The 57671-nt window shown below is 64.4% G+C and carries 45 protein-coding genes and 1 other RNA gene (2 of these 46 only partly in view); 24 read left to right on the top strand and 22 right to left on the bottom strand.

The genetic code is table 11. From position 1 onward, the window contains the following. On the top strand, positions 1-842 hold the 3' portion of the coding sequence (locus BN2475_RS12290; RefSeq protein WP_094779789.1) for an NAD(P)/FAD-dependent oxidoreductase. It extends 403 nt beyond the left edge of the window; the window shows 842 of its 1245 coding nt (coding positions 404-1245); its start codon lies off the left edge, out of view; it ends in the stop codon at positions 840-842. A 119-nt stretch (positions 843-961) separates the two neighbouring features. Here the strand turns inward: BN2475_RS12290 and guaD are convergent, their stop codons facing one another. The 8 genes from guaD to BN2475_RS12250 all read right to left on the bottom strand — a co-directional run bounded on the left by guaD (position 962) and on the right by BN2475_RS12250 (position 11903). Beyond that, on the bottom strand, positions 962-2341 hold the full coding sequence (guaD, locus tag BN2475_RS12285) for a guanine deaminase (RefSeq protein WP_094779788.1): 1380 nt from the start codon (positions 2339-2341) through the stop codon (positions 962-964). A 145-nt stretch (positions 2342-2486) separates the two neighbouring features. Then, the gene (locus BN2475_RS12280) at positions 2487-3539 is read right to left on the bottom strand and encodes an adenosine deaminase (protein ID WP_094779787.1); all 1053 of its coding nucleotides are present in this window, start codon (positions 3537-3539) and stop codon (positions 2487-2489) included. 88 nt (positions 3540-3627) lie between these two features. Beyond that, positions 3628-4644: a xanthine dehydrogenase accessory protein XdhC gene (gene xdhC / locus BN2475_RS12275; RefSeq protein WP_094779786.1), complete on the bottom strand. Its 1017-nt coding sequence runs from the start codon at positions 4642-4644 to the stop codon at positions 3628-3630. A gap of 133 nt (positions 4645-4777) precedes the next feature. Continuing rightward, positions 4778-7204, bottom strand: coding sequence for a xanthine dehydrogenase molybdopterin binding subunit (gene xdhB, locus BN2475_RS12270; RefSeq protein ID WP_094779785.1), 2427 nt, complete (start codon positions 7202-7204; stop codon positions 4778-4780). Further along, positions 7204-8751, bottom strand: coding sequence for a xanthine dehydrogenase small subunit (gene xdhA / locus BN2475_RS12265; RefSeq protein ID WP_094779869.1), 1548 nt, complete (start codon positions 8749-8751; stop codon positions 7204-7206). Before xdhA ends, xdhB begins: the two co-directional genes overlap by 1 nt. A gap of 376 nt (positions 8752-9127) precedes the next feature. After that, positions 9128-9637 (bottom strand): disulfide bond formation protein B, encoded by a 510-nt coding sequence (locus BN2475_RS12260; protein WP_094779784.1) that lies wholly within the window; start codon positions 9635-9637, stop codon positions 9128-9130. A 101-nt stretch (positions 9638-9738) separates the two neighbouring features. After that, positions 9739-11118: an amidase gene (locus tag BN2475_RS12255; RefSeq protein ID WP_094779783.1), complete on the bottom strand. Its 1380-nt coding sequence runs from the start codon at positions 11116-11118 to the stop codon at positions 9739-9741. A gap of 104 nt (positions 11119-11222) precedes the next feature. Then, positions 11223-11903 (bottom strand): GntR family transcriptional regulator, encoded by a 681-nt coding sequence (locus BN2475_RS12250; RefSeq protein WP_094779782.1) that lies wholly within the window; start codon positions 11901-11903, stop codon positions 11223-11225. Between the two features lie 322 nt (positions 11904-12225). Between BN2475_RS12250 and BN2475_RS12245 the strand changes: the two genes are divergently transcribed. The 3 genes from BN2475_RS12245 to BN2475_RS12235 all read left to right on the top strand — a co-directional run bounded on the left by BN2475_RS12245 (position 12226) and on the right by BN2475_RS12235 (position 17039). Next, entirely contained in the window at positions 12226-13983 is a 1758-nt protein-coding gene (locus BN2475_RS12245; RefSeq protein WP_094779781.1) for a cation:proton antiporter, read from the top strand. A 218-nt stretch (positions 13984-14201) separates the two neighbouring features. Next, positions 14202-15680, top strand: coding sequence for a gamma-glutamyl-gamma-aminobutyrate hydrolase family protein (locus tag BN2475_RS12240; RefSeq protein ID WP_094779780.1), 1479 nt, complete (start codon positions 14202-14204; stop codon positions 15678-15680). Positions 15681-16280: 600 nt separating this feature from the next. Then, entirely contained in the window at positions 16281-17039 is a 759-nt protein-coding gene (locus BN2475_RS12235) for a DUF2968 domain-containing protein (protein ID WP_094779868.1), read from the top strand. A 118-nt stretch (positions 17040-17157) separates the two neighbouring features. Here the strand turns inward: BN2475_RS12235 and BN2475_RS12230 are convergent, their stop codons facing one another. Together BN2475_RS12230 and BN2475_RS12225 are read right to left on the bottom strand one after the other, a co-directional pair. Next, positions 17158-18201, bottom strand: coding sequence for a hypothetical protein (locus BN2475_RS12230; RefSeq protein WP_094779779.1), 1044 nt, complete (start codon positions 18199-18201; stop codon positions 17158-17160). A 370-nt stretch (positions 18202-18571) separates the two neighbouring features. Beyond that, positions 18572-19096: a GNAT family N-acetyltransferase gene (locus BN2475_RS12225; protein WP_094779778.1), complete on the bottom strand. Its 525-nt coding sequence runs from the start codon at positions 19094-19096 to the stop codon at positions 18572-18574. A 292-nt stretch (positions 19097-19388) separates the two neighbouring features. Here BN2475_RS12225 and tcuC point away from each other — a divergent pair, with 292 nt between their 5' ends. Next, on the top strand, positions 19389-20690 hold the full coding sequence (gene tcuC, locus BN2475_RS12220; protein ID WP_094779867.1) for an MFS transporter: 1302 nt from the start codon (positions 19389-19391) through the stop codon (positions 20688-20690). Between the two features lie 208 nt (positions 20691-20898). Here the strand turns inward: tcuC and BN2475_RS12215 are convergent, their stop codons facing one another. Further along, positions 20899-22746 carry a tetratricopeptide repeat protein gene (locus tag BN2475_RS12215; RefSeq protein WP_094779777.1) on the bottom strand — a complete coding sequence of 616 codons (1848 nt, stop codon included), beginning with the start codon at positions 22744-22746 and terminating at the stop codon, positions 20899-20901. 210 nt (positions 22747-22956) lie between these two features. On the opposite strand from BN2475_RS12215, the gene BN2475_RS12210 reads away from it, so the two are divergent. Beyond that, complete coding sequence (locus BN2475_RS12210) at positions 22957-24108, top strand: cation diffusion facilitator family transporter (RefSeq protein WP_094779776.1); 1152 nt, start codon at positions 22957-22959, stop codon at positions 24106-24108. A gap of 158 nt (positions 24109-24266) precedes the next feature. Then, positions 24267-25991, top strand: a complete 1725-nt coding sequence (locus BN2475_RS12205; protein ID WP_094779775.1) for an FAD-dependent monooxygenase — start codon at positions 24267-24269, stop codon at positions 25989-25991. Positions 25992-26141: 150 nt separating this feature from the next. On the opposite strand, the gene BN2475_RS12200 is transcribed toward BN2475_RS12205, so the two are convergent. From BN2475_RS12200 to BN2475_RS12185, 4 genes are read right to left on the bottom strand one after another with little or no spacing between them, the layout of a single operon-like run. Beyond that, complete coding sequence (locus tag BN2475_RS12200; protein ID WP_094779774.1) at positions 26142-26393, bottom strand: formate dehydrogenase subunit delta; 252 nt, start codon at positions 26391-26393, stop codon at positions 26142-26144. Between the two features lie 8 nt (positions 26394-26401). After that, positions 26402-29359 (bottom strand): formate dehydrogenase subunit alpha, encoded by a 2958-nt coding sequence (gene fdhF / locus BN2475_RS12195; RefSeq protein WP_094779773.1) that lies wholly within the window; start codon positions 29357-29359, stop codon positions 26402-26404. Between the two features lie 15 nt (positions 29360-29374). Continuing rightward, a complete protein-coding gene (locus BN2475_RS12190; protein WP_094779772.1) occupies positions 29375-30964 on the bottom strand; it encodes a formate dehydrogenase beta subunit in 1590 nt (529 codons plus the stop codon). Continuing rightward, entirely contained in the window at positions 30961-31446 is a 486-nt protein-coding gene (locus tag BN2475_RS12185; protein WP_094779771.1) for an NAD(P)H-dependent oxidoreductase subunit E, read from the bottom strand. Before BN2475_RS12185 ends, BN2475_RS12190 begins: the two co-directional genes overlap by 4 nt. Before the next feature lie 134 nt (positions 31447-31580). Here BN2475_RS12185 and BN2475_RS12180 point away from each other — a divergent pair, with 134 nt between their 5' ends. After that, positions 31581-32660 (top strand): substrate-binding domain-containing protein, encoded by a 1080-nt coding sequence (locus BN2475_RS12180; RefSeq protein ID WP_094779770.1) that lies wholly within the window; start codon positions 31581-31583, stop codon positions 32658-32660. Positions 32661-32769: 109 nt separating this feature from the next. Continuing rightward, positions 32770-33036, top strand: coding sequence for a hypothetical protein (locus tag BN2475_RS12175; protein ID WP_094779769.1), 267 nt, complete (start codon positions 32770-32772; stop codon positions 33034-33036). Positions 33037-33108: 72 nt separating this feature from the next. Here BN2475_RS12175 and BN2475_RS12170 read toward each other — a convergent pair whose 3' ends face one another. Continuing rightward, positions 33109-33477 (bottom strand): COG4315 family predicted lipoprotein, encoded by a 369-nt coding sequence (locus tag BN2475_RS12170; protein ID WP_094779768.1) that lies wholly within the window; start codon positions 33475-33477, stop codon positions 33109-33111. Positions 33478-34327: 850 nt separating this feature from the next. Between BN2475_RS12170 and BN2475_RS12165 the strand changes: the two genes are divergently transcribed. Next, positions 34328-35281 carry a lysophospholipid acyltransferase family protein gene (locus tag BN2475_RS12165; RefSeq protein WP_245841289.1) on the top strand — a complete coding sequence of 318 codons (954 nt, stop codon included), beginning with the start codon at positions 34328-34330 and terminating at the stop codon, positions 35279-35281. A gap of 328 nt (positions 35282-35609) precedes the next feature. Here BN2475_RS12165 and BN2475_RS36340 read toward each other — a convergent pair whose 3' ends face one another. Together BN2475_RS36340 and BN2475_RS36695 are read right to left on the bottom strand one after the other, a co-directional pair. Then, on the bottom strand, positions 35610-35924 hold the full coding sequence (locus BN2475_RS36340) for a hypothetical protein (RefSeq protein WP_342744605.1): 315 nt from the start codon (positions 35922-35924) through the stop codon (positions 35610-35612). A gap of 78 nt (positions 35925-36002) precedes the next feature. Beyond that, positions 36003-36461: a hypothetical protein gene (locus BN2475_RS36695; RefSeq protein WP_483874390.1), complete on the bottom strand. Its 459-nt coding sequence runs from the start codon at positions 36459-36461 to the stop codon at positions 36003-36005. Positions 36462-36570: 109 nt separating this feature from the next. Between BN2475_RS36695 and BN2475_RS12155 the strand changes: the two genes are divergently transcribed. Together BN2475_RS12155 and BN2475_RS12150 are read left to right on the top strand one after the other, a co-directional pair. Then, the gene (locus tag BN2475_RS12155; protein ID WP_094779767.1) at positions 36571-38673 is read left to right on the top strand and encodes a peptidase domain-containing ABC transporter; all 2103 of its coding nucleotides are present in this window, start codon (positions 36571-36573) and stop codon (positions 38671-38673) included. Continuing rightward, the gene (locus tag BN2475_RS12150) at positions 38666-40141 is read left to right on the top strand and encodes a TolC family outer membrane protein (RefSeq protein WP_094779766.1); all 1476 of its coding nucleotides are present in this window, start codon (positions 38666-38668) and stop codon (positions 40139-40141) included. Before BN2475_RS12155 ends, BN2475_RS12150 begins: the two co-directional genes overlap by 8 nt. 85 nt (positions 40142-40226) lie before the next feature. Here BN2475_RS12150 and ssrA read toward each other — a convergent pair. The 4 genes from ssrA to ompA all read right to left on the bottom strand — a co-directional run bounded on the left by ssrA (position 40227) and on the right by ompA (position 43046). Beyond that, positions 40227-40596, bottom strand: a transfer-messenger RNA (tmRNA) gene (gene ssrA, locus BN2475_RS12145). 123 nt (positions 40597-40719) lie between these two features. Continuing rightward, complete coding sequence (gene gph / locus BN2475_RS12140; RefSeq protein WP_094779765.1) at positions 40720-41433, bottom strand: phosphoglycolate phosphatase; 714 nt, start codon at positions 41431-41433, stop codon at positions 40720-40722. Between the two features lie 25 nt (positions 41434-41458). Next, entirely contained in the window at positions 41459-42157 is a 699-nt protein-coding gene (ubiG, locus tag BN2475_RS12135; protein WP_094779764.1) for a bifunctional 2-polyprenyl-6-hydroxyphenol methylase/3-demethylubiquinol 3-O-methyltransferase UbiG, read from the bottom strand. 238 nt (positions 42158-42395) lie between these two features. Continuing rightward, positions 42396-43046, bottom strand: coding sequence for an outer membrane protein OmpA (gene ompA / locus BN2475_RS12130; RefSeq protein WP_094779763.1), 651 nt, complete (start codon positions 43044-43046; stop codon positions 42396-42398). Positions 43047-43521: 475 nt separating this feature from the next. Here ompA and gyrA point away from each other — a divergent pair, with 475 nt between their 5' ends. The 12 genes from gyrA to lapB all read left to right on the top strand — a co-directional run. Next, complete coding sequence (gene gyrA / locus BN2475_RS12125) at positions 43522-46152, top strand: DNA gyrase subunit A (protein ID WP_094779762.1); 2631 nt, start codon at positions 43522-43524, stop codon at positions 46150-46152. Between the two features lie 120 nt (positions 46153-46272). Next, positions 46273-46893, top strand: coding sequence for a DUF2059 domain-containing protein (locus BN2475_RS12120; RefSeq protein ID WP_094779865.1), 621 nt, complete (start codon positions 46273-46275; stop codon positions 46891-46893). A 380-nt stretch (positions 46894-47273) separates the two neighbouring features. Further along, positions 47274-48356, top strand: a complete 1083-nt coding sequence (gene serC, locus BN2475_RS12115) for a 3-phosphoserine/phosphohydroxythreonine transaminase (protein ID WP_094779761.1) — start codon at positions 47274-47276, stop codon at positions 48354-48356. A gap of 62 nt (positions 48357-48418) precedes the next feature. Beyond that, positions 48419-49501: a prephenate dehydratase gene (gene pheA / locus BN2475_RS12110; protein WP_094779760.1), complete on the top strand. Its 1083-nt coding sequence runs from the start codon at positions 48419-48421 to the stop codon at positions 49499-49501. 98 nt (positions 49502-49599) lie between these two features. Continuing rightward, positions 49600-50712, top strand: coding sequence for a histidinol-phosphate transaminase (gene hisC / locus BN2475_RS12105; RefSeq protein ID WP_094779759.1), 1113 nt, complete (start codon positions 49600-49602; stop codon positions 50710-50712). A gap of 52 nt (positions 50713-50764) precedes the next feature. Then, positions 50765-51706, top strand: coding sequence for a prephenate dehydrogenase (locus tag BN2475_RS12100; protein WP_094779758.1), 942 nt, complete (start codon positions 50765-50767; stop codon positions 51704-51706). 19 nt (positions 51707-51725) lie between these two features. After that, complete coding sequence (aroA, locus tag BN2475_RS12095) at positions 51726-53030, top strand: 3-phosphoshikimate 1-carboxyvinyltransferase (protein WP_094779757.1); 1305 nt, start codon at positions 51726-51728, stop codon at positions 53028-53030. Positions 53031-53065: 35 nt separating this feature from the next. Next, the gene (gene cmk / locus BN2475_RS12090; RefSeq protein WP_094779756.1) at positions 53066-53752 is read left to right on the top strand and encodes a (d)CMP kinase; all 687 of its coding nucleotides are present in this window, start codon (positions 53066-53068) and stop codon (positions 53750-53752) included. 164 nt (positions 53753-53916) lie between these two features. Further along, positions 53917-55650 carry a 30S ribosomal protein S1 gene (gene rpsA / locus BN2475_RS12085; RefSeq protein ID WP_094779755.1) on the top strand — a complete coding sequence of 578 codons (1734 nt, stop codon included), beginning with the start codon at positions 53917-53919 and terminating at the stop codon, positions 55648-55650. Between the two features lie 21 nt (positions 55651-55671). Further along, a complete protein-coding gene (locus BN2475_RS12080; RefSeq protein WP_094779754.1) occupies positions 55672-55995 on the top strand; it encodes an integration host factor subunit beta in 324 nt (107 codons plus the stop codon). A 397-nt stretch (positions 55996-56392) separates the two neighbouring features. Next, positions 56393-56686 (top strand): LapA family protein, encoded by a 294-nt coding sequence (locus tag BN2475_RS12075; RefSeq protein WP_094779753.1) that lies wholly within the window; start codon positions 56393-56395, stop codon positions 56684-56686. A 70-nt stretch (positions 56687-56756) separates the two neighbouring features. Then, a protein-coding gene (gene lapB / locus BN2475_RS12070) for a lipopolysaccharide assembly protein LapB (RefSeq protein WP_094779752.1) crosses the window boundary here: on the top strand, positions 56757-57671 show its 5' portion. It continues 261 nt past the right edge of the window; only the first 915 of its 1176 coding nucleotides appear in the window; the start codon lies at positions 56757-56759; its stop codon lies off the right edge, out of view.

Below are 57671 nucleotides of genomic sequence, written 5' to 3'. Positions count from 1 at the left end.
AGGCGGTGCACACGGGGGCCGCGCCGCTTGTCGACGTGCTCGATGAGGCCGACCACGCGTATCAGATCGAAGCGCGCTTCGTGCTGGACGCGAGCGGCTTTGGGCGCGTGCTGCCGCGCCTGCTGAATCTCGAAACGCCGACGCGGATGCCGACGCACGCCGCGCTCTTCACCCATGTTCGCGATGGCCTTCCGGCCGAGGCGAGCGATCGCAACAAGATCTGCATAGCGACGCATCCGCAGCGCCGCGACGTGTGGTTCTGGATGATTCCGCTGGCGGGCGGCCGTTCGTCGGTGGGATGCGTCGCCGAGGCCAGCTTCCTCGACGTGCCGGAAGCGGAGCGCGATGCGACCTTGCAGGCGCTGATCCAGCAGGAGCCGACGCTGAACCGGCTGATCGGCGGTGCGCCGTTCCTGATGCCGGTGCGCCGGATCGGCGGCTACGCGGCCAACGTCGAGCGTCTGCATGGGCCGGGTTACGCGCTGCTCGGCAACGCCGGCGAATTTCTCGATCCGGTGTTCTCGTCCGGCGTGACGATCGCGTTGCGCTCGGCGCATCTCGCGGCGCAGACCTTGAACCGGCAACTGGACGGCCAGGTGGTCGACTGGTCCGCGGATTATGACGTGCCGTTGCGCAAGGGCATCGACACGTTTCGCGCGTTCGTCGAGCGCTGGTACACCGGCGAGTTGCAGGACATCATCTACTACCCGGACCAGATGCCGTCGATCCGGCGCATGATCAGCGCGGTGCTGGCGGGCTACGCGTGGGATGAATCGAATCCGTATGTCGCCGATCCGGTCAGGCGGCTCAATGCGCTGCATGAGGTGTGCAAGCAGCAGTAGATGGACCGGATGGCGGGATGCGGGTTGCTGCCCATCAAGGGCAAATAAAAAGCCGGTGCTTCTTCACGATCGAAGCGCCGGCTTTTCGTTTCAGCCGCGGGAGCCGGATCGATTCACGATCAGGCCGCGATCCTCCCGACCCGCGACGCAAGCTGCCTCACGTCGTTGCGACGATGCACCCGCTTGCCGGCCGCATATGTTTCGTACACCGCACGATCGTCGCCGAGCAGCGCAAACGCGAACAGCAGCTCCTCCAGCGACTCGGTGCGCGCAGTGCGGCGCGCGAGCAGCGGCGTCGCCTGCGGGTCGAGCACGACGAAATCCGCTTCCGAGTTCGGCTGCAACGTGCCGACCTGGTCTGCCAGATCGAGCGCTTCGGCCGCGCCGGCGGTCGCCAGATAGAACATCCGCGTGGCCGTCAGATGATGGCCGGTCAGACGCGCAACCTTGTGCGCTTCGTTCATGGTCTGCAGCATCGAGAACGACGTGCCGCCACCGACGTCGGTGGCCAGCGCGACCGGCATGCCCGCTTCTTCTGCCTTGTCGAAGTCGAACAGGCCGCTGCCAAGAAACAGGTTCGAGGTCGGGCAATGCGACGCGACCGTGCCGGTCTGTGCCATGCGTCTGCGGTCTTCGTCGTCGAGGTAAATGCAGTGACCATACACCGCGCGACGGCGCAGCAGGCCATAGTGATCGTAGATGTCCAGGTAGCTGCGGTGGCCCGGAAACAGATCGGCGACCCACTTCACTTCGTCGGTGTTCTCCGCGACGTGGCTCTGGATGAACACGTCCGGGTGCTGGCGCGCCAGCAGCCCGCACGCTTCGAGCTGCGCTTCGGTCGAGGTCGGTGCAAAGCGCGGCGTGAGCGCGTACAGCTGGCGGCCGCGATTGTGCCAGCGGCCGATCAGCTCGGCGCTATCGTCGTAGCCCGATTGCGCGGTGTCGCGCAGGAACTCGGGGCAGTTGCGGTCCATCAGCACCTTGCCCGCGATCATTCGCAGATTGCGCGCTTCGCTCTCGGTGAAGAAGGCGTCGGCGGATTCCTTGTGGACCGTGCAGTACACGAGCGCGGTGGTGGTGCCGCACGCGAGCAGCTCGTCGACGAAAAACCTCGCCGTGTCGCGCGCATAAGCCGGGTCGGTGAAGCGGCGCTCGGTGGGGAACGTGTAGGTGTCGAGCCACGGCAGCAGACCCGGCGCGGGCGACGCGATCATGTCCGTTTGCGGATAGTGAATGTGCGTGTCGATGAAACCCGGCACGATCAGCTTGTCGCGCATCTCCTGCACCGGCGTGCCTGGCGCGAGCCGCGACGCGAGCGCCGCGTACGCGCCCGCCGCGACCACATGGCCGTCCTCGACGATCAGCAAGCCGTCCTCGTTGAAGACCGCCGCATTCTGCGATTTCGCGGGGTCGCCGTTGAAGGTCAGCAGTTGCGCGCGGAACGCCTGGGTCGATTGGGCCGTGGTGGCCGGGTTAGCCGGGTTAGCCGATTGAGTCATGAAAACCGTCTCCGAAGATGAAAAGCTGGGCGGCGCGGCCGAGGGTTTTCTATTCCGCGTGTGCTCGAAGCAACGCTCGAACCACCCCCGGAACCACCTTTAGAACCAACCGGTGCCGCCGCCGGCTGCCGATATCCCGGCACTGTCAGTGCGGACCGCCTTGATGCCAGTGAGCGTCGAGCTTCGCGATCAGTTCGCGGCGCTCGTCGGGCGTGACAAACGACGCTTCGAAGCCGTTACGGATGATCGTGTAGACCTCGGCATCGTTGAGCTTCAATGCGTCGATGGTGGCGAGATAATTGGCGTTCACATAGCCACCGAAATAGGCCGGATCGTCGGAATTCACCGTCACCGCGACGCCGTGATCGAGCAGGTCCTTCAGCGTGTGTTTGGTCAAATCGTCGAACAGGCAGAGCTTCAGGTTCGACAGCGGGCAAACGGTCAAGGCGACGCGCGTATCGGCCAGACGCGCGACCAGCGCCGGATCCTCGATGCTGCGCACGCCGTGATCGACGCGATCCACCTTCAACAGATCTAGCGCTTCGTAGATGTACGAGGGCGGGCCTTCCTCGCCCGCATGCGCGACGAGTTTCAGGCCGAGCGCGCGTGCTTTCGCGAAGACGCGCTCGAACTTCGAAGGCGGATGGCCGCGCTCCGACGAATCGAGACCGACGCCGATCAGCCGATGCTGGTACTGCTCGAACAGCGGCAGCGCTTCGTCGAAGGTGGCGAGCGCGTCCTCTTCGGACAGATGGCGCAGGAAGCACAGGATCAGCTTGCTCGACATGCCGCGCCGTTCGGCATCGGCGAGCGCGCGTTCGATGCCGGCCACCACGGTCGCGATCGGCACGCCGCGTTCGGTGTGCGTCTGCGGATCGAAGAAGATCTCGCTGTGGATCACGTTGTCGGCCAGACACCGTTCGACATACGCCATCGTCATGTCGTAGAAGTCCTGCTCGTGCAGCAGCACGCTCGCGCCGGCGTAGTAGATGTCGAGAAACGATTGCAGATCGGTGAACGCGTACGCGGCGCGCAGCGCTTCGATCGACTCGTAGGCGAGCTTCACGCCGTTGCGCTTGGCGAGCGCGAAAATCAGTTCGGGTTCGAGCGAGCCTTCGATATGAATATGCAGCTCGGCCTTCGGTGCCCGCGCGGTTTTATCGGCGAGCGGCGTGGGGGTAGCGGTCGTTGTGTTCATGGTCGTCGATGAGTTTATTGGAGTTGGTTCGCGCCGCACGCAATCGGTATCGGCCGCGCGGCGATACAGCACAAGCCGTTGCCGTGCGTCACACCGTTTGTGTCGAGCGGCGCGTGCCCGCGTTCGCCTCGACGGCCCGCAGCAGTTGCGCAGCCGCCGAGATCGCGATGACCTCCGGCGACTTGTCGACGATCCCGTCGATGCCGAGCGGACACTTCATCCGCGCGATCCGCGCCGGATCGATGCCGCGCGCCGCGAGCCGGTGTTCGAACTGCTTGCGCTTGGTGTGCGAGCCGATCATGCCGAAGAACGCGAAGTCGCCGCGTCGCAGAATGCGCTCGGCCAACTCGAGATCGCGCGCATGGTTGTGGGTCATCACGATGAAGTATGTGTTCGGCGCGGCCGCGTCGATCGCTTCGTCGGGCGCGTCGTTCGGATCGAGCTGGACGTTCGGCGCGTGCAGCGATTCCGCGGGCGGAAACTGCGCGTCGCGTTCGTCGACCCAGCGCACCGTGCACGGCAGCGTGGCCAGCACGCGCACCAGCGCGGCACCCACATGGCCGGCGCCGAACAGCACGACTGCGAACTCGCCCGGCGCGATGGTCTCGGTGAGCAGCGCGCCGCTGTCGTCGAAACCGGCGCCGTCCCACAGCAGACAGTCGGCGGCATCGACGCCCGGCTCGGGGTCGGACAGCATCACCGCATCCGGTGCGGGGCCGAATGATACGCTACGCACGGTCGATTGGCCTGCGGCGAGGCGCTTCGCGAGCGACGCGATCCAGCCGAGGTCGCCGATGTCGAGACGCTCGAACGCGAGAATCACCGCGCCGCCGCAGCATTGACCCAGGCTCGGGCCGAGCGCGAAGCGCTCGAGGCGCCGCATGTGCGGCGAGCGCATGCCGTCGCGCAGCACCTGGCGCGCGGTCTCGATCGCTTTCCACTCGAGGTGGCCGCCACCGATCGTATGCTTGGCCGAATCGCGCGTGACGATCATCCGGGTGCCGGCTTCGCGGGGGGCCGAACCTTCGACGCGGGCGACCGTCACCAGCACGGCGGCATCGCCGTGTGCGAGCAATTGTTGCAGGTCAGGCAGCCAGGCTTGCATCCGGCGGTTCTCCTTGTGTGGCCGCGCGGGGTGCCCGCGCGGCCGGTTGCGTTGGGCGTGACGCGTTCGTGTCGCGTGAGGCCGCTGGTGTCATGCAGTCGCTCGTGCTCGGTCGGTCATTCTATTTCGATCGTCATCGGGCGGTCGTGTCGGTGGTGGCCGGCTGCGCCGCGGGTTCGCTTGCGCTCGCGGACTGCAATGCGTCCAACGCATCGAGTATCGCTTCGGGCGTGGCCGGCGCGCGCAATGGCGGAGCGTGTTGCGCGCCCGGCACCGTGGCCGCGATCGCGTCGCGAATCGCGAGGAACACCGAGAACGGCAGCAGCAGCGGCGGCTCGCCGACGGCCTTCGAGCGGAACACGGTCGGTTCGACGTTGCTGTTCTGGTAAAGCTGCACGTGGAACGCGGCGGGCGTGTCGCTGACCGCAGGAATCTTGTACGTGGACGGCGCGTGCGTCATCAGACGGCCATCGCGGTTCCACCACAGTTCTTCGGTGGTGAGCCAACCCATCCCCTGAATGAAGCCGCCTTCCACCTGGCCGATGTCGATCGCCGGATTGATCGACTGTCCGGCATCGTGCAGCAGATCCGCGCGCAGCAGTTTCCACTCGCCGGTGAGCGTATCGATCACGACCTCGGACACCGCCGCGCCATACGCAAAGTAGTAGAACGGATGACCGGTCAGCGTCTTCGCATCCCAATGCACTTTCGGCGTCGTGTAGAAGCCGTCCGACCACAACTGCACGCGCGCCAGATACGCCGCGCCGACCAGTTGCTCGAACGGCATCGCGCCACCGTTGATCGACACCACGCCATGGGCGAACTGCGCGTCGTCCGCGTGGCCGCCAAGCTGTTGGGCCGCGAGTTCCGCGAGCCGCGTGCGGATCGTGCGCGCCGCCGCTTCGGCGGCCTTGCCGTTCAGATCGCTGCCGGTGGAGGCCGCGGTCGCCGACGTATTGGCGACCTTGGATGTATCGGTGGCCGTGACCCGCACGCGCGACAGCGGCAAGCCGAACTGATTCGCGACCACCTGCGCGACCTTCGTATTGAGCCCCTGGCCCATCTCGGTGCCGCCGTGATTGACGAGCACCGAGCCATCCTTGTACACATGCACGAGCGCGCCGGCCTGATTCAGGAACGGCACGTTGAACGAGATGCCGAACTTGACCGGCGAGAATGCGAGCCCGCGCTTGAGCACCGGACTGCCGGCATTGAATGCCGCGATCGCGGCGCGGCGCGTGCGATAGTCGCTGCTATCGAGCAGCACGTCGGTCAGCGGCGCGATGATGTTGTCTTCGACGCGTTGTCCGTACGGCGTCGTATCGCGTTCGCCGACACCGTAGTAATTGGCGATGCGCACATCGAGCGGATCGAGCTGCAACTGACGCGCAATGCCGTCGAGCATCACTTCCATGATCAGCGCGCCCTGGGGACCGCCGAAGCCGCGAAACGCGGTGTTCGATTGCGTGTGGGTCTTGCAGCACAGCGCGACGATATCGACGTCAGACAGGTAGTACGCGTTGTCGACGTGGCACACGGCGCGCGTCGCGACGGCGCCCGACAGATCGGCGGAATAGCCCGCGCGCAGCGCGATTTCGATGCGTGCGCCGAGAACGCGGCCGGCGTCGTCGAAGCCGGCTTCGTACTCGTAGATCGCGTCGTGGCGCTTGCCGGTGATCATGAAGTCGTCGTCGCGGTCGGCGCGCAGTTTGACCGGGCGGCGCAGTCGCTGCGCGGCGAGCGCCGCCACGCAGGCGAACAGCGCCGATTGCGATTCCTTGCCGCCGAAGCCGCCGCCCATGCGCCGGCATTCGCACACCACGTTATGCGCGGGCCAGTCGAGCATATGCGCGACCACCTGCTGCATTTCACTCGGATGTTGCGTCGAACTGTAGACCAGCATGCCGTCCATTTCCTTCGGCACCGCGTACGCAACCTGGCCTTCCAGATAAAACTGTTCCTGGCCGCCGACTTCGAACGTGCCGCTCAACCGGTGCGGCGCGGCGGCGATTTTCGCGTCGGGCTCGCCGCGCCGCAGGTGCAGCGGCGGCAGCACGAACTGCCGCGCGGCCTTCGCAGCGGCCGCGGTGAGGATGGCTTCCAGCGGCTCGTAACGGACCACGTCGTCGCTTTTCGCGAGCGCCGCGGCCCGGCGCGCCAGCTCGTGACTTTCGGCGATCACCGCGAATACCGGCTGGCCGAGGTACAGCACTTCATCGGCGGCGAGGATCGGATCGTCGTGCAGTACGGGGCCGCAATTGTTCTCGCCGGGAATGTCGTCGGCGGTGAGCACTGCGATCACGCCGGGTGCGTTTCTGACCGCGTCGAGATCCATCGACACGATCCGCGCGTGCGCGTGGCGCGACAGACCGAGCGCCGCGTACAGCGTGCCTTGCAGCTCGGCGATGTCGTCCGTGTAGGTGGCTTCGCCGCTCACGTGCAGCGCGGCCGATTCATGCGGTAGCGATACGCCGATCGCGGCGTCGTCGTTTTCGACGGCGCCGTGCTGGTCGGCATGCTTGCGCGCAACGGGTGCAACGAAAGCATCGGTGCGGTTCATCACGACGGCTCCTTCGCAACGGCCGCGTCCGGCGCGCCGGCTTCGAACGCGAACGCATTCACGTCGAGCAGAGCGAGCGGCGCGTCATTGCGCGTTTCGAGGTAGAAGCGCCACAGCAGGTTGCGCGCCACCTTCAGCCGATACGCGCTCGACGCGCGCATGTCGGTGAGCGGCTGGTAGTCGGCGGCGAGTGCGTTCATCGCCTGCTGCGCGGTGCTGTCGTCCCACGTCGCGCCGTTCAGCACAGCTTCGGTTTGCGCGGCGCGCTTCGGGGTGGCCGCCATGCCGCCGTATGCGATGCGCGCAGCGCGTATCGCGCCGTGCTCGTCGAGGTGCAGCGCAAACGCCGCGCATACCGCCGAGATGTCCTGGTCGTAGCGCTTGGCCACCTTGTACGTGCGAAAGCGCAGATGACCGTCAGGCCGCGGCACGCGCAGCGCCATGACGAATTCGCCCGCCGCGAGCGCGGTTTTCTGGTAGCCGAGGTAGAAAGCATCGAGCGGCAGCGTGCGGGTTTTCGCGCCGTGGCGCAGCACGACTTCGGCGTCGAGCGCGAGCAGCGCCGGCATCGAATCACCGATCGGCGAGCCGTTTGCAACGTTGCCGCCGAGCGTGCCGGCATTGCGGATCGGCAGCGACGCGAAGCGCGTCCATAGTTCGGCCAGCTCGGGATAGTCGACGGCGAGCGCCGCGTACGCGTCTTCGAGTGTGACCGCCGCGCCGATCGTCAGTGTCTGCGCATCGCGCTCGATGGTCTTCAGCTCGGCGACGTTGCCGATGTACAGCACGTCGCCGAGCTCGCGGAACTGCTTGGTGACCCACAGGCCGACGTCGGTGCTGCCGGCCAGCAGCCGCGCGTTGGGGTGCTGCGCGCGCAGGCTGGCGAACGCGTCGAGCGTGACCGGCGCGCGGAAGGTGGACGCACCGAACGCGGCGCCGCGCGCATCGGGCGCGCTGTATTCGAAGGTAGCGGTGCGTTGCAGCCCACGCAGCGTGTTGATGACGGCGTCGCGATCCAGCGTCACGCGCGGGTACGACGGGTAGTCGAACATCTTCTGCGCCGCGTCGATGATCGGCCGGTAGCCGGTGCAGCGGCACAGATTGCCGGATAGCGCGGCGTTGATTTCGTCGCGGGTCGGCAGGCCGGCGTCGGCCGGCTGGTTTTCGTACAGCGCCCACATCGACATCACGAAGCCGGGCGTGCAGAAGCCGCATTGCGAACCATGGCAATCGACCATCGCCTGTTGCACCGGGTGCAGCGCGCCGTCGGCGGCGCGCAGGTCTTCGACGGTGAAGAGGGCGCGGCCGTCCAGCGTGGGCAGGAACTGGATGCACGCATTGACTGCTTTGAGCACCAGCGCGCCACGCGCGTCCAGTTCACCGACGACCACCGTGCAGGCACCGCAGTCGCCTTCCGCGCAGCCTTCCTTGGTGCCGGTGCAATGCCGGTCCTCGCGCAGATGCTGGAGCACCGTGCGCGTTGCCGGCACGCCCGCGACCTCGCGGACGGACCCCTGGTGATAGAAGCGGATGGGTTGCGTTGTCATGGCGAATCCGAAAGACAGTGCGGACCAGGCGCGCGTTACGCATGGGTCGCCGAAGCCGGCCTCGCGCACGTAGATCGCCATCCAGTTCCGAAGATAGCATTACCGCGTCGCGAAAGTATTTCCCTTATCGCATGAAGCTTATTCGGCGGCGGTCATGGCGAATACGATTTGCGTCCCGCGAGCAAGTTGCTCGCCCGGGCGGAACAGCGCAACGCCGGAAGGGGCGCGGCGGAGAATCGGGGGAAATCGGGAGGAAAGCGGCGGTGGCGGCCAGTAGGCGTTTGCGCGGGGCGTGCGCAAAAACGCCGGGCTCGGGCCGCCGCGAGCGGCGACGCGCAGCCCGGCGTGCCGTCGATGCCGGACGCTGCGCGCCCGCTCAGGCGCCCCGGCCGCGATTGCGGATCAGGCTCAGCACCAGCGGGATGAACGCGAGCACGAACCCGACCAGTGACCACATCGGCAGCGTCAAACCGAGGATCGGCGGATAGGCCGTTTCGCACAGGCCCGCGACCTTGAACACACCCGGCAGCCAACGTGCGGGCGGCAGGCTGTCGACCACCGGCTGCAGCGCGTCGAAGCCGCAGCTGAAGCCCGGATTGGCCTGAACGTACACATGCCGCGCGGCGGTCAGGATGCCCGCGAGCGCCGACAGTGCCGCCATCACTTCCAGCAGCCGCACGCCGCGCCAGCTGCGAAAGCGCGCGCCGAGGAACGAGAAGATCGCGATCAGCAGGAAGAAGTAGCGCTGGATGATGCACAACGGGCAAGGGTCTTCGTGCTGGAAGTACTGCAGGTACAACGCGCCGCCCACCAGGGCGACGCAGATCAGGCCGAGCAGTACCAGCAGGGAGCGCTCGCGGCGCAGCATCGCAATGTCGTTGTTCATGGATCGCAAAGAGGTCTGGAAACGAAAAGGGCAGGTGCCCGCGATTCTAGCGCGAACCCCCGCCCCGACGTCGAGCGCGTCGTCATGAGCGTAGAGACGTGTCAGCGAATCGGGTCGAGCACTGCTTCGGCGGCGCGGCCGATTGCCAGCAGCGCGTCGTCGGCGCGCGGTGCGCCTGCCAGCATCAGGCCGACCGGCGCGTCGCCGCGCAGATGGCAGGGCAGCGACAGCGCGCAGGTGTCGAGGAAGTTGAACGCGCTCGGATTGCGCAGGATCAGCGCGTTGGTGCGGCCAAACGCGTCGTCGTCATCGATCAGGTCGGCCACACGCGGCGGCACCACCGGCACCGTCGGCGCGACGATCGCGTCAACGCGCGGCCACAGCGTGCGGGCGGCTTCGTCGAGCATCGCCTCACGCTCGGCGAGCAGGTCCAGGTAGTCGACGGCGCTGGCCGGCTGGCCCTTGAGGATGCGCACCAGCACACGGGGGTCGTATTGCTCGCGATGTTTTTCGAGCAGCGGACGATGCCACGCATACGCTTCGATCGGCGCAAAGCCGAAGCGGTTGATCTCGGGCAAGCGGTCCAGCGGCGCGAAGCGCACTTCGCTGACAATCGCGCCGGCCGCTTCCAGGTGCTTGAGCGCGGTATCGATCGCCGCGGCGACGGCCGGCTCGACGCCGTCGGTGACGTAATGGGTCAGCACGCCGAGCCGCACGCCTTCGAGCGGCCGGCGGGCGGGGATGCGCGGTTCGAGGCCGGCCAGCATCCGGTCGACCAGCGCGCAGCACGCAACCGACACGCCGATCGGCCCGAACGAATCGAGCGTCGGCGAGAGGGGCACGCCGCCCTGTTTGGGAATGCGCGCGGCGGTCGGCTTGAAGCCGGTCAGCCCGCAGAGTGCAGCCGGAATGCGGATCGAGCCGCCGGTGTCGGTGCCGAGCGCGACGGCCGCCATGCCGTCCGCGACCGACGCCGCCGCGCCCGACGACGAGCCGCCCGCGATCCGCTCGTCACCCTTGACGCCGCGCCGGTACGGCGACAGCGGATGGCCGTAGTGCGGGTTCAGGCCGAGTCCGGAAAACGCGAACTCGCTCATGTTGGTGCGCCCGACGATCACCGCGCCGGCCCGCTTCAAACGCGCGACTGCAACGGCATCCGCGCTGGCGGCGGGGGCGTCGGCGAGCGCCACCGAACCGGCGCGGGTCGGCTGGCCTTCGATGTCGAACAGGTCCTTGACCGACACCGGAATCCCGGCGAGCGGCGAGAGCACCGTGCCGGCCGCGCGCAGGCGGTCGTGCGCGTCGGCGGCGGCGCGGGCGCTGTCGGCGTCGACGTGCATGAAGGCGACCGCGCCCTGGCCGGCGGGATCGGCGATCCGTTCGAGCGCGGTTTCGACGAGCGCGCGGCTGGTGGTGCGACCGGCGGCGAGGTCGGCGGCAAGCTGGGCAAGCGGCGGGAAGGGCGTGAATTCAGTGGCCATGATGTCGTTCGGGTCCGGTTGAATCGGGTTGATTCGGGGTTGAATCGGCTGAAGTCGGCTAATCAAATAAAGCGCAAATAAAGCGGTCGATGGGCTGCTAGCGCTCAGATGCGCTTGAAGAGCGTCGCGCGGAACGATTCGATATGCTTTTGCACCGATTGACGGGCGCCTTCGGCGTCGCGTTCGCGCAGCAGTCGAAACAGTTCGAGATGTTCTTCATGGACGTCCTCGAGATGATGCGGTGCGGACAGCGAAATGAACCAGAAGCGCAGCGAGCGCTCATGCAGTCCGCGCAGGATCTCGGCCAGCACCGGGTTGCGCGAGGCGGCCGAGATCGTCAGATGAAACTCGCGATCGATATCCATCATGCCTTCGATGTCGTGCGCGGCGACGCACACGGACGAGCGTTCCAGCAGCGCCTGCAGCGCGTCGTAGTCGTGCTGCTGCGCGTGGCGTGCGGCCAGCTCGACGCAGTAGGTCTCATTGACGAGACGCACGTCGATGATCGCCAGCACGTCGTCGAGCGAAACCGGCCGGACCATGATGCCCTTGCGCGGCATGATGGTCAGCATGCCTTCGTGCACCAGCCGGTGCAACGCCTGATGGACCGGCGTCCTGCCGATCCCGGTCAGCGCCATCAATTCCGCTTCGTTGAGCACCTCGCCCGGCCGCAGCCGCATCGTGATGATCTCGCGCTTGACGAACGCGTAAGCCTGTTCGGCGAGGCTCGCGGCGGCGCTCGCGCGGGTGGGCGGGGCAGGGCGGACGGTCTGTGGGAGGGTCATGGGTAGAGCGTCAGGCGGTGTACGTCGGCGCGCTACGCACGCCGCTGGCCGCAGTGGTCTACAACACTCAAGGACGACAACTGCATCGCTCGACTCGGAAGAAAATATTCGGCAAATATTATTGTGATATTTCACTGGAGTCCAGCGTGTCAAAATATTGCGGCCGCACGTTGCTCGCCGCACCTGATCGGCCGCACGTCAGTACGTCGAGATGCCGCGTGTTGCGCCAATAGCAAGCCTCTTGGCCGTTTGCGTCATTCGGCGTGATGGATTCGTTTGTTAAACTCCCCGTTCGAGATTACTTTTTGTAAGGGACGTATCCATGCACCACGGCATTGGCTTCATTCAGGATCTGGCGGTCGTGATGGCGTTCGCCGCCGCCGTCACGGTGCTGTTCCATCGCCTGAAGCAGCCGGTGGTGCTCGGTTATATCGCCGCCGGCGTGATCATCGGGCCGTACACGCCGCCGTTTCAGCTGATCCACGACGAGCAGAGCATCCAGACCCTCGGCGAACTCGGCGTGATGTTCCTGATGTTTTCGCTGGGACTCGAATTCAGCCTGCGCAAGCTCTTCAAGGTCGGCGCGACGGCGATCGTCGCCGCGCTCTCCGAGATCGTGCTGATGGTGTGGATCGGCTACGAGATCGGCAGCGCGTTCGGCTGGAGTCAGATGGATGCGCTGTTCCTCGGCGCGATCCTCGCGATCTCGTCGACCACCATCATCGTCAAGGCGCTATCCGACCTCGGTCTGAAGCGCGAGCGCTTCGCGCAACTGGTGTTCGGCATCCTGATCGTCGAGGATATTCTCGGCATCGCGATGCTCGTGCTGCTGACCGGCATCGCGCAAACCGGGCAGTTGAGCGCCGGTCTCGCGGTGATCACGCTCGGCAAGTTGCTGCTATTCATGACGGTGTCGCTGCTGGTCGGCATTCTGGTCGTGCCGCGGGCGCTGAACTACGTGGCGCGCACCGGTAGCGACGAGATGCTGCTGGTGTCCGTGCTCGGCTTCTGCTTCGGCTTCTGTCTGCTGGTGGTCAAGCTCGATTACAGCATTGCGCTCGGCGCGTTCCTGATCGGCGCGATCATGGCCGAATCGCGTCATCTGCATCGGATCGAACATCTGATCGCACCGCTGCGCGATGCCTTTTCGGCGATCTTCTTCGTGACGATCGGCCTGCTGCTGAACCCGGCCGTGCTGCTCGACTACGCGTGGCCGATCGCGGTGATCACGCTGGCGGTGATCATCGGCAAGCTCGTATCGTGCGGGCTCGGCACTTTTCTCTCCGGGCAGGACGCACGCACGTCGATGCGGGTCGGCATGACCGTGTCGCAGATCGGCGAGTTCTCGTTCATCATCGCGTCGCTCGGCTTGACGCTGAAGGTGACGAGCGCGTTTCTGTACCCGGTCGCGGTGGCGGTATCGGTGCTGACCACGTTGTTCACGCCGTATCTGATCCGCGCCGCCGATCCGCTGACCCGGCGTCTGAGCAACGCGATGCCGGCCACGTTCGCCAACGTGTTCGGCATGTACGGCCAGTGGTTGCGCAGCTTGCGCACGGCGAGCGGCGAGCCGACGCTGTTCGGCATGACGCGGCGGATCATTCTGCAGATCGCTGTCAATCTGGCGCTGGTCGCGGCGATCTTCCTCGGCGTGTCGTATGGCGCGCCTTCTGCCGGCAAGCTGCTCGCGCAGTGGCTGAACGCCGAGGCGATGCAGCGCGCGGTGCTATGGAGTGCCGCGCTGATCGTGTCGATGCCGTTTCTCGTGGCCGTCTATCGCAAGACCAAGTCGCTCGCGCTGCTGCTCGCCGAAGTCAGCGTGCAGCCGGCGACGGCGGGGCGCTTCACGAGCGCGATCCGCTACGCGATCTCCGATCTGGTGCCGATCGTGTCGATGGTCGGCGTGTTTCTGCTGGTCGCGGCGCTCTCGGGCAGCATCCTGCCGCCGACCGGCCTGCTCATCGCCGTGCTGGTCTGCGCCGCGCTGTTGCTGGCGCTCCTGTGGCGCTGGTGCGTGAAAATCCACGCGTCGATGCAGATCGCCTTGCGGGAAACCTTCGAAGAACAGGCGGACCCCTGAGTTATTGAAGACTTTCATTGAAGACTTGTGCTGAGTCCTGCAAGGACACGTCCTGCGGAGTGGCCCTAAGGGGACTTCCTTCGGGCGCCCCCCAAGGAAACTTCCTTCGGGCGCTGCAACAATGTGAGCATTTGTGTGCGGGTTTGCCGGGCGTGCGTCGCTAGCGGATAATCAGGGTATATTCATTCGTTCGCGTGGAAGGCGCCCGTCTGACTGTCATGAGCGAAAATAAACCCGACAATGCCGGTGTGTCCGGCAGCGCATCGTCGCCTTCGGCGTCGCCAGCGCCGTCCGGTGCAACAGCTGGCGCGCCGAACGCCGGTGCCACGCACGCCGAGGCGGCGGCCTCATTACCCCCCTCGCATGAAGATGCCGTCCAGTCGGCGATCAAAAATGGCGTGACAACGGCTGCCGAAGTTGCAGCGGTGAAATCGTCGACCGATGAACCGGAGAGCGCATCGGCCGTCACACCCACTGATCGGCTAGCGGCCCGGCAACGCGACGCCGCCGAAGCACGCAGTTCGGCCGCGGCGTCCACCGCGATGCAGGAGGCCGCGGTGCATGAGCGCGAGGCAAGGCGTGCCGGCCCGCGTGCACCCAGGCCCGAGATCACGAAGGCCGCGCCGAGCGCGCCCCCGCTCACGAGCAGCGAACCGCTGGCCGGCGAGCTGACCACCTCGACCGACGACACCGCGGCGGCCGAAACAGGCCCGGCATCCACCGCGCGTCCGGCTGGCGCGCCGCCGCCAGGCTTTGGCGCGGCGCCCGATTTCACCGCGACCAATCCGCCGCCGCCCAACGCGTTGCCGCCGTCGCCGCCGCGTTATCTGAGGCAGACCGATTCGGCGTGGAGCGTGTTCGGCCGGATCGTCGCGGCGCGCGCACGCCAACTGTTCGATCGCGCGGGACAGCGGATCACGCAGCGCACGCTGCGCATCGGCGTGTCGGCGCGGATCTTCCACCCGGAGCCGGGCGCGAAGGGATTGCGCGGCAAGACCTTGCAGTACCTCGAGGAATCGATCGCGCACTGGGTGATGTCGCGCGACGTGCTGGTGTTCATGATTCCGACGGTCGGTCATCAGGGCATGCTGCACCCGAGCAACATCCGCCTGCGCGATTACGCGAAGCATCTCGACGGGCTGCTGCTGCAAGGCGGCGCCGACGTGTCACCGCAGACGTACTCGGAAAACGCGATCAGCCACGAGTGGCCGGGCGACCGCGTGCGCGACATGTACGAGCTCGAACTGCTGCACGAGTTCATCGAGTCGGGCAAGCCCGTGCTGGGCGTGTGCCGCGGCTGTCAACTGATCAACGTGGCGTTCGGCGGCACCTTGTATCAGGACATCGCAACCGATGTGCCGACCGCCGGCGCGCACGTCAACGAGAACTACGATCAGCATCGACATGGCGTTCACTTCCCGGACGGCTCGACGCTGGTCAACATGTTCCCTGGGCGGCGCGATGCGATCGTCAACTCGATTCACCATCAGGCGGTGAAGACCCTCGGCCGCGATCTCAACATTGAGGCGGTGTCGGCGTCGGACGGTCTCATCGAGGCTGTGCGCTATCGGCGCGCGCCGTTTGTGATGGGGGTGCAGTGGCATCCGGAGTTTCATCGCGCGGGCGGCCCGGAACTGCTCGATTGCACGCCGTTGCTCGATACCTTCCTGCGGGTGGCGCGCGAAACGCGGTTTTGACGCGGCGGGTTTTTCAGCTCGCGTGGTGATGGCGTGGGATGGGCGCGGGTTGCGCGTTGTGTTCTGACGCTGATCTGGTTGGCGCGCCGTCGCGGTATGTGGCGGCGCGCTTGATGTGAGCTCGCTGCTACGCGGGTTTCATTTTCGTCGATTCTCCTCTGAGCTGCTGGACGGTGCGCGTTGTCGGCTCTTGTCTGCCCGTCTGTCTTTCTTTCTTTCTATTCGATGTGGCGGCTCTCTTTTTTGTGGTCGCTGGTTCATCTTTATCAAGTTAGTCAGGAATGCGATATTTAATTGTCGGAGATTCTGGCATTCAAATCATCTCGGATGATCCACGCGAAGCTTTGATCGCATTGGCTTGCCGTTGGCTTCATACAAATCCGGCGTAGATTGGGAATCGTCCGAACGAGTCGGATCGCGCCGTTTTCGGCCGATCTGAATACGTTTATTCGCGATTGATGGATTGATGCATGCGGAACCTTTCGCTAGCGGATTATCTCGATTTTGTGCCCATCCAGGCGGCCGTTGAGCGGGCTTCGCTCAACGGCAAATCCGCGCGATAATCTGCGGCTGGTTTGAATCTGCATGGAGCAAGCGGATATGAAGCATTCCTTATTAATATCGCGCGCCATGCTGCTCGCGGCCTCGTGCGCACTGCTGCAGCATGCCAGTGTCGTGTCGGCGGCGCAAAGCGCAGATGCTGCATTGCTGGCCGGCATGCGGGCGACCACGAGCGCAAGCCCGCCGATGCCCCAGTCCGATGTCGCCGCGCGATCCGACGTGCCGGCTATGCCGGACACGGAGGACACGCACGATAGGACCGGCGTGGCCGGCGACGTGCAGGGCAGCGTCCAAGGCAACGTCGCCGAGCTGACGCGGATGATTCACGACGCGAAGCTGAGCGAATTGCGCACCACCTACAACGGCAGTTACGGCGCGAGTCTTTTTTTCTATCCGCAAGAGGTGACGTACTACGTCGCGTTATTTCAAGACAAACATTTCTGGCGCGTGCTCAAGTCAGAGAACGCGGATCGCGCGGAAGCCATTTACGCGGACTTCGCCCGGCAAACAGCGCAACTCGCCGACGTCGAAATTCGCCGCTTGCAGTTGCAGGCTCAGAAGGCGTACATCGAAGACATCATTGTGACGTCGCAGGAAAGCGCGAGGCGCCTGCAGGCCGATCTCGACGTGGCGCATACGCAGCAGGCCAAAGTCGACGACTACCAACGGCAAGCGCAGGGCGAGGCGGTCACGCTGCACGCGGAGCAGGAGAAGGCACGGGCGCAACTGCGTCAGGTGCAAGGCGAAGTCATGGAATTGCAGCGGCGCACGGAACTCGGATTGCCGAAGCAGAAGTAACGGCGTGGTAAAGAGGCCTGGTTGATCGATGAACAGCCGGATGAACGGCCGAATGAATAGCAGGGCCCTAGCAAGGCCCTTTCGTACTGCGTTGTTTCCGATAGCGCCGCGCCAATATCTACTTCGCGAATTGATCCGGAATGTCGGTGACACGTCGCTGTGACATGTGATCCATCCATTCCGTCGCGCTGGTTACCGACGGACTGTTTGACAAGGCATGACGTGATGGAGGTGCAAGTTCGCGCAGGTGGGTTGCGGCGGACATCGTCACGGCAGCATATTCGCTGGTTCCGAGGCGGGCCGGCGCAAACGGCGAATAGTTTCCCGCCACCGATGGCCTGGGCAATGCGCGCGGCACGACGGACGAGAGCGGGTGTGCGGCGGCGCTGCGCGCGAACTGACGATGCGTTGTCCCGTGCAGGCTGCCGATCCTGTCGCGAAACGTGCGATGGCGACGCGCAAGCGCTTGGTTGGCCGAAGCATGCGGCGATGCGATTGCTTTGATCGACGTAGAACCAGGCGCAACGGTGGACGTCGCAGCGTCCGCGCGTGCCGCTGCGACGTGTCGAGTCCGCGCATGGACCTTGCCGACAACCGTCGCCCGGTCGCTAACCACATCGGACGAACTACGCTTCGCCGGCGATGCGTCGCGCGTGGCCGCTATCGTATTCGCGGGTTCTGCAGTGTCGATGGTTTGCCGATGCGCGAGATGACCGGCTGCAAGCCACGCGAGCATCGCAGCGCCGCCCAGTGTGCACGCACCGCCCGCCAGCGCGCCCCAATGCGGCGGCGAGCCGCGCGACACGCTCGTAACCGCCGGTCTTTCGGCGGCCGCGGCTGCTGCGGCTTCAGCGGGCACGCGCGGGGCTTCGTCGCGCGGCGCATCGAAGATCGTTGCGCGCTGGGCCGTTGCAGCGGTCGCCGACGCCGCTGCGCGCCGTGTGTTCAACGGCACCCATCTGCAAAACGAAAGGATGATCTGGTCGCTCATGCAGAAGGTGCGCAGCACCGCTGCATAGAGCGCCTTGAGTTCCGCCCGCCAGCTATAGCCGGGCGGCAGTAATGCCCAGTCGCGGCCGAAGGGCGCCGGCAGTCGATCGAGCGGCCGCAGACGCGGTAGTGCAATGGCGCCTTCGATCAGGGTGAGCGGAATGGTGGACATGGGTCTCTTCCAGCGCCTCTGGATGGGGCCGCCGTGGGCGGCGCGCGGTGTGTGGACTCGGGCCTCGGGGCGTTTTCGCGCGGAACGCTTTTCATGCACGCGGTCCGTCAATATGGCCGCCTTATGGTCGCCCTATGGTCGCCCGCGAGGCACCGCGCTCGGTTCGGGCACGCAATACGTGCGCAATACGTACGCAATACGTACGCAATACGTACGTGACGCTTCCGTGAGCGCTACACGTTGAAGCCATCGGCTATAGACGATGATGCCGGGAAGTTGCCAATCCGACGATCGGACAGTTCCGAAAACGCGGACGTTGCGTGCCGGACCGGCCAAGACCCGGACCGCGATCGATCCGTGCGCGTGCGGCTTATCGATTCAGCCTGTACACGTAGCGCAACGCGGTGATATCCACGCCGCCCATCTGATCCGGCTCGGCGCCGGCAAACTGCCAGCCTTGCCGTTCGTAGAAGCGGATTGCCGGCGTGTTGCCTTCGAGCACGTACAGATACAGTTGCGCCTCGCCCTGCACGCGTGCCCAATCCTCGGCGGCGCGCAGCAGCAGCTTGCCGACGCCGATGCCCTGATAGCCAGGCAGCGCATGCAGGTTATCGAGCAGCACGCCCCACGCGGACTCCGGTTGCCGTTCGACGCACACGAAGCCGATCGGCTCGCCCGCGAGTTCGGCAATCAGCACGATGCGGCGCTCGCTACCCGGCGCGCGCAGGCGTGCCTCCCAATACGCCGAGCGCTCACGCGTGACTTCTCCATCGAGGAACTCGTCGGGCAACAGGCCACGATAGGTGGCCTGCCAACTGGCGCTGTGGATCGCAGCGATCAGCGCGGCGTCGTCAAGCGTCGCGGGGCGCAGTGAAAGAGCGGGGGTGGTTCGCATCGGGTCGTGATCAACGAAAGTGCATGGCCGCGAAGTCTAACGTGATGATCGCCGGCGTCTTGCGTAAGCATACTGTATGAATTTCGTGACAACGCTATCAACGGTAACATTACGTGGCGCGGCCCCCGCATGACTCACATGTTTACCCGGATACCGCGCGCATGCGATCAGCATGAAAACGCCGGGCTCCCCGGCGCGCCCATTCCTTTCCGCTCGCCTGCCGTACGCAGTGGATCGTTTCAACCGCTTCGTCGTCGTGAGTCACATGACGACAGGCTCATCAAAGAATGTCATGTCGACTGCATCCCACGTCACTTCCGCAAAGGAAGAATCAAAGTTCAAGACAGTTTTCCGCGTTGTCAGCGGCAACTTTCTCGAGATGTACGACTTTATGGTCTACGGCTATTACGCTTCGGCGATCGCCAAGACCTACTTTCCGAGCGGCAACGAATTCGCCTCGCTGATGCTGTCGCTGTCGGTGTTCGGCGCGGGCTTCCTGATGCGGCCGCTCGGCGCGATCGTGCTGGGCGCCTACATCGACCATCATGGCCGGCGCAAAGGACTGATTCTCACGCTCAGCCTGATGGCGCTCGGCACGCTGACGGTCGCGGGGATTCCAGGCTACGCGACCATCGGCCTGGTTGCGCCAGTGCTCGTGCTGCTCGGCAGGCTGTTGCAGGGCTTCTCCGCCGGGGTCGAGCTGGGCGGCGTTTCGGTGTATCTGTCGGAGATCGCCACCAAGGGCAACAAGGGCTTCTATTGCTCGTGGCAGTCGGGCAGCCAGCAGGTCGCGGTGGTGTTCGCCGCGCTGATCGGCGTGCTGTTGAACCAGCTGTTGCCGGCCGACCAGATGACCGCCTGGGGCTGGCGCGTGCCGTTCCTGATCGGTTGCCTGATCGTGCCGTTCCTGTTCATCATTCGCCGCTCGCTGCAGGAAACCGAGGAGTTCAAGGCGCGCAAGCATCGTCCGGGCATGGGCCAGATCATGAAGTCGATGTTCGCCAACTGGGGCGTCGTGCTGGGCGGCATGGGCATGGTCATCATGACCACTGTGTCGTTCTACATGATTACCGCGTACACGCCGACCTTCGGCAGGGAAGTGCTGAAGCTGTCGGCGATCGACACGCTCGTCGTGACGGTCTGCGTCGGTTTGTCGAACCTGCTGTGGCTGCCGCTTTCGGGCGCGCTGTCGGATCGTATCGGCCGCCGTCCGGTGTTGCTCGCATTCACGATCCTGACGATCGTCACCGCGTATCCGGCGCTGCAATGGCTGGTCGCCGAGCCGTCGTTCGCGCGTCTGCTGGCGGTCCAGTTGTGGTTGTCGTTCCTCTACGGCAGCTATAACGGCGCGATGGTGGTGGCGCTGACCGAAGTGATGCCGGTCGAAGTGCGCACTGCCGGCTTCTCGCTTGCGTATAGCCTCGCAACGACGATCGGCGGCTTCACGCCGGCGATCGCGACGCTGCTGATTCACGTCACCAGCAACAAGGCGGCGCCGGGGCTGTTCCTTGGCATGGCGGCGATTTGCGGGCTGATCGCAACGTTGGTGCTGTACCGCACGCCGGAGTCGCGCAATCAGTATCGGGTGGCCTGACGGGCCGGCTTGCCCGCTGCGGGTCGGGTCGAAGAAAACCCCCGCGTTCGCAAGAACGCGGGGGTTTTTGTTGGGCGCGGCGCCGTGCGGTGTAGGTTGCGCCGTGTTTACTGCGCCGCGTGTGTTCCTCTGCGTGTGCTGCGCGCATGTCCCGCATCGGGCTGAACAGCGCGCGCAGTCAGCCGCAGTCGGCCGCAGTCAGCCGCGTTCAGCCATCGCGCAATGCGTCCGCCACTGCCTCGACGACCTCGCTCCATGCACCGGGCTGCGGCTGACGCACGAGCGTCGCGCCCGGATACCACGGGCTGCGCGTGTCGCCGTCGAACCAGCGCCAATCCGCCGCGAACGGCAGCATTAGCCACAGCGGCTTGCGCAGCGCGCCGGCCAGGTGAGCGATGGACGTGTCGATCGACACCACCGCGTCGAGCCGTTCGATGATCGCCGCGGTATCCGCGAAGTCGCCGATCCGCGCGTCGAAGCGATGGATCGACGTCGCCCGTGGATGCGCGTCGAGCGCCGCGTGTTCGTCGGCGGTCAACTCGGGCTGCAGCACGATCCAGTCGATGCCGTCGAGCGCGAACAGCGGCTCGAGCGCGGCGAGCGGCATCGAACGTGTTTCGTTTTGCTGGATGCGTCCCGACCATGCGATGCCGATCTTGCGCTTTGCCTGACCGCCGAGCGAGCCGCGCCATTTGCGGCCATACGCCGGCGGCACGCTGAGATAGGGCGTGCGATCCGGAATCGTGTCGAAGCGCGTGCCGAGCGCGAGTGGCAAGCTCAGCAGCGGGCACTGCAGATCGGCGGCGGGGCGCGGCGCGCCCTGCGCGATCAGCGTCACGCGCCATGCCTGCGCGGCCGGGGCCAGCAGCGGCAGCAACTGCGGCTGCACTTCGAGGACGACACGCGCGGTGCGCTGCGCAGCAAGCGGGACGAAGCGCGCGAACTGCAGCGTATCGCCGAAACCCTGCTCGGCGTGGATCAGCAGCGTGCGTTGTTCGATCGGTTCGCCGTGCCAGCGCGGCAGCGTCTGAATCACCGGCTGCGCGACGGTTTGCAGCCGCCATTCGTATTCCGGCAGCCCGCGTGCGAAGTCACGCAGCGCGAGCCACGCGAGCGCGCGGTTCATGTGCGCGGAGGCGAGCTCGGGGCGCAGGCGCAGCGCCTGATCGAATGCGCGCACCGCGGGCCCATGCGCGCTCAGCGCCTGGTTGGCGGTGCCGAGGCTCAGCCACGCGAGCGCGAATTGCGGATCGAGGCCGACGGCGCGCTCGAGATACGGCAGCGCCTGCGCAGGGCGTCCCATCGCCACGAGCGCGTTGCCCATGCCGTAGATGGCCGGTGGCAGATTCGGCTGCAAGCTCAGCGCGGCCTCGTACGACGCAACCGCTTCGGCAGGGCGGCCGGTGGCGTCGAACGTGTTGGCGAGATTGAAGTGCGCGGCGACGAAGCGCGGCTCGGCGGCGAGCGCCGCCTGGAAGCGGGGGATCGCCTCATCCGCGCGACCCAGCGCGTTCAGCGACATGCCCATGTTGTTCAACGCGCCGGCGTGGCCGGGACGCAGTTCGAGCGCGCGCTGGAATGACGCGATCGCTTGCGTGTGACGTCCAAGCGCGTGCAGCGCGTTGCCGAGATTGTTGTGCGACGACGCGTCGTCCGGCTGCAGGCGCAGCGATTTTTCGAACGCGTCGGCGGCGTCTTCGTGGCGGCCCACCGACGCGTACGCGTTGCCGAGGTTGTAGTGCGCCATCGGGAACGACGGCGCGAGCGTCAGCGCATTGCGGAACTGTTCGATGGCGTCGTCGATCTGGCCCAGCGCCTTCAGCGCGTTGCCGAGGTTCAGCTGCAGCGCGGCGTCTTCCGGGCGCAGGTTCACCGCGCGCCGCACGAGCTCGGCGGCTTCGGCGTGCTGGCCTTGCTGGTGGCGCAGTACGCCCAGCAGGTGCAACGCGTCGACGTGCGTGGGATTGCTGTCGAGCGTCGCGCGGTAGCCGCGTTCGGCGTCCTCGAGGCGGCCGTCACGATGCGCCGCGAAGGCGCGGTCAAATACAGGTTGCATGATGACGGGGATGGTATTCGGGTGAGACTGAGGCCGCATTTTCCCACACTCGCCGCACGACGCCCCGGTTTGACCCGGCCCCTTACCGTCTATAACATCTGAACACCTGTTCATATGTGTGCGTTCGATGCCGTCTGTCATGGATTGCGCTTCGATGTCTTCCGCTGTTTCGGTGGCTGAACCGGCCGGCGACTATGCGGTGGATCCGTCATGAAGAAAACCGCGAGGTTGAGCCCGGGGGCTGATGAGCCTGGGGATGGACGCGAGCATGGCGGCGATGAGCACTGCGGCCATGATCACGGTAGCCGCGGGCAGGACAGTCATGAACACGGCAGCCTTGAGCACAGCAGTCTTGACTATGACAGTCATGATCACAGCGGCCAGGACCATACCACCCGCGATTACTCCGCGCACGACCACTCCACCCACGGCCACAGCCATGGCCACACAGGCGGCCTCCATCACCACGTCCACGCCCCTATCCCCGGTCACGGCCGCGCATTCGCGATCGCAGTCGCGCTGAACCTCGCGATCGTGATCGCCCAGGTGGTCTACGGCGTGCTCGCGCATTCCACCGCGCTGCTCGCCGACGCCGGCCACAATCTCTCCGACGTGCTCGGTCTGCTGCTCGCGTGGGGCGCCGCGTGGCTCACGACGCGCCGGCCGTCGGCGCGCTACACGTTCGGCTACGGCAGCTCGTCGATCCTCGCGGCGTTGGTCAATGCGGGGCTCCTGCTGTTCGCGTGCGGCGTGATCGTCGCCGAAGCGCTCGGGCGCCTGATGAACCCGGCGCCGGTGGCCGGCTTCGTGGTGTTCGTGGTCGCGACGGTCGGCGTGGTGGTCAACGGCATCTCCGCGTGGCTCTTCATGCGCGGCCAGAAGGCAGACCTGAACATTCGCGGGGCTTTCCTGCACATGGCCGCCGACGCCGGCATCTCGGCGGCGGTCGCGCTCAGCGGCCTCGTGATTCTCTATACGCACTGGATGTGGCTCGATCCGGTGATGAGCCTGCTGGTGGTCGCGGTCGTGGTGGTAGGCACGTGGGGTCTGTTGCGCGATTCGGTACGCCTCGCGCTCGATGCCGTGCCGCCCGGCATCGATCTGCAGGGCATCCATGACTATCTGAGCGCGCAACCTGGTGTGGTCGAGGTGCACGACCTGCATGTGTGGGCGCTGTCGACCACCGGCAACGCGCTCAGCGCGCATCTGGTGATGCCGGCAGGCCATCCCGGTGACGAGGCGCTCGATGGCATCGTCGCCACGTTGCGCGAGCGTTTTTCGATGCAGCACGCGACGCTGCAAGTCGACCTCGGCACGACCGAGCATCGATGTGCAATGGATCATGTGCCGCACGCGCATTGAGTGGAGCTCGGGCGGCGCCCGAGTGGAACGAACCGCGCGTGCGGCGCACACAGCGCGCGAGCCGGCAGCGCCACGCGCCGCAACGAATGATGCAGCGCACTGCTGAACGAGTGATCGACGGCGTACACTAGAACGCATTGTCGCCTCCGGAGTGTCGCATGGTCGCTGCCGCATACGATGTGTCGCCGGTGCTGATCGTCGGTGCGGGGCCGACCGGACTCGCCGCGGCGATGAGTCTGGCGCGTGCCCACATCCCCGTGCGTCTGATCGACAAAGCGCCGCGCCCGAACCCGTATTCGCGGGCCATCGGCATCCAGGCGCGCACCCTCGAACTGCTCGAACAGCATCGGCTGATCGAGCCGTTTCTCGAACTCGGTCATCGCGTGCGCATCGCCAATCTGTTTTCGAGCGGCATGCGTCTCGCGCAACTCGATTTCGATCCATTGCACACGCGCTATCCGTATCTGCTGTTCCTCGACCAGTCCATCACCGAACGTCTGCTCACCGAGCATCTCGCCACCTTCGGCGTGACGATCGAGCGGGGCGTCGAACTGACGATGTTCGCGCAGGGCGCCGCCAGCATTCAGACGACGCTGCGTCGCGCGGACGGGCACACCGAGACGATGCGCCCGTCGTACATGATCGCCGCCGACGGCGCGCACAGCGTGATCCGTCATCGGCTGGGCCTGGGCTTCGAGGGCAAGACCTTCGAACAGACCTACCTGCTGGCCGATTTGCATGCCGAAACCGACTGGCCCGACGACGAATTGCATATCTTCGCTTCCGGCGAAGGTCTGGTGGCGCTGTTTCCGATGGGGCATGGCCGGCATCGCCTGATCGCCGATCATGTGGTCGAGCCGCCCGCCGTGGCGCCGCCGCCGACTCCGACGGTGTTGGGCGAACCGCCGCTCGAACAGGTGCCGGCGCCGTCGCTCGAACAATGCAAGGCGCTGGTCGCGCGCCGCGTGCGCGAGCGCGTCGACGTGTCGGACCTGGCGTGGTCCGCGTATTTCCATCTGCATAGCCGGATGGTGGACCGGCTGCGCGTCGGCCGTATCTTCCTCGCCGGCGACGCCGCGCATGTGCACAGTCCGGCCGGCGCGCAAGGCATGAACACCGGCATCCAGGAAGCGTTCAATCTCGGCTGGAAGCTGGCGCGTGTGTTGAAGGGCGCGGCGCCGGACCGCCTGCTCGATACCTATCATCTCGAGCGGCATCCGATCGAACGCGAAGTGCTGCGGCAGACCGGGTTCATTATGCAGATGGCCGAAGCCGATCACGGACCGCTGAGGCTCCTGCGCGAGCGCGTGATGCCGGTGCTGGCCGCGCTCGGTCCGCTGCGCGACGCCGCGCGCTTGACCATCAGCGAGCTGTCGATCCAGTACCGGCGCAGTCCGCTCACGCTCGAACGCGTACTCGACGGCGGCCCGCGCGCCGGCGAACGCGCGCCCGATGCACTGGTGCATGTGGTGGATGGTCCGCTGGGTCGCGCGCCGGGCGTCGGTTGCATTTTCGATCTGCACGATCCGGCGTTCTTCTCGCTGTTCCTGCTGGTGCCGCCGCTGCCCGTCGACGACACGCCGCTCGATCCGGCCGCGCGGCATGCGCCGCCGCCGGACCCGGAGCTCGAGCGCCTCGCCGCCGAGGTCGAGCGGCTGCTGCCGGGTGCGGTGCGGATCTGGCGGATCACCGATACGACCGGCGATGGTGGTCCGGCGCTGTCCGAATCGTATGGACGCACGCGGCCGTCGTTCTATCTTGTGCGCCCGGACGGCTACATCAGTGCGCGCGGGCGCACCGGCTCCGATCTGCACGGCCTGCTGCGGCATTGCGAAACGTGGTTCACGGTGGGCGGCGAGATACCGGACCAGGCGGCGCTGTGAAGGAGGTTGTGAGGCGGGCTGTGGAGCGGGCTGTGGAGCGGGCTATGAAGCGGGTTCTGAAGCCGGCTGTGAAACCGGCTGTGAAGCGAGCCGCAGATCGATGGCAAGACGGTGGCGCGCAGGCGGCGAGAAGCGCCCGCGCGCCGTGGCTCAAACCGTCGAAGGCTCCGCGGGCGTCAACTGCGCGCGATGACTGACGAGCGCTTGCCTGACGAAGTCCGACATCGCGATGCCACTCGTGTCCGGCGCGTCGAGCGTCGCGAGCAGCGCGCGTCGCATGCGCGGCTCCCAGAAGCGGCGAATATGCTCGGCGACGCCGGCGAGGGCCTCTTCGCGGTCCGGCATCGAATCGAAGAAATCGCCGATCCGGTTCGCCATGTCGACCAGGTTCTGATTGTCCATCGCTCGCCTCACTTGCCCGATGTCGCGTTGGCCAGCTCGCGCTGATCCAGCAGCGCGAGCTGCTCGGCGTTGAAGCGCGAATAGTCCTGCTGCCATTGCGACGGTTGTTCGACCGGCATCACCTGCACCGCGGTCACCTTGTATTCCGGACAGTTGGTCGCCCAGTCCGAGCTATCGGTGGTGATCACGTTCGCGCCCGATTCGGGGAAGTGGAACGTCGTGTAGACCACGCCCGGCTGCATCCGCTCGGTCACTTTCGCGCGCAATACCGTGTGCCCCGCACGCGATTCGATGCCGACCCAGTCGCCGGGCTTGATGCCGCGTTCTTCGGCATCGTGCGGATGCAGCTCGAGCCGGTCCTCGTCGTGCCAGCGCGAGTTTTCGGTGCGGCGCGTTTGCGCGCCCACGTTGTACTGCGACAGGATGCGGCCCGTCGTGAGCAGCAGCGGATATTTGCGCGTGACCTTCTCCGGCGAGGCGATGAACTTCGTAATCACGAACTTGCCCTTGCCGCGCACGAAGGCATCGACGTGCATGGTCGGCGTGCCGTCCGGCGCCTGCTCGTTGCACGGCCACTGGATGCTGCCGAGCTCGTCGATCTTGCGATACGACACGCCATGGAAGGTCGGCGTGAGACGCGCGATCTCGTCCATGATCTGCGACGGATGCGTGTAGTCCATCTCATAGCCGAGCTTGCGCGAGAGCATCACCGTGACTTCCCAGTCGGCGTAACCCGCAAGCGGCGGCATCACCTTGCGCACGCGCGAAATGCGGCGCTCGGCATTGGTGAAGGTGCCGTCCTTTTCGAGGAACGTCGAGCCGGGCAGCAGCACGTGCGCATACTTGGCCGTCTCGTTGAGGAAGATGTCCTGCACCACGATGCATTCCATCGACGACAGCGCCGCCGCCACATGATGCGTGTTCGGATCCGACTGCACGATGTCTTCGCCCTGGCAGTACAAGCCCTTGAAACTGCCATGCACCGCGGCGTCGAACATGTTCGGAATCCGCAGGCCGGGTTCCGGCTGCAGCGTGACGTTCCACGCCTCTTCGAACAGCGTACGCGTGAGCGTGTCGCCGATGTGGCGGTAGCCGGGCAGTTCGTGCGGGAACGAGCCCATGTCGCACGAACCCTGCACGTTGTTCTGGCCGCGCAGCGGATTCACGCCGACCCCTTCGCGGCCGATGTTGCCGGTCGCCATCGCGAGGTTGGCGATGCCTATCACCATCGTCGAGCCTTGCGCGTGTTCGGTCACGCCGAGGCCGTAGTAGATCGCAGCGTTGCCGCCCGTTGCATAAATGCGGGCGGCTTCGCGGACCTGCTGGGCCGGCACGCCGGTCACCGCTTCGGTGGCTTCCGGCGCGTTTTCCGGCAGCGCGACGAAAGCGCGCCACTGCTCGAAGGCGCGCGTCTCGCAACGCTCCGCGATGAACGCTTCGTTCAGCAGACCTTCGGTCACGATCACATGCGCGAGCGCGTTCACCACGGCGACATTGGTGCCGGGGCGCAATTGCAGATGATGCGAAGCCTTCACATGCGGGGTATCGACGATGTCGATGCGCCGCGGATCGACCACGATCAGCTTCGCGCCTTCGCGCACGCGGCGCTTGAGTCGCGAACCGAACACCGGGTGGCCGTCGGTCGGATTCGCGCCGATCACCATGATCACATCGGCCTTGTCGACCGACGCGAACGTCTGCGTGCCCGCCGATTCGCCGATCGTGGTCTTCAGGCCGTAGCCGGTCGGCGAGTGGCACACGCGCGCACAGGTGTCGACGTTGTTGTTGCCGAACGCGGCGCGCACCAGCTTCTGCACCAGATAAGTCTCTTCGTTCGTGCAACGCGATGACGTGATGCCGCCGATCGAATCGCGGCCGTGCTTCGCCTGGATCCGGCGGAATTCCGATGCGGCGTAATCGAGTGCTTCTTCCCAGCTGACTTCGCGCCACGGGTCGGTGATCTTCGCGCGGATCATCGGCTTCGTGATGCGGTCCTTGTGCGTCGCGTAGCCCCAGGCGAAGCGGCCCTTCACACACGCGTGACCTTCGTTGGCGTGGCCGTTCTTGTACGGCACCATCCGCACCACCTGGTTGCCCTTCATCTCCGCCTTGAACGAGCAGCCGACGCCGCAATACGCGCAGGTGGTGACGACCGAATGCTCGGCCTGGCCAAGCATGACGACCGATTTTTCCTGCAGCGTCGCGGTCGGACATGCAGCGACGCATGCGCCGCACGACACACACTCCGAATCCATGAACGGCTGATTCTCGCTCGCCGCCACGCGCGATTCGAAACCGCGCCCCGCGATGGTCAGCGCGAACGTCCCTTGGGTTTCCTCGCACGCACGCACGCAGCGATTGCAGACGATGCACTTCGACGGATCGTAAGTGAAATACGGATTCGACTCGTCTTTGGCGTCCTTCAGATGGTTCGCGCCGTCGAAGCCGTAGCGCACTTCGCGCAAGCCCGTCACGCCCGCCATGTCCTGCAATTCGCAGTCGCCGTTGGCGGGACAGGTGAGACAGTCGAGCGGGTGGTCGGAGATGTACAGCTCCATCACATTGCGGCGCAGCGACTGCAGACGTTCGGTTTGCGTGCGGACCTTCATGCCGGCTTCGACCGGTGTCGTGCACGACGCGGGATAGCCGCGCCGGCCTTCGATTTCGACGAGGCACAGGCGGCACGAGCCGAATGGTTCGAGCGAATCGGTCGCGCACAGCTTCGGCACGTTGACGCCGGCTTCGACCGCGGCGCGCATCACCGAGGTGCCGGCGGGAACCGTCACCGCCTGGCCGTCGATTTCGAGCGTGACGTCGACATCGGCGTGACGCGCGGGCGTGCCGTAATCGATCTCGTCGGAGAATGGATTGATTGCCGGGTTGGCGGCGCGCGCTTGCGCCTGCGATTTGCATGCGCAGTTGCCAGAGCCGCAGCCGCCGGCGGACGAGTTGAGCAGGTCGGACATGGTGAGGCTCCTGGGTCAGGCCGCGGCCGCGTTGCTGGCGGGGTCGGTTGTGTGATCCGCAGCGTGAGGCGCGGCGAGACCGAAGTCTTCGGGGAAATGGTCGAGCGCCGACAGCACCGGGTACGGCGTCATCCCGCCCATCGCGCACAGCGAGCCGGACACCATCGTGTCGCACAGATCGCGCAGCAGTTGCACCTGGCGCACCGAGGTATCGCCGTTGCGAATCCGTCCGATCACTTCGACGCCGCGCGTCGAGCCGATCCGGCACGGCGTGCACTTGCCGCACGATTCGAGCGCGCAGAAGTGCATCGCATACTGCGCGAGCTCGGCGAGATTCGACGTGTCGTCATGCACCACCAGACCGCCGTGGCCGATCACCGCGCCGACTGCCGCATACGCTTCGTAGTCCATCGGAATGTCCCACTGGCTTTGCGGCAGATACGTGCCGAGCGGGCCGCCCACCTGCACGGCGCGCGCCGGCCGGCCGCTCGCCGTGCCGCCGCCGAAGTCGTCGAGCAGTTGCCGCAGCGTCACACCGAACGCGAGCTCGACGAGGCCGCCTTGTTTCACGTTGCCGGCGAGCTGGAACGGCAGCGTGCCGCGCGAGCGGCCCATGCCGAAATCCTTATAGAACGCTGCGCCGCGTGCGAAGATGATCGGCACGGTGGCGAGCGTGATGACGTTGTTGATCACGGTCGGCTGGCCGTACAGACCGGCGAGCGCGGGCACCGGCGGCTTCGCGCGGACGATGCCGCGCTTGCCTTCGAGCGATTCGAGCAATGCCGTTTCCTCGCCGCACACGTACGAGCCGGCGCCTTTCGCGACGAACAGCTCGAAGCGATGCGCGTTCGAGCCGAGCACGCTATCGCCCAGCCAGCCCGCCGCGCGGGCGCGCGCAATGGCCGCTTCGAGCGTGGCGATCGAATGCGGGTACTCGCTGCGCACATAGATGTAGCCGACCGTCGCGCCGGTCACGACGCCCGCGATCAGCATCCCTTCGATCAGTACGTACGGATCGCTTTCCATCACGAGGCGATCGGAGAAGGTGCCGGAGTCGCCTTCGTCGGCATTGCAGACGATGTATTTCTGCGCCGCTTGCGCACCGCGCACCGTGCGCCATTTGATGCCAGCCGGGAATGCCGCGCCACCGCGGCCGCGCAGACCGGATTCGATCAACGCTGCGCAGGCGGCGTCGCCGTCGGTTTGCAGCGCTTGTCGCAAACCTTCGAGGCCGCCGTGGGCAACGTAGTCGTCGATGGAGAGCGGGTCGGTGATGCCGATGCGCGCGAAGGTCAGACGCTGCTGCTTCTTCAGATACGGAATCTCGTCGACCACGCCGACACGCCGCGCATGCTCGGCGCCGGCGATGAAGCCGGCATCGAATAGCGCGGCCACGTCGTGCGCTTCGATGTTCGCGTAGCCGATGCGGCCCGCGGCCGTCGCGACTTCGACGAGCGGTTCGAGCCACAGCAGACCGCGTGAACCGTTGCGGACCAGTTCGATCGCGATGCCGCGGCGCGCGGCTTCGGTCTCGATCGCTCGCGCCACCGCATCGGCGTCGAGTGCCAGCGCCGACGAGTCGCGCGGAACATAGATGCGCGTCATGCCGGCACCTCCACACACTTGCGCGCAGCCGCGAGGAGCGCGTCGAATTTTTGCGGCGTAACCTTGGCGTGCAGCGTGCCGTTGAGCATCAGCGCCGGTGACAGCGCGCATTGACCGAGGCAATACGCCGACTCCAGTTCGACCGCTGCGCCAGCCTGATGTCCGGCGTCGAAGCGGCAGCCGGTGTGCGCCTCGATATGCTGCGCGAGCGCTTCGGTGCCCATGCTGCGGCAGGCTTCCGCGCGGCACAGCTGCACCGTGACGGGCGCGGCGGGCTCGGTACGGAAGTGGTGGTAGTAGGTGATGACGCCGTGCACTTCGGCGCGCGACAGGTTCATCGCACGCGCGAGCGGCGTGATCGCGCCGGACGGCACGTAGCCGAGTTCGTCCTGAATTGCGTGCAGCACCGCAAGCAGCGACATGCCCGGCCGCGCGTGACGTTGCACGAGCTGATCGGATGCGATGGCGAGGGAATCGTCCAAAAGGGGGCTCCTCCGAAGCTATATATGCACTTGTTATTCATAATTCGTGCACGTATGCTTCGCTTATTCGACATGGAATAGCCGAACGATAGGCGGGCAAACCGGCACATGCAATAGGAAAGAGTTGAACATATATGGTCAGGATCGAATGCCAGGCGCAACTGGTCGTGAAGGGCGCCGACGGCCGCGAGGCCAGCCTGTCGGACGTGGTGCCGCTGCTCGCGCTGGTCGACGAGTCCGGCAGCATCGCGCAGGCGGCAGCGCTTAAGGGTTTGTCCTACCGGCATGCGTGGGGTTTGCTGCGCAGCATCGAGGAGCGTCTGGGCGGTCCGCTGATCGCCAAGGAACGCGGCCGCGGCTCGGTGCTCTCCGAACTCGGGCAAGCGGTATTGCGCGCGCAGCGGCTGTGCGGCGAGCGGCTCGACGGCAACATGCAGGCGCTCGCGAGCGAAGTGGCGAGCGATCTGAACCGCTGGCTCGCGCCGCTCGCCGACGACGTGCGCATCCATGCGTCGCATGGCTATGCGGTGGCCGCGCTGGTGACGGCGCTGGTCGCGAGCGATCTGCCGGTCGATATCAAGTACCGCGACGGCGCGGACGCGGTTAGCGCGCTGGCGCGCGGTGAATGCGATCTGGCGGGCTTTCACTTGCCGCTTGGCGAGTTTCGCGCGGCATGCGCCGATACCTACCGGCGCTGGCTCGACCCGCAGCGTCACGTGCTCGTGCATCTGACGCGACGCAAGCAGGGCCTCTTTATCGGCAAGGGCAACCCGAAGCGGATCGGCGGCCTCTCCGACCTGGCGCGCGATGATATCCGTTTCGTCAATCGCCAGCCCGGCTCCGGCACGCGCATGCTGCTCGATCTCGCGCTGCGCCGGCTGGGCGTCGATCCGGATCGGGTCAATGGCTATGCAACGGCCGAACTCACGCATTCGGCGATCGCGGCGTTTGTCGCGAGCGGCATGGCGGACGTGGGTTTCGGCGTGGCGCCCGCGGCGCATCACTTCGGGCTCGACTTCATTCCGATCGTCGACGAGGACTATTACTTTGCCTGCAACCGCGCGCATCTGGAGCGCGCGCCGCTTGCAGCCGTGATCGGTGTGCTGCGCAGCGACGCTTTTCACCACAGCGTCGACCAGCTCGAAGGCTATGATCCGCGCAACTGCGGCGAGCTGGTCGATCTGGCGGTGGGGCTGGGTGAGGCGGCAGCGTAAGACCTCGTAAACATAAAGCTGCGTGCGTCGCTGCGCGGGGCGTCCGTTTCCGCTAATCTCTCAGTTTCCGTTTCCGCCTTAACCGCGCGCCACGCCGCGCTGACTCGATATGAAAGCTCTTCTCCACGCATGTACCGCCGCCGCGACAGCCGGCGTGCTGTTTGCTACCGTTTCGGTGGCGTTCGCGCAGAATTCACCCGGCGTGCCGGGCGGCATCCTGCAAGAACAGTTCCGGTTTGCCGAGCATCCGCAAATGCCGTTTGCCGCATCGGCGCCTTCGGCCAAGTATCAGTCCGGCGAGAAATCGGCGAGGCGCAAGCGCGGCGATATGGGCGATCCGAACGGCTGTAATCTGCAGTGCCCTAAAGACGAATAACATCCCGCTTCCAAGCGGCGCCGGCTTTGCTCCGGCGCCGTTGTCGACCGCCGAGGTTCCATCGGCTGACGCTCAGGGTTTGGCCGCGTGCCACATGTCCTTGAAGCCGTCTCCCTTCGCATCTCCCGCCTGTTTGTCAGCCGCGTAGCGATACAGCGGATGGCCCTTGTACGCCCATTGCTGCTTGCCGTCGGCGGTGGGGATCAGCGTCCAGTCGCCTGACGGCTTGTCCGTCGCGCTCGCCGTGGCCGCTGGCCAGTAGCTCATGCAGCCGCCGGTGCACGCACTCACGCCGGGCGTGGTGTCTTTGTCGAACATATAGAGCGTCATGCCGTCCGCGTTGACGATGCGGCCGGCGTTCACCTTCGGCGGATCGGCGAAGGCGTTTTGTTGCAGCGCGAGCAGCGCGAGTGGGGCGAGAAAGAGGATCGTCTTGCGCATGATGCGGGCTCCTGAGTTGACTACGTGTGGTTCGAGTATAGGCAGCGGATGGGTGGTCGCGGACTGCGGTTGTGCGTTTGGTTTCGGGTTTGTTTGGTTTCGGGTTTGGTGGTTCGGGGTTTCGTGTTTCTTGTGCGAGCAATAAACGGATCAGTGCGACCCGATATTCCGCGTGTCGGGGACGATTTCATGATGCGATGTGCATCGCGTTGCCGGATTTCAAAGTGCTTTGCATTACGTTGCGGCGATTTTAGTGATGGGCTTGCCTGTTCCGCTTCTGATTAATCGGAATTTTCAGATTAATATTCGGAAGTTTCTTTTTATAGTGACGTGAATTTTGACTTTTTTATGATCGGATTTTGTGTTGTCTCTCGCGCGACTGAGGGTAAATGAAGTCATAAAATCGTCTGGACTGGTAGAAATATCAACGGAATTGGCGGCTCGATGGGCGAGTCATGGGCTTCGGAGCGCGGGCAGTGTGCGATATTGAAAACGTGCGTGGGTTTGTGTTGATTCAATTCTGGTGATGATTTTTAATATAAGGCAGAAGTGTAAAATAACGCAAACAACGCTCTATTAAAAATTCCCGATGCTAATATCCTTGTCGCTTGACGAGACGGGGTATTGGCTCGCAAGCCAATTTTGTTCAATCACTAAAAAGGTGTATTAAATGCAGAAAATCAATCGCGCTGAACTGGCTAAATCCGCTGTTGCAGGTGGCTGCTGCAAGACTACCAACACAACACAGCCGCCGGCAGCTCAGCCGGTCGTGAAGGCGTAATAATCTGGCGTGCCGGGGAATGCCTCGCAATGGGCAGCCCCGGTTCATAGCATCAACGTGGAGTGAAACATGAGGTCGTGGGCCGCCGCGTCGGTCATGCTGGCTTCGCTGCGCAACGGCTTTGAGCGTGCAATGGGCAGACTGCAAGGCGAGTTGATAGCGCGTATGCCGGCATCGGCAATCGAACCATGCGCCGCTGTCATATGGAAAGTCCGCAGCCTCGTCGACGCGCGCACGCGCTGGAGCGGCATCTCGCGCTGTGAGATCGGCCGCGACGTACTTGGGCTCGCCACGCTCAACACCAGCCGCGTTGCATCCTGCAGCTTGCGTGAAAGCCTGATCGATCAGCGGATCTATTACGGCCGGCTGTCTCGTGGCAGTGAAGTGTGGCCGGACCTGGAAGGCATCGCAGCCGCGCTTGCGTCACGCATCCGGCAACTGCAGGCCGAGGTGCCGGGGCGTCCGGTGATCGTGTCGCCGTTTCACTATGTATCGCAATACGCGAACATTTATGTGATCGATGCGTTGCGGGAAGTCCTTGGGCTCGAATCGATTTCGGTGGTGTCCGGCGTGCCGCGCGATATGTACGGCGAAGACCAGACGCTGATTCCCAGCGTGACCGTGCTTTACACCTATGGCGACGACGATCGCAACGGGCTTGGCTTGCGTGTTGCACGGACGTTGAGGCGCAACGGCGTCGCGGTGCTGTTTGCCGACGTGCCGCCGTTCACGCTGTACCGCTACCCGATGGAGACGGTCAGCGTTTCGATATTGGGACGCAACGCGCGCATTCACAACGGCGTGTTCCGGCTGGGTGCCCCGTTCAATGCGACGTTGCTGCCGTTCTATCTACGTTTCCGGCAAGGTCGGTTCAGTGCCGAACTGTTCGAGCCATTGCCGCTCGCCGAGCCCAACGCGCCGCAGCGGCTTGCGAGGTGTATCGAAACGGCAATGATCGACAACTACCCAGACTGGCTCGTCGCGGGGCATCCGTCCATGTACGCGTTCGCGCCGGTCCGCTAGACATTTATCCGCCCGGCAAGGCAGCCGCGGGGGCACTACGTCCGCGTCAGGCGGACTGCCCCGACGCTAGCAGGCATCCGGCAGCAATCACGCTATGGAACCCATCAATTTCCCCCAGTTCAGCGATGTCTCATGGCGCTGGATTGCGTACACGACCTCCGCGCTCGTGAGCGTCGCGATCGTGTTCGCGTTCTTCCACGACGTCGAACTGAAGCAGGACGTGCACGCCGAAATCGTTTCGCCGGCCGAGATCAAGATTCAAGGGCTGAGCGGCCTCGTGTCGGACATTTATGTGAGCCGGTCCACGCACGTCGCTCGAGGCGCGCCGCTATTTCGCCTCGAGCGCGATCTCTCGCTCGCGAGCAACGGCCTGCAACGCCAGGCTTTCGACGAACATGATCGCGACGAACAGATTCGTACGAGCGATGCGCAATACCTTCAGCGCAAGGCCGACCTGAGCGCGCAACTGAACGCCGCGCGGCTCGCCGCGCAAAGCCGTCGCGCGGAGAGGTCCGCGCTCGACGAGCAATTGGTCCAGAACCGCGCGCTGTCCGACGAAGCCGGCCGCAAGCTGGCGCGGCTGGAGTCGGTCGCCGGGTACGTGACCGCCGAGCGCATCGAGCAGGCTAGCGCCGATACGCATCAGGCGAAAGTCGCGCTGGCGCAAAGCGCAGCACGTCGTCAGCAGTTGAGCGCGGACCTGGGGGCGGCGATCGGCACGCTAACGGGACTCGGCGCGCAACTCAATGAACTGGACGCGCGTCACGCACGTGAGCTGCAGGACATACGCAGGCGTTTCGAGCAGACCCGCCAGGACGCGACGATTTCCGCGCCGAAGGCCGGGGTGGTGACCTATTCCGGCCTGGTGCCAGGGCGCACGCTCGCGCCGGACGATGTCGCGCTCGTCATATCGACCGGCGAGAAGGGCGCGCTGCGTGCCGCGCTGCGCATTCCGTCGCGCCGGCGCGGCTTCGTTCGCGAAGGGCAGATCGTGCGCCTCAAGTTCGATGCGTTTCCGTACGCGAAATTCGGCAGCTACCCCGCCCGCATCGATTCGATTTCCCGCACCACTGTGCGCTCGGCGATGTCGCCGTCCGGCGCGTCGGAGCCGGGCAATCCCGACGGCGACTATATGGCGTGGGCCACACTGGGCGGCAACACGTTCAACTTCGAGCGGCAACGTTTCGACATCCTGCCCGGCATGGCCGCAACGGCGAGTATCGCGATCGAGCGCCGCACCATCGCCGAATGGGTGCTCGCGCCGCTGTTCCGCATGCTCAGAGTTGACGATGCGAGCGATCTATCAGAACGAAGTCGCCGAGTGCGGTTATGCCTGTCTGGCGATGGTGCTGTCGCACTTCGGCCGCGCGACCGAAGTGCGCGAGTTGCAGGCGTTCAGGCCGATTTCGGCCAACGGTTTGACACTGATGGACCTGTACGACGTCGCCGTCGAATACGGGCTTGCGGTGCAGGCCTATCGGTTCGGCAGCGGCGATCTTGCGAGCGTCAAGCGCGGTTCGATCCTGCACTTCGGCGGTGCCCATTTCGTCGTGTTCGAGAAATGCGGGCGCGGTTACGTGCAGGTGATCGACCCGGCCACCGGCCGGCGACGCATCTCGATGGACACCTTCGCCGCCAACGTGTCTGGCTATCTGCTCGAATGCGCGCCGACGCTCGCGATGCCGCGTATCGACAACAAGTCGCGGGTGCCGGCGGCACTCGCGCGGGTGCGCGCGCTGAATCCGCAGCTCAACGCGCAGATCGCCAAGGTCATGTTCATTGCACTTGGCAGCCAGTTCGCGATTCTCGCGATGCCGTACCTCGGCAATCTGGTGCTCGACGACGTGGTCGCCGCTGACAACCTCAATCTGCTCAACGTGCTGGCGCTGACGTTTGCCGGCATTTTCATCGTCGGCGCGCTGAGTCAGTACATCCAGACCTACCTCGTCGAACTGCTGCACGGACTCGTGCAGATGAACCTGACCGAGGGCTTGCTGGCAAAGCTGTTGAGCAATCCGATTCCGTACTTCGAGAAACGTCACGTCGGCGATCTGTTTGCGCGTGTGAAGGCGCAGGACGAGATCAGCGTGTACGCCACGCGTACGACGATTGCGCTCGGAATCGACCTCGTCGTCGGCATGCTCGCGCTCGCGTTGATGCTGGTGCAGAGCCCGCAACTGACGCTGATCGCGTTGCTGATTTTCGTGCTGTACGTCGCGGTGTCGTTTGCGCTCTTTTCGCGGATGCGCGACACGCACGCACTCGTGCTGGAAGAATCGGCACGCTGCGACGACCTGCTGATCGAGACGATCCGCGGCGCGTCGCTGATCAAGCTGTCGCAGGGCGAGACGCGGCGCACCGCGATCTTCATGGCGAAGTACCGGGCGTACTTCGCGGCGGTCGTGCACAACAGCCGCCTCGGCAGCGCGCGCGACGCGATCCTGAAGCTCGTCGACTATGCGGACATGATCGCGGTCACATGGTTCGCCGCGCGCCTGATGTTGGGCGGCGCGATCTCGGTTGGCGTGTTCTATTCGTTTCTGATCTACAAGTCGTTGCTGTCGGAGCGCTTTGCGCGTTCGATCAACGCGGCGTTCCAGTATTTCATGCTGAGCGTGCCGGTCGCGCGGGTCGGCGACATCGTCGATGGCGAGGCGGAGCGCTACACGCCGCCGGGCGATGCGCATAAGACCGTCGAAGTGCGAAGCTTCGAGCGCATCGACGTGCGCGACGTCACGTTCCGCTACGGCGTGTCGGATCAGCCGGTGCTCAGGAGTGCGAACATCGTGATTCGCAAGGGCGACAAGATCGTGATCACTGGCGCGTCGGGGAGCGGCAAGTCCACGCTGTTCAAGCTGCTCGCGGCCGCCGAACCGCTTCAGGAAGGGGGGATCACGTTGAACGGCATCGCGTGGCCGAATCTCGCCGTCGATGAAATCCGCCGCCACGCCGTGCATATGCGGCAGGGCGATCTGATCCTGCACGGCTCCATAGCGGACAACGTGTCATTGTTCGCCGGCAATGCCGACGAAGCGCGCATTCATGCGCTGCTCGACGCCGTCGGTCTGCTGCCCGACGTGATGCGCTTGCCGATGCGCACCCGCACGGTGATCAGCGACACGATCGCGAATATTTCCGCTGGTCAGCGGCAACGTCTGCTGCTCGCGCGTGCGCTATATCAGCAACGTGAACTGCTGTTGCTCGACGAACCGACGTCGAATCTCGATCCCGCGTCGGTGCGGCATATCGTGGCGTTGCTGCAGCGTATCGAGCGCACTGTCGTCGTGATTACGCACGACATGTCGCTCGCGGCGGCATTCGACACGCGCTATCGACTGGTCGACGGTGCATTGTTGTGCGAGGCGCGCGCCGAGGCGGTGGTCGATGGCTAGACGCGCGTTGCTACACCTGCTGATCGCGCTCGCATGCATCGCTCACGCGGGCGCCGCGACAGCGGTCGATCTGCTCACGGTCGTCGCGCAGGCAATTGACCACGACGCGGATCTGGCCGCGTCACGTGCGGGCGCCAGAGCCGCGCGGCAAGCGGCGCCGAAGGCGCGTGCGGCGTTGTTGCCGCAAATCGCGGGCGGCTGGGGGCGTGCTTATAACAGCATGGCCATCGACGGCTTTCCGCGCAACAGTTACTGGCAGAACGGCTGGACTGTCACGCTGACGCAACCGGTGTTCGATTGGGGGCGCTGGACGGCTTACCGGCAGGCCGATCTTGTCGGCGCTCGCGGCGTGCTCGACGAAGCGCGCGCACAGCAATCGGTGATGCTGCAAACAGTGCGTGCGTACTTCGACGAACTCGCCGCCGAAGACGAACTGGCGCGAGCCGACGACTACACGGCTGCGATGCAACAGCATATGGCCCAACTGAAGCTGAGGCAGGCGGCTGGCGAGGCAACCGTGATCGACTTGCAGGAAGCCGCCGCGGCATACGAACAGGGCCAGTTGCAGCAGCAGGATGCCCGCAGCGATTTGCAACTGCGGCGGTTGTCGCTGGAGCAGATCACTGGCCAACGGTTCGCGGGGCTCGCGCGGCTGTCGGATGGCGCACTAATGCCGCGCCTGAGCCCCGACGACCGCGAAAGCTGGGCCGCGCAAGCCGAGTCGCACGACTATCTGGTGCAGTTGAAGCAGATCGACCAACGGATTGCGGAGTTCGACGTGCAGAAGGCGCGGGCCAGAAATCTGCCGGTCGTGAATCTGACCGCGAGCCATACGCCCGCTGGGGCGGCCTCCGGCTACTCGCGTCCGACGACGACCACGACGGCGATGCTGTCGGTCACGATTCCGATTTTCGAGGGCGGCGAGACGGACGCGATCATCGACGAAGCGCATGCGCTCGAAGACAAAGCGCAGGACGAACTGCTCGGCGCCACGCGAGTGGCGGGCGCAACCGCACGGGAAAACTGGTCGCGCTTTCATGACAGTGTTGCGCGAATCGTCGCGCTGATGCGCCTCGCGCAGACGTCGCGCGCAGCACTGGTCGCCACGCAAATGGGCTACAAGGTGGGCAGTCGCACGAGTACCGATGTATTGCGGGCGGCCGATTCCTTTTACGCGAATCGGCGCGATCTGATTCGGGCGCGTTATACGGCGATTGTGGCTTTGCTGCAGCTCAAAGCCGCAACCGCAACATTGGACCTTGGCGAGATCGCGCGGGTGAACGGGCTGCTGGCGGGCACGCAACAGCGGCGGGACGTTAGCGGAGACCGCCAGGCCCTGGTTGGAAATGACCGGACCGTCGCGGGTGAAGACGTGCGGCACACAGAGGAAAGCGCCGGTCCGCCGGTGATGAGCCCAATCGAAGCCCTGCGCCTTGCTCAGCAGAAGGCGCTTGCGGCGGCGCGCTGAAGAGTGTGGTTGAGCCGGCAACAAAAAACCCCGAGAGCGTGACGCTTTCGGGGTTTTTTTATAAACACGGCTGTTTGCACGGTGTTGGTGGAGGCGGCGGGAATCGAACCCGCGTCCAGAAGCACTCTACGACCAGTTCTACATGTTTAGTTCTGTCTTTTGATTTAACCGCAGCGACGCGGACGAACACGCTGCGCTACGGCGATTCACTTGATTTTCGACCCGGACGTCGTGACGCCGTCAAGGCTTAACTGACGTATATGACCTCTGTCGGTATTGCTACCGGTCTTGCGACACTAGCCCGTCAGTGAACTAGGCAGAGGACGGCGGCCCTTAGGCTGCCAGTGCGAACGTATCGTCGTTTGCAGTTACGTTTTTCCCATTGATTAACGAGGTGACGGGTCCTCGACATGCCCTAGCCGCTTCGCAACCCCTGTCGAAACCAGGTCGCCCCCGCGGTTCGTTGCTCAAAGTTTCTGAGCCAAGGTTCATTTTACAGTAGATTGATGTCCGCGTCCTGGCTCATTGGTCTGCTTGCCGCGGTGTCGCGTCGCGCTGTCGTGCCCGACCGGGTGTCTTCAGCCGAGGTCGCGCAGCAGCGTTTGCAGCTCGGCCGGCGACTGGACGATGTGCTGCGCGTGCCATTGCGTCGGCGGGATATCGTTGCCGCAATAGCCGTACGCGGCTGCCACGGTTCTCATGCCGGCAGCGAAGCCCGCTTGTACGTCGCGCAGATCGTCGCCAATGTAGACGACGCGCTCCGGCACCACGCCCAGTTCGCGGGCCGCGTGCAGCAAAGGCGCCGGGTGCGGTTTCGAGTGCGCAGTGGTATCGCCGCTCACGACGCAGCGCGCGCGCTCCTCGAGGCCGAGTTGCGCGACCAGCGGTTCGGTGAGCCGCGTGACCTTGTTCGTGACGATGCCCCAGCGCACGCCACGTGCGTCGAGCTCGTCGAGCACTTCGGGGATGCCGGGGAACAGCGTGGTCTCGATGCACAGATCCGCTTCGTAGTTGGCGAGAAACTCATCGCGCATCGACGGGTACTCGGGATTATCCGGGCCGATGCCAAACGCCCCGCCAATCAGCCCGCGTGCTCCCGCAGATGCGAGCGGGCGCAGGTCTTCGAGCGGCACCATCTTCAGTCCGCGGTCGTGACGCATCTTGTTGACGGCGGCCGCGAGATCGGGCGCCGTGTCGGCTAGCGTGCCGTCGAGGTCGAAAAGCACCGCCAGGCAGAGACCGATTGCATCGTCGTGGTCTTCGCGTTGGGGCAGGGCAGTGGGGTCGCTCATAGTTCGATGGGTCCGGCGGAGCGCATCAGGCGTCGCGGCGGCAGGCGAGCATGTAGTTCACACTCGTGTCGGCCGACAGCGTGAAATGCTTGCTGAGTGGATTGTAGACGATGCCTTTGATATCGGCTGTGCGCAGGTCGGCGGCGCGCACGAAGCCCGCCAGTTCCGACGGACGAATGAAGCGCGCGTAGTCGTGCGTCCCCTTGGGCAGCATCCGCGCGATGTATTCGGCGCCGATCACCGCGAGCAGGTACGACTTGACATTGCGGTTCAGCGTCGAAAAGAACACCCAGCCGCCAGGCTTCACGAGCGTCTTGCATGCCTCGACGATGGCGGCCGGCTTGGGCACGTGTTCGAGCATTTCCATGCAGGTGACCACGTCGGAGGCGCCCGGCTCGCGGGCGGCGAGCGCCTCCGCTGCGATTTCTTCGTAATCGACGGTTACACCACTTTCAAGGCTGTGAAGATCGGCGACGCCGAGCGCCTGTGTCGACAGGTCGATCCCCTTCACGTGCGCACCGAGTCCGGCCATCGATTCGGACAGAATGCCCCCGCCGCAGCCGATATCAAGCACGTGCTTGCCTGCGAGATGCGCATGGGCGTCGATCCAGCCCAAACGGATCGGATTGAGTTCGTGCAGCGGCTTGAATTCGGCGTTTGGGTCCCACCACCGATGCGCAAGGTCGCTGAATTTCTGTAGTTCGTGGGGATCGGCATTGGTCATGGCGGAAGCTGCCTCGATGAGAGCGTTGAGCGGGCGCTCGAGGATAAACCTGGAGTATATAGGGCGAGGGACAGGGCGGCAAAAAGTGCGGCTGGTTGCGCGACGCGATGGCGCGGGCCGCGTCGTTAGCGTCTGGAACTACGGGAAAACGTGCCCCCGCATGGCGCAGCGCGCAGTCCGCAGCGCATAAAAAAAAGCCCCGCCGAGGCGGGGCTTTGAGACTGCGGTAATGTACGGCTTACTGCTGTTTCGGCGTGCCGACAACTTCGACTTCCACGCGACGATCCGGTGCGAGGCAGGCGATGAGTTGCTTGCGGTTCTTCTGGTTGCAACCGGTCGTGACCGGGTTGCGGCGGCCCTTGCCTTCCGTGTAGATACGGTTGGCTTCGACGCCCTTGCTGACCAGGAATGCCTTCACAGCCTGAGCACGGCGCAGCGACAGACGGTCGTTGTATGCGTCCGTACCGATGCGGTCCGTGTGACCCGTTGCGACGACGACTTCGAGGTTGATACCTTGAATCTTCGATGCCAGTTCGCTCAGCTTGTCCTTGCCAGCCGGCTTCAGGATTGCCTTGTCGAAGTCGAACAGCGCGTCAGCCTGATACGTAATCTTTTCGCTGGTAATAGCCGGTGCGGGTGCGACCGGAGCCGGCGGGGTCGGAGCCTGAGCAACCAGGGCGCCGTCGCACTTGGCGTTGGCCGTTGCAGGCGTCCAGAATGCGTTGCGCCAGCAAAGCTCGTTCGTGCCGTTCATCCACACGTATTCGCCGGTACCATTCACCCAGTTGTCGTTGGTAGCTTGTCGCGACGCCGGCACGGATTGCGCCATGGCGGATGCAGCCATTACTGCGGTAGCTGCAATGAACGCGAGCTTTGAAAGTTTATTCATATTTCTCCTCTCGAAATTGAGATTACCGCAGGTTTACTGCGAGCCTGTTGACGAAGACCAGTCATACATTGCTCGAAGTATAACATTGGTGCGGAACAAAAAACGTCATGTGTAGACTTCGAGCAGCGTCTAACTCTTTGTGCGTTGGCATTTTGCCATATCGTTCCCTTCCGACGATAAAAAAATCTGCCCCCGATCAAATCGCCCTCCAATTGTGGTGCATGCGCAACAGAAGCAATCCTCTGGAGGGACCGCCAGACAAGGCTAAGAGCCGGATCGCCCCACGCACAAATCGAGCCTGATCGACCCGGAAGCAGGGTGTCGTCCCCGCTTTTTGGGGAACCCTCTAATAGGTATACGTAGGTTCGCCGGGCGCGGATTCGCGGCATGTTAGAATCGCGTGATGTATTGCGCCTGCAATGCTTACGCGAAGGCGCGGCGTACCCGTCGCCATCGCATGTAAAAGATACGGATAATGGATCAATTCGCCAAAGAGACTCTGCCAATCTCCCTAGAGGAGGAAATGCGCCGTTCGTATCTCGATTACGCGATGAGCGTGATCGTAGGGCGTGCGCTTCCCGATGTCCGCGATGGACTGAAGCCGGTGCACCGGCGCGTGCTGTACGCGATGCACGAACTGAACAACGACTGGAACCGCGCGTACAAGAAGTCGGCGCGTATCGTCGGCGACGTCATCGGTAAGTACCACCCGCACGGCGACACGGCTGTCTACGACACCATCGTCCGGATGGCGCAGGACTTCTCGCTGCGCTACATGCTGGTGGACGGCCAGGGCAACTTCGGCTCGGTCGACGGCGACAATGCCGCGGCGATGCGGTACACCGAAATCCGCATGGCGAAGATCGGCCACGAGCTGCTGGCCGACATCGACAAGGAAACGGTCGATTTCACGCCGAACTACGACGGCAGCGAAAACGAACCCGCCATCCTGCCGGCGCGGATCCCTAATCTGCTGATCAATGGCTCGTCCGGCATCGCGGTCGGCATGGCCACCAACATTCCGCCGCATAACCTCAACGAGGTCGTCGATGCGTGCCAGCACCTGCTGAGGAACCCGCAGGCCACGATCGACGAGCTGATCGAGATCATTCCGGCGCCCGATTTCCCGACCGCCGGCATCATCTACGGCGTGGCCGGCGTGCGCGACGGCTATCGCACCGGCCGCGGCCGCGTGGTGATGCGCGCGCTCACGCACTTCGAGGAAATCGACCGCGGCCAGCGCATGGCGATCATCGTCGACGAATTGCCATACCAGGTGAACAAGCGCTCGTTGCTGGAGCGCATCGCCGAACTGGTCAACGAGAAGAAGCTGGAAGGCATTTCCGACATCCGCGACGAATCCGACAAGAGCGGCATGCGCGTCGTGATCGAGCTCAAGCGCGGCGAAGTGCCCGAAGTCGTCCTGAACAATCTGTACAAGGCGACCCAGCTTCAGGACACCTTCGGCATGAACATGGTCGCGCTGGTCGACGGCCAGCCGAAACTGCTGAACCTGAAGGAAATGCTGTCGTGCTTCCTGTCGCATCGCCGGGAAGTGCTGACGCGGCGCACTGTATACGAACTGCGCAAGGCGCGCGAACGCGGCCACGTGCTGGAAGGCCTGGCCGTTGCGCTCGCCAACATCGACGAATTCATCGCGATCATCAAGGCCGCGCCGACTCCGCCGATCGCCAAGCAGGAATTGATGGCGCGTCCGTGGGATTCTTCGCTGGTGCGCGAAATGTTGGCGCGCGCCGAGGCGGAAAACGCGTCGGCGGGTGGTCGCGAAGCCTATCGTCCTGACGGATTGAATCCGTCGTTCGGTATGCAGTCCGACGGCCTCTACCGTCTGTCCGACACCCAGGCTCAGGAAATTCTGCAGATGCGTCTGCAGCGCCTGACCGGTCTGGAGCAGGACAAGATCATCGGCGAGTACCGCGACGTGATGGCGCAGATCGCCGACCTGCTCGACATTCTGGCTCGCCCGGAACGCATTACGGCGATCATCGTCGACGAACTCACGTCGATCAAGGCCGAATTCGGCGACGCGCGCCGCTCGAAGATCGAGCTGAACGCGACCGAGCTGAACACTGAAGACCTGATCACGCCGCAAGAGATGGTCGTGACCATGTCGCACGCGGGCTACGTGAAATCGCAGCCGTTGTCCGAATATCGCGCGCAAAAGCGCGGAGGTCGCGGCAAACAGGCGACTTCCATGAAGGAAGACGACTGGATCGACACGCTATTTATCGCCAATACGCACGATCACATCCTGTGCTTCTCGAATCGCGGCCGCGTGTACTGGGTCAAGGTTTATGAAGTTCCGCAGGGTTCGCGGAACTCCCGGGGCCGCCCGATCGTCAATATGTTCCCGCTGCAGGAAGGCGAAAAGATCACGGTTGTACTGCCGGTGAAGGAATTCTCGGCCGACAAGTTCGTGTTCATGGCCACCGCGTTAGGAACGGTAAAGAAGACGCCGCTGGAAGCCTTCAGCCGCCCGCTGCGCAAGGGTATTATTGCGGTCGGTCTGGACGACGGCGACTACCTGATCGGCGCGGCCATCACGGACGGCCAGCACGACGTGATGCTGTTCTCCGATTCGGGCAAGGCGGTTCGCTTCGATGAGAACGACGTGCGTCCGATGGGCCGCGAGGCGCGCGGCGTGCGCGGCATGCAGCTCGAAGAAGGGCAGAACGTGATCGCGTTGCTGGTGGCCGGCGACGAGCAGCAGTCGGTGCTCACCGCAACCGAAAACGGCTTCGGCAAACGCACGCCAATCACCGAGTACACCCGTCACGGGCGCGGCACGAAGGGCATGATCGCGATCCAGACGTCCGAGCGCAACGGCAAGGTCGTGGCCGCCACGCTGGTGGATCAGGAAGCGCAGATCATGCTGATCACCACCACGGGCGTGCTGATCCGTACGCGGGTGTCGGAAATCCGCGAAATGGGACGTGCAACCCAAGGTGTTACACTCATCAGCCTCGACGAAGGGACCAAACTTTCCGGTCTGCAACAGGTGGCTGAGGCGGAAGGCGATGTGGAAAGCGACGCCGAAGGTCCTGCCGAAGGCGACAACGGCGGTGAAAACGGCGGTGCAACCTGATCCGCATCGGCGGCTTCCGGTCTCGGCAATGGGTTGAAGGCTGCGCGGGAAACATGACGTATCGGGCCGATACGTATCCTGCGCAGTGCAGTACAAATTAATTTCTCTTAGGGAGTAATGATGCAAAAGCGATTCAAACAACTGATGTTGCTGGCCGCCCTCGTGCCGACCTTTGCTATGGCTCAAGCACTGCAAAGCCAGACTCCGGCGGCACCGGCAGCCCCGGCGGCTCCGGCTGCTGCGGCGGCACCGGTTGACCCGGCCAAGCAGGCTGCGATCAAGGACCTGCTGGACGCCATCGACGCGCAGAAGCTGGTCGGCGCGATCGGCAACAGCGCGCAGATGCAGGCGAAGCAACTGGTTCCGGCTATCCTCTCGGACGCACTGAGCGAAAACAAGACGATGACGGACAAGCAGAAGCAGGCTGCTGTCCCGTCGCTGCAAAAGAATGCGGTGCCGAAGCTGGTTGACGGCGCGGGCCAGGTGTTCGCGACGGACAGCTTCCGTCAGGACGCGATGCAAGCACAGTACGACGCGTACGCGAAGTACTACAGCACGTCGGAAATCAAGGACCTGACCGCGTTCTACAAGAGCCCGACCGGTCGCAAGTTCATCCAGGTGCAAGACCAGGTTGGCCGCGACGTCGTCAACAGCCTGATGCAGAAGTACATGCCGCAATCGATCAAGGCAACGCGTGACCAGGCTGACAAGGAAGTCGCGTCGGTCAAGCCGGCCAAGTAAGTTCAGGGTCAACAGGCTGAGCTGACATCGCGCCAGCCATCGCCCGACAGGCACGCCCAGCAGGCTGTACGGCGCGCCGCGATTGGCGGGTTGGCGATGACAATGCGATAATGGCCGTTTGCGCACGCGCGCAAACGGCCATTTTCTTTTCGGCGCCGATTTTTTTGGCAGATCGGGTTGACACCCCTGCGTTGGCAAACCTGTTTTGGCAATTCCCGTCAGCCAATTGGCGTCATTGAATTGGCGAATTGAATTGGCGCTAACGAATCAGCGCCGTCAATCGCGCGTGACCCGTTTCACCGTGGTTGCCTTTCCGGCTGCCACCTTCGCCGATTTTTGCGCGATCTTTCATTTTTCGCGCCCGCTTCCAGGACTTCACGATGCGCGTCTTTAATTTCTCAGCCGGCCCGGCGGCCATGCCCGAAGAAGTGCTGCGCCAGGCAGCCGATGAGATGCTCGATTGGCAAGGCAGTGGCATGAGCGTGATGGAAATGAGCCATCGCGGCAAGGAATTCATGGCGATCCACGAGGAAGCGCTGGTCGACCTGCGCGACCTGCTGGAGGTGCCGGCGAGCCACCGCATCCTGTTCCTGCAGGGCGGCGGTCTGGGCGAGAACGCGATCGTGCCGATGAACCTGCTCGGCGCGAAGCCGCGGGCTGATTTCGTCGTCACCGGCTCGTGGTCGCAGAAGTCGTTCAAGGAAGCGCAGAAGTACGGCACCATGCATCTGGCCGCCAGCGGCCAAACCGCGGACGGCTTCACGCGCGCACCGGCGCGCGCCGAGTGGCAGTTGTCGGACGATCCGGCCTACGTGCATCTGTGCACGAACGAAACCATCCACGGCGTCGAGACCTTCGAGATTCCCGACCTCGGCGACATTCCGCTGGTGGCGGATGCGTCGTCGCACATCCTGTCGCGCCCGATGGACATCGCCAAATATGGCGTGCTGTTCGCCGGTGCGCAGAAGAATATCGGCATGGCCGGCGTGACGATTGTGATCGTGCGCGAAGACATGCTGGGTCGCGCGCAGTCCATTTGCCCGTCGGCGTTCGAATGGAAAACCGTCGCCGAGAACAATTCGATGTACAACACGCCGCCCACCTACGCGATCTACATCGCGGGGCTGGTGTTCAAGTGGTTGAAGAAGCAGGGCGGCCTCGCCGCGATGGAAGCGCGTAATCTCGAGAAGTCGAAGCTGTTGTATGACACGATCGACTCGAGCAGTTTCTATCTGAACAAGGTCGAACGTGGCTCGCGCTCGCGGATGAACGTACCGTTCTTCCTCGCCGACGAGTCGCGCAACGAAGATTTCCTGGCCGGTGCGAAAGCCCGGGGAATGGTGCAGCTAAAGGGCCACAAGTCCGTCGGCGGCATGCGGGCGTCGATTTATAACGCCGTCCCGCTCGAAGGCGTCAAAGCGCTTGTCGAATACATGAAGGAATTCGAACAGCGCAGCGCCTGAGTCACTGACCGGCAGGCGCGCGCATCCTTTCCAGCAGTTACCCGGCACGACCGTTTTCACGCATGGACGACGAACTCAATACCCGACTCAAACCTCTTCGCGAACGCATCGACGCGCTCGACGCGCAGTTGATCGCGCTGCTGAATCAGCGCGCCGCGGTCGCGCTCGAAGTGGGCGAGGTCAAGAAGCACTACAACGCGCCGGTATTCCGGCCGGAGCGCGAACAGCAGGTGATCGCGCGTCTGCAGGACCTGAGCGAAGGGCCGCTCGCGAGCGAACACATCAGCGCGATCTGGCGCGAGATCATGGCGGCGAGCCGCGCGCTCGAACAGACCATCAAGGCCGCGTTCCTCGGGCCGGTTGGCACCTACAGCGAACAGGCGATGCACGAGTACTTCGGTCAGTCGATCGAAGGCCTGCCGTGCCCGTCGATCGACGAAGTGTTTCGCTCGGTCGAAGCGGGTGCCGCGGAATTCGGCGTCGTGCCGGTCGAGAATTCGACCGAAGGCGCGGTGTCGCGCACGCTCGACCTGCTGCTGCAAACGCAACTCACGATTGGCGGCGAACTGGCCCTGCCGATTCACCACAACCTGCTCACGCTGAACGGCGGCCTGACCGGCGTGAAGCGCGTGTGCGCGCATGCTCAGGCGCTCGCCCAATGCCAGCGCTGGCTGTCGACGAACGCGCCGCACCTCGAGCGCCAGGCGGTATCCAGCAATGCCGAGGCCGCCCGGATGGCGGCGGAAGATCCGACGGTCGCGGCCATCGCCGGCGATCGCGCGGCGACTCATTACGGTCTGCAGGTGGTGAACGCGCTGATTCAGGACGACCCGCACAACCGCACGCGCTTCGTGATGATCGGCAAGCAGCCGGCCGCCCCGAGCGGTTACGACCAGACCTCGCTGATCGTTTCGGTCGTCAACGAACCGGGTGCGATGGTCAAGCTGCTGGAGCCGCTGGCGCGCCACAGCGTGTCGATGACGCGTTTCGAATCGCGTCCGGCGCGCGTCGGCACGTGGGAGTACTACTTCTACATCGACATCGAAGGCCATCGCGACGATCCGGCGGTAGCCGCCGCGCTCACGGAACTTGGCGAGAAGGCCGCGTTCCTGAAGATACTCGGCTCGTATCCGCGCGCCCGCTGAACGCTTCAGGCAGTGGGATCCGGGCGGGGTTCGGCCAGCCGCCCGGCCGCGCATTCAAAGCTGCACATTTAACTACTCATCGTCGTTCGGAGATATTCATGACAGCGTCTTTCGGTCCTTCCTACGTACGCGCGATTGCGCCTTACATCGCCGGCAAGCCGATTTCGGAAGTGGCCCGTGAGTTCGGTCTGGACGAGGCGACCATCGTGAAGCTGGCGTCGAACGAGAACCCGCTCGGCATGCCGGAATCCGCGCAACGCGCGATGGCCCAGGCGGCCAGTGAACTCGGCCGCTATCCGGACGCGAACGGGTTCGAGCTGAAGGCCGCGTTGAGCGAACGCTACGGCGTGCCGGCCGACTGGGTCACGCTCGGCAACGGCAGCAACGACATCCTCGAAATCGCCGCGCACGCATTCGTGGAAAAGGGCCAGTCGATCGTTTTCGCGCAGTATTCGTTCGCCGTCTACGCGCTGGCCACGCAAGGCGTAGGCGCCCGCGCGATCGTCGTGCCGGCCGTCAGATATGGCCACGACCTCGATGCAATGCTCGCGGCGATCACCGACGACACGCGGCTGATGTTCGTCGCGAACCCGAACAATCCGACCGGCACGTTTATTGAAGGTCCGAAGCTCGAGGCGTTTCTCGAGAAGGTGCCGCGCCATGTGGTCGTGGTGCTCGACGAGGCCTACACGGAATATCTGCGGGAAGAAAAGCGCTACGACTCGATCGCGTGGGTGCGCCGCTACCCGAATCTGCTGGTATCGCGCACGTTCTCGAAGGCGTTTGGCCTCGCCGGTCTGCGGGTGGGCTTCGCGATCGCCCAGCCTCAATTGACTGATCTGCTGAACCGGCTGCGCCAGCCGTTCAACGTGAACACGCTCGCGCAAGCCGCGGCGATCGCCGCGCTGAACGACGGCGCGTTTCTCGAAAAGAGCGCGGCTTTGAATGCACAAGGGTATAGCCGTCTAACTGAAGCGTTCGACAAGCTCGGCCTCGAGTACGTGCCGTCGGATGGCAACTTCGTGCTGGTGCGCGTCGGCAACGACGACGCCGCCGGCAACCGCGTCAACCTCGAATTGTTGAAGCAGGGCGTGATCGTGCGTCCGGTCGGCAACTACGGTTTGCCGCAATGGCTGCGTATCACGATCGGCCTGCCGGAAGAAAACGAAGCATTCCTCGCGGCGCTCGAAAAGACGCTCGCCACCGCGTAAGCGGTAATCCTTGACCCGCGCGCCTCATCGGCATGGCAGGCGCGCTTTTTGTGTGACCGACGTGGCCGCGTTCTCTTTTAACAAGCTGGTGATTTTTGGTGTCGGCCTGATTGGCGGGTCGCTCGCACGCGCGCTGCGTGAGCGCGGCGATGCCGACGGCGCGCGTACCGTGATCGGTGTCGGACGCTCGGCTGCATCGAGCGAGCGCGCTTTGACGCTGGGCGTGATCGACGGCGCGGCGGCGTTGGACAACGACGCGGCGCTGCGTGAAGCGCTGTCCGGTGCGGACATCGTGCTGTTGGCGGCGCCTGTCGCGCAGACGCAGCCGTTGCTCGCGCGCATTGCGCCGTATCTCGATGCGGGCACGATCGTCACGGATGCCGGCAGCACCAAGTCCGACGCGGTCGACGCGGCCCGCGCGGCGCTCGGCACGCGGATCGGCCAGTTCGTGCCGGGGCATCCGATCGCCGGCCGCGAGTCGAGCGGCGTGGATGCCGCTTTGCCCGACCTGTATGTGGGCCGCAACGTCGTGTTGTGTCCGCTGCCGGAGAATGCGCCAGCAGCGGTCGAGCGCGTCGCGGCAATGTGGCGTGCAACCGGCGCGCTGGTGCGCGAAATGACGCCCGCGCAGCACGACCGCGTGTTCGCGTCGGTCAGTCATTTGCCGCACGTGTTGTCGTTTGCGCTGGTCGAGCAGATTCTCAATTCGCCCGACGCCGCGTTGAAATTCTCGTTCGCGGCGGGCGGTTTCCGGGACTTCACGCGGATTGCCGCGTCGAGTCCGGAAATGTGGCGCGACGTGTGCGTTGCCAATCGCGTTGCGCTGCTCGACGAGCTCGACGCGTACACCGCAGTGCTCGCGCGCCTGCGCGCGGCCATCGAAGCCGCCGACGGCGCCGCGCTCGAAGCCGTGTTCGCGCGCTCGCGGGTGGCGCGCACCGAGTGGCAGGAACAGCGCGCGGCCGGTGTGGCCAACAGCGACGCGTCGAAATAACCGGAAACTGGACTCAATCATGGAATTCCTCGATCTCGGACCGTTTTCCCGTGCGTCCGGCACGGTTCGTCTGCCTGGCTCGAAGAGCATTTCGAATCGGGTGTTGCTGCTCGCGGCGCTCGCCGACGGCGAAACCACGATCACGAACCTGCTCGACTCCGACGACACCCGCGTGATGCTCGACGCGCTCGTCAAGCTCGGCGTGCGTCTCAAGCGTGACGGCGAAACCTGCGCCGTGACCGGCACGCGCGGCGCGTTCACCGCGCGCACGGCCGACCTGTTCCTCGGCAATGCCGGCACGGCGGTGCGTCCGCTGACTGCGGCGCTGGCCGTGAATGGCGGTGACTATCGGATCCACGGTGTGCCGCGCATGCACGAGCGGCCGATCGGCGATCTGGTCGACGGCTTGCGCCAGATCGGCGCGAAGATTGATTACGAAGAGAACGAAGGTTACCCGCCGCTGCGGATTCGCCCGGCGCAGATCACGGCCGACGCGCCGATCCGCGTGCGCGGCGATGTGTCGAGCCAGTTCCTCACCTCGTTGCTGATGACGCTGCCGCTGCTACGCACCGCAAGCGGCGTGAGCACCGTGCAGGTGGACGGCGAACTGATTTCGAAGCCGTACATCGAGATCACGATCAAGCTGATGGCGCGTTTCGGCATCAAGGTCGAGCGCCACGGCTGGCACCAGTTCGTCGTGCCGGCGGGGCAGCGGTATCAGTCGCCGGGCACCATCATGGTGGAGGGCGACGCGTCGTCCGCGTCGTATTTCCTCGCGGCTGGCGCGCTCGGCGGCGGCCCGCTGAGAGTGGAAGGGGTGGGCCGCGCGAGCATCCAGGGCGACGTCGGCTTTGCCGATGCGCTCACCCGAATGGGCGCGAATCTGCAGATGGGCGACGACTGGATCGAAGTGCGCGGTGTCGGCAACGACCACGGCAAGCTCGATCCGATCGACATGGACTTCAACCTGATCCCCGACGCCGCGATGACGATCGCCGTCGCCGCGCTGTTCGCGGACGGCACGACCACGCTGCGCAACATTGCCAGCTGGCGCGTGAAGGAAACCGACCGGATCGCCGCGATGGCGACGGAGCTGCGCAAGGTCGGCGCCAAGGTGCAGGAAGGGGAGGATTTCCTCGTCGTCACGCCGCCTGAAAAACTGATTCCGAACGCGTCGATCGACACCTACGACGATCACCGGATGGCCATGTGCTTCTCGCTCGTGAGCCTCGGCGGCGTGCCGATCCGGATCAACGACCCGAAGTGTGTCGGCAAGACTTTTCCCGATTATTTCGAGCGCTTCACGGCGCTCGCCCAACCCTGATTCAGCCACGAATCGATTGACGTGCGACTTTTTCGATGAAACCGACCCGTCCCTTTCACCAGACGCCGGTCATTACGATCGACGGTCCGAGTGCCTCTGGCAAAGGCACAGTGGCCGCGCTGGTTGCCGCGAGCCTCGGCTTTCACCTGCTGGACAGCGGCGCGCTGTACCGGCTTGCCGCGCTCGCCAGCATCCGTTACGAGATCTCCGCCGACGATGCCGACACCCTTGCCGAACTGATCGACGATCTGCATATCACGTTCCGCGAGGGGCTTGCGCAGCTCGATGGCGTCGACGTATCGGCCGAGATTCGCGCTGAGGAAGTCGGCAGCCGGGCGTCGGCGATCGCCGTGCACGCACCGGTGCGAGCCGCGCTCGTGGCGCGCCAGCGGGCTTTCCGCAAGGAGCCGGGGCTGGTTGCGGACGGCCGCGACATGGGCACCGTGATCTTCCCGGATGCCGTGCTGAAGGTGTTCATGACCGCCAGCGTCGAGGCCCGCGCGGTGCGCCGGCATAAGCAATTGATCCAAAAAGGATTTTCTGCTAATATAGATGACTTGCTCCGGGATTTGCGTGAGCGCGACGAGCGTGACAGTCAGCGCGCAGCCGCGCCACTCAAGCCCGCGGCGGATGCAAAGCTGCTTGATACCTCCGCTTTGTCGATCGACCAGGCGGTGGAGCAGGTGGTGCAGTGGTATGAAGCGCTAGTCCCGCAGGCCTGATGAAAGTATCAGTTGCGCATCGGCGGCGGGCGCAGTAGAAGTTTCGTTGTTGGTAGGTGCTTCGCGATTGTCGTGAAGCGTTGTGTTAACCCTTTAACCCCGCGTGGCATTCGCATACTTGGCCATTGTTGCTGACCGTCCGGCCAGCCAGGCACTGCGAGACCATGCAAATTTCGATTTTTATGTCCGACCTGCAAACCTCTACCCCGAATACCGAATCTTTTGCGGCTCTGTTCGAAGAGTCGCTGACCAAGCAAGACATGCGCGCTGGCGAAGTGATCTCCGCCGAAGTCGTGCGCGTTGACCACAACTTCGTGGTCGTCAATGCTGGTCTCAAGTCCGAAGCCTACATCCCGCTCGAAGAGTTCCTGAACGACGCGGGCGAGGTAGAAGTGCAGGCGGGCGACTTCGTTTCCGTCGCGATCGACGCGCTGGAAAACGGCTATGGCGACACGATCCTGTCGCGCGACAAGGCGAAGCGTCTGGCTTCGTGGCTGTCGCTGGAAAAGGCTCTCGACAACAACGAACTCGTGACCGGTACGATCACGGGCAAGGTCAAGGGCGGCATGACCGTGATGGTCAACGGCATCCGCGCGTTCCTGCCGGGTTCGCTGGTCGACACGCGTCCGGTCAAGGACACGACCCCGTACGAAGGCAAGACGCTGGAATTCCGCGTCATCAAGCTCGACCGCAAGCGTAACAACGTCGTGCTGTCGCGCCGCGCGGTGATCGAAGCGACCCAGGGCGAAGAGCGCGCCAAGCTGCTCGAAACGCTGAAGGAAGGCGCGATCGTCGAAGGCGTGGTCAAGAACATCACCGACTACGGCGCGTTCGTGGACCTCGGCGGTATCGACGGCCTGCTGCACATCACCGACATCGCATGGCGTCGTGTGCGTCACCCGAGCGAAGTGCTGTCGGTTGGCCAGGAAGTCACCGCGAAGATCCTCAAGTTCGACCAGGAAAAGAACCGCGTTTCGCTCGGTATCAAGCAACTGGGCGACGATCCGTGGGAAGGCATTTCGCGCCGTTACCCGTCGGGCACGCGCCTGTTCGGTAAGGTCACCAACATCACCGACTACGGCGCATTCGTCGAAGTGGAATCGGGCATCGAAGGCCTCGTCCACGTGTCGGAAATGGACTGGACCAACAAGAACGTTGCACCGTCGAAGGTTGTGCAACTGGGCGACGAAGTCGAAGTCATGGTTCTCGAAATCGACGAAGACCGCCGCCGTATCAGCCTCGGCATGAAGCAGTGCAAGCCGAACCCGTGGGACGACTTCAGCCGCAACTTCAAGAAGGGCGACAAGCTGCAAGGCGCAATCAAGTCGATCACCGACTTCGGCGTCTTCATCGGTCTGCCGGGCGGCATCGACGGCCTGGTTCACCTGTCGGACCTGTCGTGGAGCGAAACGGGCGAAGAAGCAGTTCGCAAGTACAAGAAGGGCGACGAAGTGGAAGCGATCGTTCTCGGCATCGACGTCGAGAAGGAACGCATTTCGCTGGGTATCAAGCAGCTCGAAGGCGACCCGTTCAGCAACTTCGTTGCAATGAACGACAAGGGTTCGATCGTCGACGGTACGGTCAAGTCGGTGGACGCGAAGGGTGCCGTGGTTCAGCTGTCGGCTGAAGTCGAAGGCTACCTGCGCGCTTCGGAAATCGCGCAAGACCGCGTGGAAGACGCTCGCAACGTGCTGAAGGAAGGCGACAAGGTCAACGCGATGATCATCAACATCGATCGCAAGTCGCGCGGCATCAACCTGTCGATCAAGGCCAAGGATTCGGCTGAGCAACAGGAAGCCATCCGTGGTCTGGCTTCGTCCGATTCGAGCGCAGCTGCCACCGGCACGACGAACCTCGGCGCGCTGCTGAAGGCCAAGCTCGACGGCCAGAACCAGTAAGCCTGAGAGGTCTGCTGCAGTATGACCAAATCGGAATTGGTCGCCCAGCTGGCTACGCGATTTCCGCAACTTGTCCTTAAAGATGCGGATTTCGCGGTGAAAACGATGCTCGATGCGATGTCGGAGGCGCTTGCCAACGGTCATCGCATTGAAATTCGCGGCTTCGGCAGCTTCGGGCTCAACCGCCGTCCCTCCCGCGTCGGACGTAATCCGAAGTCGGGCGAGAAGGTGCTGGTACCTGAGAAGTACGTACCGCATTTCAAGCCAGGCAAGGAATTGCGTGAGCGGGTGGATCGTCGCGCGGGCGAGCCGTTGAAGGACGAAGAGCCGGATGACGACCTGTAAATGCTCCGCGGTGCGTCTTGCGGCGTGGCATAGGTAGCGTCGGCGGCCAAAGCCAGTCGGCAAAAGACCAGAAAAAAGCGCCTCCGGGCGCTTTTTTTTCGTCCGTGCTTCGTCCGTACTCCGTCCGTGCTTTTTGGGCCGCACTTTTCGCGGCTGATCGTTGCGATGCCGGTTCGTGTGCGCGCCGACGCGCGATCGATGCATCCCGGCAATCCGACGCGGGTCCCTGCATCTAGTTTGCGGCACGATAAACCGCGCGTAAGTCCGCAATCCGTCAGTTCCTGCCCAGCCGCGAGGGCTTCAATTACAATACGGGTCACTTCGGCGCGGGCAACACCGTGGCGCGACGCGTCATCAAGCCGGCGTCACCCCGCAACTGCCGTCAAGAGACCTATTCATGAAATTTATCGTCTGGTTGATCCGTGTGCTGGTGTTCGTGCTGCTGCTGGTGCTGGCGCTCTCCAACACACAACCTGCCACGCTGAATTTCCTCGCTGGCTATGCGTGGTCGGCGCCTTTGATCCTGATCGGCCTCGCGTTCTTCGTAGTGGGGCTGCTGGCCGGGCTGGTGTCGTCGATGCCGGCCGTGGTGCGCCTGCGCATGGAAAATGGCAGGCTCAAGCGCGAGTTGCGGGTGGCGCGCGAAACCCCGGTGGTGGTCGAACAGCCGCCGCTGCCGCCGCTGATTTGAATTTCTTTCTGTCGCGCGGCCTAAGCGCGGCCTTTGCGCTTCCGCTTCCCCGTACTTTTGCATTAATCGCATGGATCTAGACTTCTGGTGGCTGCTCGTCATACCCGTCGCTTTCGCGTTCGGCTGGGTGGCTGCGCGCTACGACCTCAAGACGCTGCTATCCGAGAGCGCCAACCTGCCGCGTTCATATTTTCGCGGGCTGAATTTTCTGCTCAACGAGCAGCCGGACAAGGCGATCGATGCGTTCATCGAAGTGGTCAAGCTCGACCCTGAAACGGTCGAGTTGCATTTCGCGCTCGGCAATCTGTTCCGGCGCCGCGGCGAAACGGATCGCGCGATTCGCGTGCATCAGAATCTGCTGAGCCGCGCCGACCTGCCGGTCAACGAGCGCGATCACGCGCTCTATGAGCTGGGGCAGGACTTCCTGAAAGCGGGCCTGCTCGATCGCGCGGAGGAAACCTTCCGCTCGCTCGAAACCGGCGACTACGCACTGGGTGCGCAGCGTGCGCTGCTTACCATCTACGAAATCGAGAAGGACTGGGTCAAGTCGATCGACACGGCCCGACATCTGGAAACGATGGGCGCTGAATCGCTCGACAAGGAAATCGCGCAGTTCCATTGCGAACTCGCGCAGGAAGCGCTCCAGCACAAGAACGCGGACGAGGCCCGCCGTCAACTCGGCTTCGCGCTAAAGGCGAACTCGTCCAACGTGCGCGCAACGATCCTGTTCGGCGACGTCGATGCGGCGGGCGGGGCACAGGATGCGGCGATCGCGCAGTGGCGACGCGTCGAGGAACAGAATCCGGCCTATCTGCCGCTCGTCGCGGAAAAGGTGATGAAGGCTTACGAAGCGCTCGGCCGCCCACAGGAGGGCGCCGATCTGCTCACCGCGTGGGTGGACCGTCATCCGAGCAACGATCTGCTGGACGTGGCCTATCAGCACGTCGCGTTGCTGCGCGGGCCCGATGCCGCGCATGCGTTGGCG

Source organism: Paraburkholderia ribeironis, from assembly GCF_900019265.1.
GTDB lineage: Bacteria > Pseudomonadota > Gammaproteobacteria > Burkholderiales > Burkholderiaceae > Paraburkholderia > Paraburkholderia ribeironis.
Note: the sequence above shows the minus strand (reverse complement) of the source record. Positions and strands in the feature narration are given on the sequence as shown.

Excerpts from the sequence above, each read along its gene's own strand:
- BN2475_RS12250 (WP_094779782.1), bottom strand. The coding sequence starts at position 11,903 with ATGACCCTCCCACAGACCGTCCGCCCTGCCCCGCCCACCCGCGCGAGC.
- BN2475_RS12225 (WP_094779778.1), bottom strand. The coding sequence starts at position 19,096 with ATGCGAACCACCCCCGCTCTTTCACTGCGCCCCGCGACGCTTGACGAC.
- BN2475_RS12245 (WP_094779781.1), top strand. The coding sequence starts at position 12,226 with ATGCACCACGGCATTGGCTTCATTCAGGATCTGGCGGTCGTGATGGCG.
- BN2475_RS12155 (WP_094779767.1), top strand. The coding sequence starts at position 36,571 with ATGCGAGCGATCTATCAGAACGAAGTCGCCGAGTGCGGTTATGCCTGT.
- ubiG (WP_094779764.1), bottom strand. The coding sequence starts at position 42,157 with ATGACCAATGCCGATCCCCACGAACTACAGAAATTCAGCGACCTTGCG.
- aroA (WP_094779757.1), top strand. The coding sequence starts at position 51,726 with ATGGAATTCCTCGATCTCGGACCGTTTTCCCGTGCGTCCGGCACGGTT.
- BN2475_RS12180 (WP_094779770.1), top strand. The coding sequence starts at position 31,581 with ATGGTCAGGATCGAATGCCAGGCGCAACTGGTCGTGAAGGGCGCCGAC.
- pheA (WP_094779760.1), top strand. The coding sequence starts at position 48,419 with ATGGACGACGAACTCAATACCCGACTCAAACCTCTTCGCGAACGCATC.
- gph (WP_094779765.1), bottom strand. The coding sequence starts at position 41,433 with ATGAGCGACCCCACTGCCCTGCCCCAACGCGAAGACCACGACGATGCA.
- BN2475_RS12190 (WP_094779772.1), bottom strand. The coding sequence starts at position 30,964 with ATGACGCGCATCTATGTTCCGCGCGACTCGTCGGCGCTGGCACTCGAC.
- BN2475_RS12205 (WP_094779775.1), top strand. The coding sequence starts at position 24,267 with ATGGTCGCTGCCGCATACGATGTGTCGCCGGTGCTGATCGTCGGTGCG.
- guaD (WP_094779788.1), bottom strand. The coding sequence starts at position 2,341 with ATGACTCAATCGGCTAACCCGGCTAACCCGGCCACCACGGCCCAATCG.
- BN2475_RS12215 (WP_094779777.1), bottom strand. The coding sequence starts at position 22,746 with ATGCAACCTGTATTTGACCGCGCCTTCGCGGCGCATCGTGACGGCCGC.
- xdhC (WP_094779786.1), bottom strand. The coding sequence starts at position 4,644 with ATGCAAGCCTGGCTGCCTGACCTGCAACAATTGCTCGCACACGGCGAT.
- BN2475_RS12150 (WP_094779766.1), top strand. The coding sequence starts at position 38,666 with ATGGCTAGACGCGCGTTGCTACACCTGCTGATCGCGCTCGCATGCATC.
- BN2475_RS12075 (WP_094779753.1), top strand. The coding sequence starts at position 56,393 with ATGAAATTTATCGTCTGGTTGATCCGTGTGCTGGTGTTCGTGCTGCTG.
- BN2475_RS36340 (WP_342744605.1), bottom strand. The coding sequence starts at position 35,924 with ATGCGTATCGGCGCTAGCCTGCTCGATGCGCTCGGCGGTCACGTACCC.
- gyrA (WP_094779762.1), top strand. The coding sequence starts at position 43,522 with ATGGATCAATTCGCCAAAGAGACTCTGCCAATCTCCCTAGAGGAGGAA.
- BN2475_RS12200 (WP_094779774.1), bottom strand. The coding sequence starts at position 26,393 with ATGGACAATCAGAACCTGGTCGACATGGCGAACCGGATCGGCGATTTC.
- BN2475_RS12235 (WP_094779868.1), top strand. The coding sequence starts at position 16,281 with ATGAAGCATTCCTTATTAATATCGCGCGCCATGCTGCTCGCGGCCTCG.
- cmk (WP_094779756.1), top strand. The coding sequence starts at position 53,066 with ATGAAACCGACCCGTCCCTTTCACCAGACGCCGGTCATTACGATCGAC.
- BN2475_RS12170 (WP_094779768.1), bottom strand. The coding sequence starts at position 33,477 with ATGCGCAAGACGATCCTCTTTCTCGCCCCACTCGCGCTGCTCGCGCTG.
- hisC (WP_094779759.1), top strand. The coding sequence starts at position 49,600 with ATGACAGCGTCTTTCGGTCCTTCCTACGTACGCGCGATTGCGCCTTAC.
- BN2475_RS12080 (WP_094779754.1), top strand. The coding sequence starts at position 55,672 with ATGACCAAATCGGAATTGGTCGCCCAGCTGGCTACGCGATTTCCGCAA.
- BN2475_RS12255 (WP_094779783.1), bottom strand. The coding sequence starts at position 11,118 with ATGGCCACTGAATTCACGCCCTTCCCGCCGCTTGCCCAGCTTGCCGCC.
- BN2475_RS12230 (WP_094779779.1), bottom strand. The coding sequence starts at position 18,201 with ATGTCCACCATTCCGCTCACCCTGATCGAAGGCGCCATTGCACTACCG.
- tcuC (WP_094779867.1), top strand. The coding sequence starts at position 19,389 with ATGTCGACTGCATCCCACGTCACTTCCGCAAAGGAAGAATCAAAGTTC.
- serC (WP_094779761.1), top strand. The coding sequence starts at position 47,274 with ATGCGCGTCTTTAATTTCTCAGCCGGCCCGGCGGCCATGCCCGAAGAA.
- BN2475_RS12165 (WP_245841289.1), top strand. The coding sequence starts at position 34,328 with ATGAGGTCGTGGGCCGCCGCGTCGGTCATGCTGGCTTCGCTGCGCAAC.
- BN2475_RS12210 (WP_094779776.1), top strand. The coding sequence starts at position 22,957 with ATGAAGAAAACCGCGAGGTTGAGCCCGGGGGCTGATGAGCCTGGGGAT.
- ompA (WP_094779763.1), bottom strand. The coding sequence starts at position 43,046 with ATGAATAAACTTTCAAAGCTCGCGTTCATTGCAGCTACCGCAGTAATG.
- rpsA (WP_094779755.1), top strand. The coding sequence starts at position 53,917 with ATGCAAATTTCGATTTTTATGTCCGACCTGCAAACCTCTACCCCGAAT.
- xdhA (WP_094779869.1), bottom strand. The coding sequence starts at position 8,751 with ATGACAACGCAACCCATCCGCTTCTATCACCAGGGGTCCGTCCGCGAG.
- BN2475_RS12280 (WP_094779787.1), bottom strand. The coding sequence starts at position 3,539 with ATGAACACAACGACCGCTACCCCCACGCCGCTCGCCGATAAAACCGCG.
- xdhB (WP_094779785.1), bottom strand. The coding sequence starts at position 7,204 with ATGAACCGCACCGATGCTTTCGTTGCACCCGTTGCGCGCAAGCATGCC.
- BN2475_RS12175 (WP_094779769.1), top strand. The coding sequence starts at position 32,770 with ATGAAAGCTCTTCTCCACGCATGTACCGCCGCCGCGACAGCCGGCGTG.
- BN2475_RS12260 (WP_094779784.1), bottom strand. The coding sequence starts at position 9,637 with ATGAACAACGACATTGCGATGCTGCGCCGCGAGCGCTCCCTGCTGGTA.
- BN2475_RS12240 (WP_094779780.1), top strand. The coding sequence starts at position 14,202 with ATGAGCGAAAATAAACCCGACAATGCCGGTGTGTCCGGCAGCGCATCG.
- fdhF (WP_094779773.1), bottom strand. The coding sequence starts at position 29,359 with ATGTCCGACCTGCTCAACTCGTCCGCCGGCGGCTGCGGCTCTGGCAAC.
- BN2475_RS12120 (WP_094779865.1), top strand. The coding sequence starts at position 46,273 with ATGCAAAAGCGATTCAAACAACTGATGTTGCTGGCCGCCCTCGTGCCG.